A 56,478-nucleotide genomic window follows, 5' to 3' on the forward strand; every position below is an offset into this window, starting at 1 on the left:
CAATCTTCAGCTATTGAAACTTCGGCGAAAAGACGGTGGTGGCCGGACGGTTACCCGCAATCAGCGTGGCATCCACCACCGTGCCTCGCTTCATCGACAGACCTTTCTCCGACAGCACCGCATTGACTTCGGCAAAGATCGCCACGGACAACTCGTGCTTCTCCAGCAGATGCCGGAAGCGAAGAATGGTGCTCTCGTCCGGCAGCGTATCCTCGAAAGCATCCAACCCGGCGAAACGACGCAGCAGGGGAATGTCGTGCAACGCTTCTTCCATGGCCGGGTCAGAATAGCCAAACCATTGCTGCATGAAATGAATCCGCAACATCGTCCCCAGCGGCATCGGCGGCCGGCCGTTTCCCTTCTTCGGGTAAAACGGTTCGATCAGCGCTTCCAGGCGCAACCACGGAACCACCGCCTCCATCTCCGCCAGGAACACCGCTTTGCGGGTTTGTTTCCCAGCTTTCGGCAGGAAACCCGTCTCGGCCAGACTCAATGGCTTCATCGGTTTCATCCGTTCAATCGCCATCATGACAATGGCGCTATTCTCTCAAATTACACTGCATGACGGTCACTTATGCAGACTTTCCCTAGGGCAGGGGTTCTCCCGGCCAGGTAATCCCCCCGTAAATTAGCGGCAGTTGAAAGTAGAATTTTCTCCCAAGCATCCCGAGGAAGTTTTACATGAAGACGTCACGCTTTTCAGACAGCCAGATTGACCTGCCCGGGGATTTTCGGACCAGCTGAAACTTGAGAGGATGGCTTCCTTGCAGAAAGGGAGTCATGAGAAAGAGCCGATTTACCGAAGCGCAGATGGTGACGATCCTGCGCGAAGCCGACAAAGGGCCGGTGGCCGAAGTCGCCAAGAAGCACGGCATCAGCGAGCAGACGATCTACACCTGGCGCAAGCGCTATGGCGTCATGGATGCTGACGAAGTGAAGCGCCTGCGCCAGATGGAACAGGAGAATACCCGCTTGAAGAAGCTGCTGGCCGAGCGCGATCTTGAGATCGAAGTCATGAAGGAGATCGCCGCAAAAAAGTGGTAGGCGCACCCGCCCGACGCCGGCAGGTCGAGTACGCTCAGGGGCGTGGCCTGTCGGAACGACGAGCGTGTGCGCTCCTGAGCGTAGCCCGATCGGCTTTGCACTACGAATCCAAGCTTCGCGAGAAAGATGCGCCGGCGCTGGCAGCGATGGCGATTCTGTCAGCCCAGTATCCACGTTACGGCTATCGGCGTATCCAGGTCTTTTTGGAACGGCAGGGACATCGAATGAGTGCGGATCGCGCTTGGCGACTGTGGCGCCAGGCCGAGCTTCAGGTACCCCGCAAACGTCCTCGCAAGCGGATAGCCGTGTCTCGCCCGCGGCCGCAAGCACCGCTGGCAGCCAGAGAAGTGTGGGCCTATGACTTCGTATTCGATAGTTGTGCCAACGGTCAGCAGTTGAAGTGTCTGACCGTCATCGATGAATTCACCCGCGAGTCCTTGGCCATCGACGTGGCCGGCTCCATCCGTTCTGCCCGGGTGGTTGAGGTCCTGTCCCAGTTAATCAGTGTTCATGGCGCACCGAAGATTCTGCGCTCGGACAACGGCCCGGAATTCGTCTCCCGGGCTTTGCTGCGCTGGGCGGCCAGCCAGAATCTCGACATGGCCCTGATCGATCCGGGCAAGCCGTGGCAGAACGGTACGACGGAGAGCTTCAACGGCAAGTTCCGGGACGAATGCCTGTCGATGGAATGGTTTCGCCACCGGGTCGAGGCCAAGGTCGTGATCGAGCAATGGCGCCAGCATTACAATGAGGTGCGCCCGCATTCGAGTCTGGGCAATCAGACGCCGACAGCGTTCAAGCAATCCTGTTTATCAACCACCAAACCAGAGGCCGTTCTCCAGGAATGAGTGGTCCGAAGAAATCCGGCAGGTCACCTCAGCCACGCGATGCCAGACGCCGTACGCTTCCCAGCGCGCAAAGCGGACATATACCGAGTGCCAGTTACCCAGTTCTTTGGGTAAATCTCGCCAGGGAGATCCGGTGCGGGCAAGGTACAGAACGGCTTCGACAAAACCTCGGTTATCGGCGGCTCGTCCGCCTTTGTCCGTCGGCTTACCCGGCAATAATTCAGCAATCCGGAACCATTGCGTGTCGCTCAACATTCGCCGATCCATGTCCAACATCCAAATTCCAAGATGTAAACACAAATCGGATACTGTGAACAGGCCCTAGCAGCATCGACCGAAACCAACTTTTCGTTCGGATACCCACAAAGTACCCACCTTCCTATACCAAACTATTTCCACCCTTCGGCTATTTCGATTTGGCAACTCTTCCGTAAACGACGAGACGACATAACGCTACGATAACGTAACGCGCTACGGTGCCAGTTCCTGTTCCGCGACAGGAGTTTCCAGTAGAACGGAAGGCGCCACGCCCAGCGCTTCCGCCAGCTTGAAGATGTTGAGCAGCGCGATGTTGCGTTGTCCGCGCTCGACGCCGCCGAGATAGCTGCGCGCCAGACCGCTTTCCAGCGCCAAGCGTTCCTGCGACCAGCCTCTGGTCTTCCTGATTTCTATCAGCTTCAGGCCGAAGCGTGTGCGCGGGTCGAGGGGCATGTTTCTCTTTCTCAAAGGAGAACAACTCTATGAGTACCCCCTCTATAGGGCTACGCCCGATAAGGGCACGCTCTATAAGTGACATTTCTATATTTTCATCATAAAATGACCTCTATGAGTGACATCAAGGAGGTGCCTGATGGCGAGTGTCTGGAAAACGGCCGGCGTGGGGGCTGCCGCTGGCCTGGCTGTGCCGGTGGCTGGCTTGTCCGGGTTGGCGACGGTGGGGCTGTTGTTGTTCATGGTGTTGACGATGTTCGGGATCGGTCGTCCCGCAGGCGTTTCCCAGCCGTCCCTGTGGCAGTTGCTGAGCAGCAAAACCATGTTGTATCTGCTCATCTCCGGGGCTGTCTTCGCTTTTGCATTCGGTTTCCTTGCCCGATTGCAGGCAAGGAGCAAGGCGCTGGTCGAAAAAATCAACGCCAGCGAAAACCTCGTGCTCGATGGCGGCAATCTGCTGGGCTATCCCGCGCCGGCCTTCCTGGCCTTTGATTCCCGACAGCGCAAGCTTGCCGCCTGTGACGTCGTCAGCGGCGAATACACGCTCCACGATTTTTCCTGGGTGCAGGCTTGGCGGGTGACCTGGCGCGAGGTCGAGCGCATGGAAATGAACGGCGGCAGCCGCCAGGTCAACGCCACCGGCATGAGCGTGCCGACCTTCGAGCGCACCGTCCGCGCTAAGGATTTCGCGCTGGAATTGCAGGTCGCCAATCCGCAGCGGCCGTTGCTCAGCTTTCCCATGAGTCGCCGCGCTGCCGAAATCTGGTGCGCCCGGCTCAATGCGATTTTCAATGCTTGATCGACGATGAGGAATTACGATGAAACACTACCGGGCCGCGCTGCTCCTGCCTATTTTCCTGGCGGGCTGCGCAACGACTGGCATGCAAGATGCGCTGGATTCGATCAATGACCTCGGGCAATCCATCTCTACCGGGATCAATCAGGCCGTGACGGCACCGACGCAGGGAGGCGTGGGCAACAGCTTGACCGGTACGCCATTGCACAACGCGCTGCGCCGAAATCTTTCCACTGATGGTCGGGCGCCGGAATGGCCCAAGGTGGTCATCACCAATCTGCAGGTTCCCGCCGACCAGATGACACTGACTCGCGGCCTGCGCCTGAAAGCGACCGATTGCATCCGTTTCGACGCCGTGCTGTGGCACGATGCCAGGCGCGCCGAGCGTTTCAGCGACCTGTCGCTCTGCGCGCCGGAACTGCCCAAACAGTCCAACAACTTCGTGCTGACCTGGAAGAGTTTTTCCATCTCCGGCAAGACCACCGGCCAGGTTCGCAGCGACGGGCCGACCCCGCCCTACAACAAGTTGCCCAGCGATCCGGCCATGGAAAAATGGTTGATGAATCAGTTTGGCCTCTATTACGTCGGTTCTCTGCTGACCCTGGTCGGCTACGATCCTGATTTTTCGGTCGATGACCGGCGTTTCTGGATCAGGAACCTGAAGAAATGAAGACCCTGCTGCTTGCTGCCGCGATGCCGGTCGTGCTGATGGATGGTCAGGCGCCCGGCCTGGAACGCTGGGTCTCCCTCGAACCGGCCGTGCAAGCCGCGCTGGAATGCCGTCAGCCATTGCGTCCGTCAGCGCTGAACGGAATTACACCGGAAGCACCAGGAAGCTGGACGCTGACGCCTGCGCGCAGCTTCACGGTATTTGGCCTGCCAGTGGCGCAGGTGCGGCTGTTCATCGATCCCGATGGTGAGTTGGGGGCGAGTTACACGGCGGTGATCGAAAAACGCAGTGCCGATCAGGTGCGTAAGCAGATACGCTTGCTGGAGCGTGGTAAACGGACGGGCCAACTATCGGTCGGACAGGCACATGGTCCGCAACAGGTTGAACTGACCTGCACGGTTGCGGCGGATGATTGATCGCGGGAGCATCCGTGGGGGCAATCCTGCGGCCAGACCGATTCAGAATGACGTGCTCTCGCCCGTGCCTACGAAGATGACGCAGCCTGATTCAATGCGGGCGCCAGGGTTGCGCGCAACTTGGCCACGACGGTAGGCAACGCTTCGGAGTCGAGTCCATTTTTTCTATGGAACGCCTGCCACAGCGATTGGCGCGACGCATCGTGCGCAAAATCTTCGCTCAGGCCGATCGGCAATACATCGGGCAGTTTCATGCCGCGTCGCAGGAATGTTGCGGCGATGGCCTGGGCCAGTGTTGCGGCATCCAGGGTTTCCCGTTCCAGCAGGACCGATAGATCGAGGTAATCCTTCATTCGACTGTTGGCCATGCCCAGCAACGCGATGGCATGGAGTTTTTCGGCGATGACGGTGTAGACGGGATAGGTCCGCAGCCGAGGGGCGGGCAAATCGGCGAGCAGCACGGGATACGTCGAATCGACTGGTCCGGGCGTGACGGCATCGCCGAAACCGATGTCGATCTGCGTCTTGCACCGCGCCCTGGCCAGTTCGGCATTGATCAGGATTCGCGCGCCGGCGTATCCGGCATCCTTGCGGATTTCTTCGGCGACGACCGAGGCCGGATCGAACACGATGCCGTCATCCACAGCGATTCCGGCGATGTCGCGGAAGGTTCGGGCCACGGACGCCAGATCGCTCGCACCGAAACCCAGCAGGTCGGCATCACGCGTGGCCCGGTGCGGCATGTCGTACCAGAGGGTGAACAGTAGCGCACCCTTGAGCAGAAAACGATCCGTATGTTCAGACTGGCTCATGCGATAAAGGATGCGCTCCAGCGCGAAACGCACCAGCACCTGGTTGAAGTCCACGCCTTGCGCCTTGGCGACGTTCAGTAAGCGGGCGCGAACGGAAGCGGCCAGATTGCTACTCATGTGCGATCGTTTCCAGATAAGGGCGCATTACATTGGCGACTCGGCAGGCCTTGGCGTAACGCCACAGTTCATCGGCCGATGCCTTGCGTGACGACCAGGCATCCTTCAGCGCCTCCAGCGCCACGTCCAGGCCGATCCGGTTGCGATGCTTGAAGCAGTCCGCCACCGTCTTGGCTGCACTGTAGACATGCAGCTTGATTCCGTCGCGCTCGTGCTCCTCGATCCCCGCCGTATAGGTATCGTCAGCCATCTGCACCATCTTCACCGGCGGATAGTCGATGCGGGGAGTATGGCTGCCGCGCGGCATGGCGATCCAGACTTCGCGTGGAAGTTGCGTGGTCAGTTCGTGGAACTGGAGCGCGGTCAGCAGACAGAACACGGCCTGCGGCACCTTGACGGCGATGGTGGCGAGGGCCTCGTGTTCGGATGCCGGGTTGCCCGGCAGCCGGTAAAGGCCACGCCCAACGCGCTCAAGACGTCCAGTAGCGCAGAGGCGCGTCAACACCACCCTGGGGGCACCGATGGCGTCCAGATCGCTGGTGCGCAGCATGCCCTGTTGCTGGAGCAGGTCGAGGGTACGCTGGGTGTGGGTGGCATTGTGCATACCCGCAGTATGTTCCGATTTTTCGTTTAATTCAATTACATGGAGAATAAAAGGAACGTCGCTGCAAAAGATCGCCGAGCACGAGGTCTTGATAGCTGTGGGTTCCAGACATCGAAGCAGGACAGTTTCCGGGGCAGCCATACATACCGCGATGAAACACTAAGAATACCCTTCCAGCCCGGCTCTCAGCCTGTCGATGGTGGCAGGATCGCTCAGTCCCAGATCGGGGTCGGTCTCGACGAGTCGATCACGGTCGGCATCCGCCCAACCATGCGCATCGTCGTCGATGGCGATCCAGTGATCGAGCCGGGCGCGATCCACGTAGCGCCGGATTTGTTGATAACGCGTCGCTCGGTCCCACCACGTTTCGCGCCAGTGGCCGCATATCTTCGTCAACGGACATCGCGCTGTGCCAGGTTGCACCGATCACGCACCGCCGCAGTTCGGCAGGCAAGTAGCTGCGGGCACGATTGAAGCGCAATGCCCGCACCCAGCTTGTCGACAGCACGATCCGCACATCGGGATGCTCGGTCAGCAGATCGACCAGCGCGCCAGCCCACATGAACAACTCGCCCTTGGCTCGCAACGTGGGGCGGCCACGCACGAAGTAGACGGCATCCGGGTGCAATACGCCGTCGAAATCGAGGAAGAGGATCATGTCGGGATGGAGAAATCCGGCCCAGGCCGATCATGCCATGTTCCCGCCACCCATTGCTGCCAGTCGTGCGTAGGCACACGGCCCGGCTCCGGATACCAATGGTGAGGCACTGCCGCGCAGTGCCACGGCGAATTGGCCACGGAACGGCTCGGGAATGTCTGCCACCATGATGTACGGCAAGCTGCCAGGCGTCTCATGCACAGGAACAGCACGTAGAAGATCGCGACGCCGAAGCTGGATTTTCGCCCATAGGCCATCCCGGCGCATTTCGGTACGCAATGACTTTATCTCTGCATGGGTGAGATAGCGGCACATGGCATCGCCTACGTCCTCATGGTCGCTCGTCAACTCGATCAGGTCGGCAATGCCGAGCAGTGCGGCCTGGTCATCTCTCAACGCACTCAGGCTGATGTCCAGATACTCATACTTTTGGTCACACTGGGCCCGTGCTCCACAAGCGGCAGCCAGCGTCTCGATCGCCGAGGCCCACTTGTCCCAGTGAGGTCTCTGTGGCCAGCGGTTACGCTGCGGCCAATCGTCGGGATGCTTGAGCGGATGCCGCCCAGCCTGTATATCCGCGATGATGCCAGCCACGATGCCGAGCGCACACGCGACATCCAGTGTCGGTTTGTTCAACGCTGTGCGCAGCGTGGTCAGCGCCTGGTTTGCGCGGTCGCTATAGCAGCGCAGATCAGCAACAGGAATCATGAATATCCTCCAAACCATCGCCGCATGCGTGCGAGCAATCCAGGTAGCTTTTGCGATTGGCAAAGCCCATCGTCGTCGCCCTTGCTGACGTAAAAAGGGAGCGGCAAGGGCAATTCGGCCTCGGTGGTTTCCCGCGTGCGCTGGCGTAGCCGTTCTTTTGCCCGTAGACCGGAGCGCCGCATTTCATGGCGTAGCTCGGCGAGTTCTTCATCCGATGAGCGAGGTGGAGACGCCGGGATGAAATCGTTCCGCCCAAACGCTACCCCGGCCACGTTCAGGCCTCCTTCGGGGAAAGGACGCTCGATACCAGCCTCGCATACGATCCATTCCGCAGCGTGGCGGGCACGGCGTGTCACGTAGATGCCGTCCCGGTCGGCGTTCATTTCCGCCTCCGGGATTTCACGGAAAACGCGCTGGTCTTCGTCAAATTTCCACACGTACATGACCGTTCCTCATAGCGTGACAAAACCGATTCCCCGCTTGCTGCTTTCGACCGTGAGCGCGACGTCCTCTGGCTGAACATGCCCCCGGCCCGCACGTGCCGCTGCACCTACCGCCCGGCGAATGGTCATGCCAAGCGCACGCGGTGGCAGCGGACGCAACAAGGCAATTACATTGCCGTCGAGTTGTTTGGCAAAGGCATGTCCCCAACTGGCTTCGTTGCGCAAGCGGGTGTAGATGGACTGGGCAATGGTGCCGATCTGTTCCGGTGTTGGCGGGGCGATCTGCAACACGGTCAGCCGCGAGCGGAGCGGGCCGGGAATGGATTCAAGTGAATTTGCCGTGGCAACCCAGTTCACATGGCTGGCATCGATGCTGAAATCACGGACCGACAGGTCGGTAAATGCCTGTGCGCTACGTGCTTCCAGCAGCGTATACAGCGCGGCCAGCGGATTGTGTTGATTCCGCTCATCTTCAACCTTATCCAGTTCGTCGAGCACCGCGATCGGGTTGGCGAGCGGCTGATACGCCAGGAGTTCGAAGAGCAGGCCCGGTTCCGAATTGCTCCAGAATGCCTCGGAACCCGCCAAGGGTGAGCCGGATTGGGCACTCGCCATATCGAATACGCGACAGGGCAGACTCAAGCGTTCGGAGAGCCAACGTACTGCCTCCGTCTTGCCGATACCCGCCGGCCCGGCCAGCAGAACGGCGGGCCAACTGATACGACGATCACCCAGAGAAGCCAGGGCAAAATGGTCGCGCAGCAGTTCGGCCAACTCGCGAAAATTCGGGAAGGCATGCTCGAACTCATCGAGCAACGCGCCCCAATCCGCTGGCAGCAGGCCGAGCTTGCGTCGCTCGCCGCCAGCCTGAACGATGCGATCGACGATGACTTGCGCACGTTTGAGCTTATCGTCACCTTTGGGGCGATGGCGGTCGAGGAAGACCTTCAGACCGGCGGGGTCGAGAAACGGGATTTCCGGCTGCGCGATAGCCGTAGCTGGCATGGTTTCCGTGGTGGAGGATTCCTCCGCTGGGGACGCCCCCTCCTCATCAGCGGTGATCGCTCGCAGGTCCTCCGGGCGAAACCGTCCCAGATCGCGAATCGTCTGTTGGACACCTTGGTCGATCAACATCTGGCGGCTACGTCGCACTTCTCCGGCAAACAATCCTTGCAAACCCTGGTGTACCGGGCAACGTTTGGCATAAGCGGAGGGATTGGACACCGGCGCACCACATACCGGGCAAAGTTGCAGTGAGGATTCTCTGGATTCAATGGTGACGTCCAAAAGCGCTTTCCGGCGGCTTTCGCTGCAGCGTGAAAGCTCGTAGTGCACCGTCAAGCGCTCGCGGGGGGCGCTCACACAGAGCATGCGCAGACGTTTCAAATCACTGGGGCGCAGGAGGCGTTCGAATTGCTCGAACAAATGGGAAACGACGCTCAGATGGCCCGGCGCCGGTTCGATCACATGACCGGCAAGCCACGGGTGGCGTACCCGAAGCGCAGCCACGGCCTGGGTAAATTCCTGCTGGCGCAGCGGACGGTGACGAGGGGTTTTGCTCATGATCTTGCCTCCTTGTTTACTATAATTAACTATAACATCAGTTTGTGCAAGACCTCGTGCCATTTTCCCCTCGCTTGTTGGCAGGAAATTATTTATAGTCATTTACAGTTAAACAGAAGGATTGCCATGCCATCCCTTGCTCCCGAACAGATGCGCCCCTTGGCCGCCGCGCTGGTCCGCTTGCGTGGAGAAACTCTGGGGCGGATCGCCGAGGCCACTGGCATCCGTACGGCCAATCTCTCGGTTTGGTTGCGCGGGAAGGAACAGGTGATCTCGGAAAAACGTCTGGTCGGGCTGCTGCATTACCTCGGTATCGAGGGGGATCGACTGCGTAGCGACATGCTGCACTTATGGCAGGACGGTGGCAGCCTGGAAGATTGCCGGATGGTGCTGGCGGCCTTGCTCGGACGCGAAGAGCGCTGGCTGTTCCTGGATCAGGAACCGGGATTGGCGAAAACCCGTTTTCTTCTGGCCGGGAAAACGCTGATCCGTGTGCAGATCGAACCAGGTATTGCCGTTGCATCCGATCTCGCCGAGGTTTTCGAGACGGATCGACTGTTGACCGTCAGCATGCCTTTATCCGGGGTGCCGACGAATTCACCCGAGGCCGCGCGCGACGAACTATTGGCCCTGGCCGAGCAATACGCGATTGATGTCGGAGATGAAGAACTGCTCGATGGTCTGCTGCACCGACTCAATGAGGACTATGTCTCTCAGCTTGGCTTCGACACCGCACCACCTCGTGAGTGGCAACAACTCGAAGAAGCCCTGCGCGCTGCGCTCAAGGCCGGCATAAGCCCCGGCGACATCGCCAGGGTAGTTGATGACCATTCCCGCAAAGGCGGCAAAGCGGCGCGTGGCCGCAATCAGGATTCAATCTGAGCGGCTGGACGCATCCACCAATGGGCTGTCCCCAAGCCGCTGAGCCGAATTTTGGTCAAAATCCGGCTCAGCGGCCACATTCTTTGTGCTCTTTCGAGCCAGCACAAAGAATGTCTCGATGGGGCTGGGGACAGGGGAAATACAGGGTGCGTCCTGTTCAGAATGTGGCAACCATTGTGTGAGCTTGGTGGTGACTGTGTGTCAGCGATGGTGGCAGTAGTGTGGCTACAGCGTGTCGAACATGGTGTCGTCTATGTGGTAGCAAGGTGGAAAGATTGTGGCTCATCTCCTTATTTCCCTATACGTCTCTCGAACGGGCCGACGTACAGCAAGGCATTCGGCTGCTCGTCGAACAGCCGCTTGCGGTGGTACCCGACCGGGAAGCACTCGGTGAACCATTCCGGCAGGCGCGCAGCCGTCCATCCATACAGGTACAGTGCCGGCTGCTGCGACACATACTGGCGCACGCCGTACCAGTCCAGCACCGCCGAATCCTCCGATGTCAGTGGCGTTTCTGGTGCCAGTCGTAGCCTGGATACGACAATGACAACATTTCAGAACCGGAAGACAGTCGCTTGGCGTCTCTTTTACGCGCTGGGCGCAGGACTCGCCCACTGGGCGATAAACCCAGCTATCCTCTCCTCGATGCGGCTCTCGACGGTACGCAGGCGCAGGATGGAAATGCCGTTTTTCGCCAGGATGCTGTTTTTCAAGGCGTCACGCGCAGCCTGATCTGGCCTGTCGTGGGTCCCCCCATCGACCTCGATCACCCCCAGCGGGGTCTTGCCCACCTTGAAATAGATCACGAAATCGCAACTGGCACGCGCCATGAAAGCCCGCTCGCGCTCCGTCAAGGCCGGGTTGGTCGATGATGCGATCTGACTCAGCCTGACCTGGCCGTGGCACATCAACGACCGGCACGACGGATCGGACAGCGCCTCGCGCAGCAGTTGCGCCGCGATCCGCTCGGACTTGTAGCGTGAGTCCCCGGGCCGCAAGCGGGCGTTCAGGCGCGCCAGGGACTGGTCATACTCCCGGTACAGCAGATCGAAGGCCGACACCACGGGCGCACGCACGACCTGCTCGTCCTTCGCGTAATACTCGATGTAGCGCATCAAGGCCGCGATGTGGCCGTTGTTGCCGGTGAACACCTCGTCGCCCGTCACCAGGGTGAAGCGGTGCTTGGCCCTCGACACCGCGACATTGACCATGCTCGGGTCATCGACGAAATCCAGCCGCTTGCGTTCCTGGTTGTGGCGTTTCTTGTCCAGCACGGTGGAGAAGACGATCTCGTCGCATTCCCGGCCCTGGAACTTGTGCACGGTGTCCCTGACGAAATCCGCTGGCAGGTAGGTGCCAGAGAGGTTGACCTGTGCCCGGAAAGGGGCGATGAAGCCACGGTCGTCGCCGTCCAGCCCGATGGGATCGCCCTCGTCGCCGAGCAGCTTGAGCAGAGAGTCCAGCTCTCGCAGGTTGGTGTTCTGGCGAGCATGGTTACCCTTGGCGGTCACTACCAGGCGCAGAGGCGCTTCGCCCTTGTCCTCAGTCATGGGCACCAGCGCGTTGTCGTAGAACTGCTGGTTGCAGAACTGGATGATCCTGGGATGGCAGCGGTAATGCTCTTTCAGCAGCGTCCTGGGCAGCGCCTCCCTGAACACGCCGATGCACGAATCGAGCAGGCTGTATCGCTCGCAATCGTAGGCGTCGGCGGGAGCCTGCAGGCCCAGCGCCACGGGAATATGCGCCAATTGACGGCTGTCACCGACAACGACCAGATTCTTCGCGCAGCCCAGCGCCAGAATGCCTGGCACGATATCTTGCTGCGAGGCCTCGTCGATGATCACATAATCGAGGATCGCCCCCGACGCGATCGAATTGACGATGGAGTGCGTGCTACTGCCCAGGATCGGGAAGCGCTGCACGAAGGCATCGAACTGCTTCTCGTGCTTGTACGTCTTGGCATCGAAGGCATCCGATGCCCGCTCCCTGCTCTGCAGGTGCTGCTTCAGGTAGCGCATCGACGCCGCCGTCAACTCATCCAGCAAGGTCGTGAAATTCCCGCGTGCCAGCGATTCGCGGCATGCCTGCAGCTCCGCTTCCTTGTCCCGCAGCGCCTTGTCGTAATAGTGCATCTGCAAGGCATGGAAGACGGACAGGCGCGCATCGCCCTGGGCGAAAGGCCGGACGCGGAAAATTCTGAAGTTGAACAGCAATTCGATCCGGTCCTTGAGCCGGATGCGCCGCTCGCCAAGATGGGCCAGGTAGGCCATCAGATCCGCCGTCTTGCGCGGAGACAGTCCGTACTTGTCCAGCGAGGCGGCGTCATTAATGCCATTATCTTCCTGCCACTGCTGCAGATAGCGCCGCTCGACGGTCAACTCGTCGATGTCGGCCTGCAGCTGCGCCACCCTGTTGTGATCATGCAGATGCCGCTTCAAGCGTGCCAGCATGGCCAGGATGTCGTCCAGTGGTGGCGCGGACTCGGGCTGGCTCGACGGCCATGGCGGCAGGTCGACGAAGAAGTCCTTGCGGTTCTCCTGATTGCCGAGTTTGGCTACGAGATGGCCCAGGCCACATTTCTCCAGTTTCTCGTAAACGTTCTCCACCGCCGAATTGTTGTTGGACAACACCGCCACCGTTTCCCCGCGCAGCAGGATATTGGCGAGGATGTTCAGGATGGTCTGGGTCTTGCCGGTCCCCGGCGGACCTTCGATCACGCTGATCTGCGCACTGAAGGCCTGTTCGACCGCCGCAAGCTGGCTTTCGTTCACGCCAAATGGATAGATCAAACCCTTGCCCGGTGCCAGCCTTCTATTCCGTCCCACGCAATAAGCATACAAGGCGGTATCGGCACTGGCGGGTAACTTTTCCAGTTGGCGCACGACATTGGCGGCAATCTCACGGTCACTCTGCGAACCCGCGCAATCCTGCCGGGCATTGGCCACGGCAACGAAATACTGGAAGACCGGCGCCTTCTTCAACGCCGTCGGCGCAACGAGCCGAATACCGTCCAACTTGTGGACATAGGGCTGATCAGAGCCGGGATAAAACACGACGGCATACCGCTCACCGTAGATCGTCGCCTTTACGATGGGCTTGACGATCGCGCTGCCTGACTTGGCCAGCAACATCTCGCCCACTTCGCGGATGGGGAAAATGCGGCAGTCGCTGAGCGCGTGCGTGACCTTTCCTTTGTGTGAATAAGAGCACTTCAGTTGCAGTCCTTCGTGCTTATCACACCAGATCGACCAGTTGATGATCTCTGCAGTCTTGTCCTCACCACCCACATGGATAGAAACCATACATCCCTTATTCGTGCGCAAACGATATCCGGTTCGCCCTCACGCCGACTATCGAACGCCGTTATTTCCCCAAAAAAGAATCATATTGCCATCATCGTTGCATGGCCAATAGGCGCCCTCCATGCGTTCGGCCATCTGTCGGTGCTTCAGCCTTTGCACCATCCCTATCCAGGGACGCAATACTTAAAGCTCTTTAGCCACGTACTCCGCGATCTTAGCTCATGGAACGAAAATGGCTTACCGCCAAGATCAGGACATAGCGAGGATCAAGGCACCGGTTACCGCCAGGATCTTTCCTGATCGAGATGACGGGTGTGCTCCATGACCTCATGTAATGCGCAACCGATGACAAACAGATCAGGCTCCACGCGATAAACCAGAAAATGCCGAGCGTGCCGAACCATGCCGGTTTTGGTGTGGGCGCGCTCCCGGCTCAAGCGCAGGTGCCAGGAACGAGAGACAGCACCCAATTCCGGGCACTCGATGCTGCCGGGGTGGTCCGGTTGTGCCGTGATGTCGCGCAATGCGGCAACGATCAGCGCCTCGTAACGTGTGCGCGCCGCGTCGCCAAATTGCGCCTGCGACCAGGCAAGAATGTCGAGAATGTCCGACTGGGGAGCGGCAGATAGCCAGTAGCGGACCATCAACTCGCCGTCTGTGTCCGGCGCGCGGCTTGCAGCCCCTGCTGGGCAACGAAGTCTTCGAGGCGATCGTCGGCGACATCGGTATAGCGACCTGTCGCAACGTCTTCCCACCCCTGGGGGCGACCTGTTGAAGCGCCTTGAGCTTGGCCGCCTCGATACGTTCCCGTTCCTCAATCAGGCGCAGGCCTTCCCGTAGCACTTCGCTGGCGTTCTGATAGCAACCGGATTGCACCAGCCCTTCAGTGTTGGTGGTCGCTGAGCACAACGTTGCATGTGGGCATGGTCTGGCTCCGAAAGGGTGAAACTTATTCGCTATAGCAATCATTGGCAGATCATGCCGATAATGCGATGGAAGACGAAAAATACCCTGTTCCAGATTCAGTCGAGCGCCCCCTGCTTCGAGTATCAGCATCGGTGCAGAGGATCATCGCCAACATTCACTGCGGCTAGCGTAAATACCGGCCCTGAGCCGGAGCGAACCAGCCGATCCGCAATCACCCCAATGGGTTTCAAGCCGTCCTGCCGAACCTGACTCGCCACGCCATATAATCTGCGGGTCTTTGCCGAAACATGGCCCAGGCCTCGGCTGACAGCATCACCATCAATGAGAGATTTCATGTCGGCAGACCATTGGTGACGAAAGCAGTACGCCGTAATGGCATGCTTGTGACCAGGCCACAAGCCACGAGCAAGACGACGTATTTCCACGCTGAGATTTCTCGCGCTTGCTACAGAGATATGCAAGTAAGCCTCTTCCTCGGCATTCAGTTGCCTGTTCAGTGCTGCAACGAGCGGATGCGGATCATCTGCCAGGTAACTGATACATCGGTAGGGCTGACCCTGAGCAGCTTTTACCTTGGTACCGTTGATTCCGATATGAAGGATCAAAGCCCCACCCCCCTCCTCCCACTCCCGCCAGACGAGGACGCCATTGGCAAGCTCGCTTGGGCGACAACCGCTCAACGCGAGAACCCTTAAGGCATTCGCATAGCGACCACGGGCACCGCGTCGACATAATTGACTACGCCAATCATCAGGAAGTCCGATCAGCGCCAATCGTTTACTACTCCGTTTTCTACGAGCTCCTCCAAACCCGTCCTGCCGCAAGGCCACAAAGGTTTGCAATTGATCAAGGTGTTCTTGCAGTTGGGAGTGCAGCGCTGAAGATTGCCCATCATAGGCATCTCGTACCAACTGCTGGTGCTGCAAATGCAGGAAATAGCGCAATGCCGCGATCCGTTTGAAGTAAGTACGAGAACTGGTCGTATTGGACACGACCTCGGCCAGTCCGTGCTCAGCGTAGCGCGCACGCGTGATCAACAACGAGGCAAGCCGAACATATTCGACGCGAGTATTCTCCGAGATATCAGAAAGATTTCCCGCATGCGGTCGGATCGCAGCGCTCACCATTTGGCAGCGTTGCACGATATTCCGTAAGCTCATCTCCCACCTCCGCGACGCCATTCCGCAACCGTCACCCCGGCCTGAGCCGCTTTTACACTCTCCGATTTCCTCGGCGCTCCCCGGCGAGCCGGGATCTGCGGCACCTTGATCATTTCAGCCAGATCATAGGCACTGAAAAAGACCCGCCCGTTATCGCGCAAAGGCACAAGCGGCCACTTCCCCAATGACAAACGGTTGTAGATCGTACGCGGAGCAATCCCCAATATTTTTGCACTCGTGCACAGCGGCACCCGATATGCTCCGTGACTCAACCGGAGCACCATCTCCAGAGTATCCATTCTTGTTCCCCTACGCTCGCGCCTTGTGCGGACGCGACGACTAATTCGGTAACGCGGCAAAAAGCCGACTGAATCAAGTCAGGGAACGAAAGCGAGGGGGACGCTCGACGGAATAAACCGGGCCGACGAGCAGCCCAGGCTTCGCCGTACGGATGACACAAACGATGATGAGAAAAATATTCTGTGCGCTCGGCCAAGCGGGGCAGGCAAGCAGGATCACCATCAGGATCGGCAGCAAAATGGCAGCGACAAACCCGGTAACCACAAAGAGGGATGCGACGAGCACGAAACCGGCCAGGGCAAACGCGAAACCCGCTGCCCAGACACACAAGGCCATACGCAACAGTTCAGTCGTCACAGTGAAGGACCTGTACTGCCGGGGACCGTGCAGACGGGCAGTCCCGGCATCGGGTTTCGTGACGGAAAAAGGCGATGAAAAATGGCTGCGACTGGACATGGGCAAACTGTACCCGGCGTGCCTAGACTGACACAAGCCACCTACGCCGCTTTTCCTTGACCGCGTTTTACCGAATTGTTCCTGGCACAGCACTTGGCACAATTCTGGCACAGTGACGTGGTGATTTCATCGGTAAAGACCAGTCACTCCCGGTACGAGTTCACAAACAAAAACAGCCCCGAAGGGCTGTATTTGCGGCACTTGGCGGAGACGGAGGGATTCGAACCCTCGATCCAGGTTTTGCCCGGATGCTCCCTTAGCAGGGGAGTGCCTTCGACCTCTCGGCCACGTCTCCTAACCTTGTCTCACCCCTGGAGGGGCAAGAAGGCGCGGATGATAGCGGTTCCGCGCCTCATGGTCAAATGCTTACTGATCCAGATTGAACACGCGGTGCAGGACGCGCACTGCGAGTTCGAGATACTTCTCGTCGATGACGACGGAAATCTTGATTTCCGAAGTCGAAATCATCTTGATGTTGATCCCTTCGTCAGCCAGCGCCTTGAACATCTTCGACGCCACACCCGGATGCGAGCGCATGCCGACGCCGACAGCGGAGACCTTGCAGATCTTGTCATCAACAGTCACTTCGCGAGCGCCCAGGCGCTGACGCACGCTTTCCAGGATGCCCTGGGCCTTGGCGAAGTCGCCGCGGCTGACCGTGAAGGAGAAGTCGGCGCCACCGTCATGGGCGACGTTCTGAATGATCATGTCGACGTCAATGTTGGCGGCGGCGATTTCACCCAGAATCTGGTAGGCGATGCCCGGGGTATCGGGGACACCGAGGATGGTCAGCTTGGCTTCATCGCGGTTGAAGGCAATGCCGGAAATGATCGGTTGTTCCATGTTCTTATCTTCCTCAACGGTAATCAGCGTGCCTTCACCTTCATCCTGGAAGCTGGAGAGCACACGCAGTTTCACTTTGTACTTGCCGGCAAATTCGACCGAACGGATCTGCAACACCTTGGAGCCGAGGCTGGCCATTTCGAGCATTTCCTCGAAAGTGACGCTATCGAGCTTCTTCGCTTCCGGCACGATGCGCGGATCGGTGGTGTAGACACCGTCCACATCCGTGTAGATCTGGCACTCGTCAGCTTTCAGCGCAGCGGCCAGGGCCACGGCAGAGGTATCGGAGCCGCCGCGACCGAGTGTGGTGATGTTGCCAGCGGCATCCACGCCCTGGAAACCAGCAACGATGACCACCCGGCCGGCATCGAGATCGGCGCGGATATTGGCATCGTCGATCGACAGGATGCGCGCTTTGGTGAAGGTGTCGTCCGTCAGTACCTTCACCTGGCCACCGGTATAGCTCTTGGCGTCAACACCGATGGCTTTCAGGCCCATCGCCAGCAGGCCGATGGTGACCTGCTCGCCAGTGCTGACCACCGCGTCGAGCTCGCGCGGATCGGGCGTCGGCTGCATTTCCTTGGCCAGGGCAATCAGCTTGTTGGTTTCACCACTCATCGCCGAGAGAACGACGATCAGTTGGTGGCCCTGCTCCTTGAAGCGGGCGATGCGGCGAGCGACATTCTTGATGCGCTCGGGATTGGCGACGGAAGTGCCGCCATACTTCTGAACAATCAACGCCATGGATTCATCCGTTCATACGTTGTAAACATGAAAAAGCGGGCTGGATTCTACCTCAGCCCGGCCGTTTTCCCCTAAAAGCTGTCAGTTCACAGGTCGGCGAGCACGCGCAAATGTGCGCCCACGCTACGCGCCAGCGAGCTCATGACGTAGCCGCCTTCGAGCATGGAGACGATGCGCTTGTCGCACATTTCGGCAGCCAGTTTTTTCAAGTGCTCGGTGCACCAGGCAAAGTCTTTCTCGAACAGGCGCAGCCCCCCCATGTCGTCCTCGTAATGGCCATCGAAGCCTGCGGAGATGAGGATCATCTGCGGCTTGAATTCCTTCAGGCGCGGCGTCCATACCTGCAGCACCGCATCGCGGAATTCTTCGCCACCGCAACCTGCCGCCAACGGGACGTTGCACATATTGGCGGCCGGTTTGTCGGTGCCGGAATAAGGATAAAAGGGGTGCTGGAAAATGCTGCACATCAGCACCTGCTCGTTGCCGGCAAAACAATCTTCGGTGCCGTTACCGTGGTGCACATCGAAATCGATGATGGCAACGCGCTCCAGACCATGCGCCTTGAGCGCGTGCATGGCGGCAACGCCAATGTTGTTGAAAAAGCAGAACCCCATCGGCGTCGCTTTCTCGCAGTGGTGGCCGGGCGGGCGCACGGCGCAAAAAGCGTTCTCCGTTTCCTTTTCCATGACCAGATCGACCGCCAGACACCCGGCGCCAGCGGCGCGCAGGGCAGCCTGCCAGGTGTGCGGATTCATCGCGGTATCGGGGTCAAGATTGACAATCCCCAGTTCCGGCGAGGCGCGTTTGATCCGTTCCAGGTGCGATGCCGGATGCACCCGCAGCAGTTGCTCGAACGTGGCCAGCGGTGCTTCGTAATTGACAAAGTAGGCATCGATCCCCTGCGCGATCAGGTGATCGTTGATCGCGGTCAGGCGTTGCGGGCATTCCGGATGATGCGTCCCCATGTCATGCAGCATGCAATCCCGGTGAGTAATGAAGGCAGTCGTCGTCACTTATCGTTCTCTCTTTACGTGAAGCAAAACTCCGGTACGCTGCGATGCCACCAACAGCGCCTTGATCACTGCATTATCAACTGATTCCACCGCACGCTTCAAGCAATCGCATTGCCACAATGTGTATTTCATCGCACTATCCGCCCATGCTGATTTCAAAAGACTCCCCTGCTGGCGCCGCCTCGCCCTTTGCCCCCATTCTTGCCGCAGCAAGCCACGTCATCCTGGGCAAGGATCACGAACTGCGCCTCGCGGCCGCCTGCCTCCTGGCCGGTGGCCATCTGCTGATCGAAGACCTGCCCGGACTGGGCAAAACCACCCTGGCGCATACCCTAGCCCGCCTGCTCGGCCTGCAATTTGCCCGCGTGCAATTCACCGCCGACCTGCTACCCGCCGATGTCACCGGCGTCAGTATTTTTGAGCGTAGACACGAGCCCGGAACAAGCGAATTCCGCTTCCTGCCCGGCCCGATTTTCACGCAGGTGCTGCTGGCCGACGAAATCAACCGCGCCACGCCAAAAACCCAGAGCGCCCTGCTGGAAGCCATGGCCGAAGGCCAGGTCAGCGTGGATGGCGAAAGCCGTGCCTTGCCGCAACCGTTTTTCGTCATCGCCACACAGAATCCGGCCAGCCAGATCGGTACCTTTGCCCTGCCTGAATCGCAGCTGGACCGCTTCCTCATACGCCTGACCCTCGGCTACCCCGACCGTCAGGCCGAGCGAGCCCTGCTGGCCGGCGACGGCGGCCGCCAGCGGAGCGAAACGCTGACGCCCCTGATTGAGCCAGCGCAGTTGCTGGCCTGGCAAGCGGAAGTACGTCAGGTGCACGCCTCGGAGCCCCTGATCGATTACCTGCAGGCACTCCTTGCCGCCAGCCGGCAAGCCGCCGCCTGGCGACATGGTCTGTCACCGCGCGCCGGACTGGCACTGCTGGCCGCAGCCCGGGCCTGGGCCTGGCTGTCCGGCCGCAACATGGTGCTGCCGGACGATGTGCAGGCCGTCTTCATCGCCGTGGCGCAGCACCGCCTGCTCTCGACCAGCAACGGTCAGCCCGCCAGCAGCAGCGAAATTGCCAGCCTGCTCAGCAGTGTCGCCATTCCCTGAATGCAGCCTGGGCAAGTGAACACCCGCACCGCCGGCGCACAGGCGTACTGGCGGCGGTTCTTTCCCGCAGCGCAACCGCAGCTGGCGCCGTGCGCGCTCAGCCGGCGCACCATCTACATCCTGCCCAACCGCAGCGGACTGCTGTTTGCCGTCGTTCTCCTGACGCTGCTCATCGGTGCCATCAACTACAACCTGGCGCTGGGACATGCGTTGGTCTTCCTGCTCGCCGCGCTCGGCCTGGTCAGCATGGTGCACGCGTTTCGCAACCTGCATGGCCTCACGCTTGCCCCGCAGCGGGCGACGCCGGTGTTTGCCGGCGACACGGCCCAGTTCGAACTGGCGATCGACAATCCCACGTCCCGCCCCCGCTACGCCTTGCGCCTGTGGGCGACGCCGGAGTTGCCGCTCGAATTTGCGCTGGCGGCCCAGCACCGGCAAACGCTGCAAGTGGCCCTACCCGCCTCCCGCCGCGGCTGGCTGGAATTGCCACGCGTGCACCTGGAAAGCCGCTATCCGCTGGGTCTATTCACTGCCTGGAGCCGCCCCTGGCCGGCGCTGCGACTGCTGGTCTATCCCCGCCCCAACAACCATCCCCTGCCCGCGGTGAGCGCCAGCTATGCCGCAACAGGCCCTCTTCCCAGTGCGGGTGACGAAGACTTTTCCGGCCTGCGCGAACGCCAGCCGGGTGACCCCCTGCGCCATGTCGACTGGAAGGCGGAAGCCCGCAACTCGGGCTCCGGCCCCTTGTTGATCAAGGAGTTCTCCGGTGGCAGCGCGAACGAACTCCTGCTCGACTGGGCGCAGACCGACCCGCAACTGGCGACGGAGGAACGCCTGTCCATTCTCTGCGGTTGGGTGCTGCAGGCCAGCCAGGCGCAGCAGCGCTTTGCCCTGCACCTACCGGGGTGTGCACTGCCGGCCGGCAGTGATGAATCACACCGCTTGCGCTGCCTGGAAGCCCTGGCCCTATTCCCGGCATGAGGCGCTGGTTCAAACGCTCCGCCTTGCCACCGCCGGCGCTAAGCCGCAGCGAGCCGCCCTGGCTATTCGCGGTGGCGCTGGCGACCACGCTGCCACACGCATTCACCCAGCCCTTCTGGCTAACCGCCTGGGCAGGACTCTGCTGGGTCTGGGCGCTCATCCTCTGGCGGAACGACCGGCGCTTGCCGGCGCGCTGGCTGCTACTGCCTCTGGCGCTTGCCGGCGCTTTAGCCATCCGCATCGAATTCGGCAGTTTCTTCGGCCGCGAACCCGGCGTCGCCGTTCTGGTGCTGTTCATGGCCCTGAAACTGCTTGAAATGCGCCAGCGCCGGGATGCCGTCGTGGTCATCATGCTCGGTTATTTCCTGTTGCTGACCCATTACTTCGAAGCGCAGGACATTCCCACCGCGCTGTGGATGCTGTTTGCCCTGTGGCTGGTCAGCGCCGCCTTGCTCCGCCTGCATGCCGGCGCACTCGCAGTGCGCCCGGTATTGGCCCAGTCCGCCCGCCTGCTGGCGCAGGCACTGCCGCTGATGCTCATTTTCTATCTCTTTTTCCCACGCATCCCCGGACCGCTGTGGGGCTTGCCGCAAGACGCCTTCAGCGCCAGAACCGGCTTGAGCGAGAGTATGGCCCCGGGCAGCATCGGGCAGTTGGTGCAGAACGACGCCATCGCCTTCCGCGTCCGCTTCGACGGCCCAGTGCCACCGAAGAACCGCTTGTACTGGCGCGGCCCGGTACTGACGGCATTTGATGGACAGCGCTGGCAAAGCGGCCCGGTGACAGGTGGCAAACCCGTCATTGACGCTGCCGGAGAAGACATTGCTTATGAAATGACACTGGAAGCCCACGGCCAACGCTGGCTGCTGGCCCTGGATGCGCCACGGCAGCTGCCTGCCGACGCCCGCGCCGATGCCCGGCTGACGGTGTTGCTGGCGCGCCCTCTGGAGAGTCGCCAGCGTTTCCGCCTGAGCGCTGCGCTCGATTACCGCTTCAATGAAGAAGAAACAGCCACCAGCCGCGCCCTCAATCTAGCTTTGCCGGCCGGCTTCAATCCACGCACCGTGGCCCTGGCGGAGACGTGGCGAAATACGCGCACGCCGGAACAGATCGTCGCCGCCGCGCTGACCCATTTCCGTACCGAAGCGTTCTATTACACCTTGCAACCGCCCTTGCTGGGACGCGACAGCGTCGATGAATTCCTGTTCGTTTCCCGCCGTGGCTTTTGCGAACACTACGCCGCCGCCTTCGTGGTGCTGATGCGTGCCGCCGGTATCCCGGCGCGGGTGGTGACCGGCTACCAGGGCGGTGAAATCAACCCGCACGACGGTTTTCTCGTCGTTCGCCAGTCGGACGCTCATGCCTGGGCTGAAGTCTGGCTGGCCGGGCGCGGCTGGGTGCGCGTCGATCCGACCGCCGCCGTCGCCCCGGAACGCATCGAGCGCGGCCTGGCCAGCGCCCTGCCTGCTGGAGAGCCGCTCCCCTTCTTCATGCGCGCCAGCAACGACTGGCTGCGTCCGCTACTGCAACGCTGGGAAGCCCTCAATAATGCCTGGCAGCAGCAGGTGCTGGGCTACGACCAACTCCGCCAGCAAGCACTGCTGCAAAGACTCGGCTTACCTGGCGGCTGGCAGACCCTGGCCTGGCTGCTGGCTGGCCTGAGCACGCTGGGCCTGGTACTGCTGACGACTTTGCTGCTCTACCAGAAGCGCCGCACCCCGCCGGAAATACGGCTCTTGCAGCACGCGCTGCGGCGAACCGGAGTACACTGCGCGCCGGCCGAAAGCCCGCTGGCACTCGCCGCCCGCCTGGCCCGGGAAAACCCGGAAACAGCCCAGCGGCTGGCCCCAGTCATCGAATCCTTTGTCCTCGTTCGCTACGCGCCTGACGGCCGCGAACACCTTGCCACCTTGCGCGCCGCCGTGGCTGCACTCGGCCGCCGGAGAACCCCGTGAAGCACTTACGTCATTTCCTGTTCGCCATCGGCATCGCCTGTGCCGCCCCTGCCAGCGCCCAGAACATTGCCAGCCTGCCGGAAGCCATTGCCTTCGCCAATGACCTGGAGCAACGCCAGGGTTTTGCCGCCGAGCAACTGCTGGCGCAAATGGCCACCCTGCAGACCAACCCGCGCGTCATTCAATTGATGGAGCCTCCGGCCACACCCGGTCAGCGTTCCTGGCAGCGTTACCGCGCCCGTTTCATCGAACCCCGGCGCATTCAGAACGGTGTGCGTTTCTGGCAGGAGCATGCCGCCACCCTGGCACGTGCCCGCGCACTGTATGGCGTACCGGAAGAAATCATCGTTGCCATCATCGGTGTCGAAACTTTCTACGGCCGTATCACCGGTAATTTTGGCGTGTATGAGGCACTCGCCACGCTGGCCTTCCAGTACCCACGCCGGGCGGATTTTTTCCGCACCGAGCTGGAGCAATTCCTGCTGATGAGCCGCGAAAACGGTTTCGACCCGCTGACGATCAAGGGCTCTTTCGCCGGCGCCTTGGGCATCCCGCAATTCATGCCGGGCAGCCTGCGCCGTTACGCCATCGATTTCGATGGCGACCAGCGGGTTGACCTCGCCAACAGCGTACCGGACGCCATCGGCAGCGTCGCCCGCTTTCTGGAGCAACATGGCTGGCAACCCGGGGGCACCATTGCCGTGCCGGCACGGGTGCAGGCGGAGTCGCCGGTTGAATCCTGGCTGGCAGCGGGCATCCGCCCGGCGCTACGCGCCGGCGATTTGCTGAACGCCGGACTGCATGCCGAGATTGCACCGGAACATCAGGTCACCCTGATCGATCTGGTCACCCCGGAACAGGGCACGGAATACTGGCTGGGGCTGGAAAACTTTTACGTCATCACCCGCTACAACCGCTCCAGTTTCTATGCCATGTCGGTGTTCCAGCTGGCGGAGGCCATCCGCGCAGCCCTACCGGAAACGCCCCCCACCCAGTACAGCGCACGTTGATCGCTAGCACCCAGCAGAATCACCCACCCGCAAGGCTGTCGGGTTCCCGTTCAGAGTAGCGCGCCACCGTCGAGCCGCCGGCAGCGCATATGCTCGCGCAGGCGCCGCAGCGCTTCCTGCTGAATCTGACGCACGCGCTCGCGCGTCAGGCCAAGCTCCTCGGCCAACGACTCGAGCGTGCTCATCTCGCAGCCATTCAGGCCGTAACGCCGCTCGATGACATGGCGCTGCCGTTCACTGAGCACATGCAGACTGTCAGCCACCAGGGCTTCGATCTGCTGCCGTTCAAGGCTGCCTTCAGGATCGCTGGCCGGCGCATCGTCGGCAATGAACTCGACCATGCTGTGCGCAGCATCGATATCGAGCGGCGCATCGAGTGAGGCAATGTGCTCATTCAGGGCCAGGATGCGCTGCACATCGGCCAATGGCCGGTCCAGCAGCAGCGCCACTTTTTCCAGACTCGCCTCATGCGGGTCATCGAGCGCCAGATGGCGCAGCGCCCGCAGCACCAGGTTGATTTCCTTCACCACATGCACCGGCAGACGGATGGTGCGAGCCTGATTCATCAGGCTACGCTCGATATGCTGACGTATCCACCAGGTGGCGTAGGTGGAAAAGCGAAAGCCGCGCTCCGGATCGAATTTCTCCAGCGCATGCATGAGACCGAGGTTGCCCTCTTCGATCAGATCCAGGAAAGCCATGCCCCGGTTCTGGTAGCGGCGCGCCAGATAGACCACCAGCCGCAGATTGCACTCGATCATGGTTTGCCGGGCGGCAAAATCACCCGCCTGCGCCCGGCGCGCGGTCGCCAGTTCTTCTTCCGCACTCAGCAGCGCATGACCACCAATATCACTCAGATAGGCCTGGGTGATATCACCCAGCAGCTCGCCCGCACCACCGCCCGCCGCGTACTGGGCCGCATCCCAGGCATCATCTGCCGGTGGCAGGTCATCATGCGCGCTGCTCCCGGCGACGGCTGTCATCGCTTGGGCAGGAAAGGTCCGGGATCGACCGGCAAGCCCTGGCGGCGGATTTCAAAATGCAGCTTGACGCTATCCGTACCGCTACTGCCCATTTCGGAAATCTTCTGGCCCAGCTTCACCGCCTGGCCTTCCTTCACCAGCAGCTTGCTGTTGTGGGCATAGACCGAAAGCAGATCGGTGTTGTGCTTGATGATGACCAGCTTGCCGTAGCCCTGCGGCCCGTTGCCGGCAAACAAGACCCGGCCATCACCTGCCGCATGCACAGGATCACCCTGCTTGCCTTCGAAATCGATGCCCTTGTTGCTGCTGCCGTTGTAAGCCGCCTTGATCTTTGCCCCCGTCGGCCAGGCCCAGGTCACGCCGGCAACAGAGGCGGTGCTGGCGGCAGGCGGTACCGTGGCGGCCGCCGCTGTCGGTGCGGGCGCAGCCGCAGGAGACGCATTCGGTGCTGGAACCGCCGGCGCATTGAGGCGGGTATTCGCTTCTTCCGAATAGGGCTCCTTGCCGCCACGCGGCTCGTGCACGAGGGTACCAGCCGGTGCAACTGCCGGCGCCGGAGCACCATCGAGCGAGCGTGTTTCGACAGCACCGGCAACACCGACCGGCACAGCCGTCACTGCCGGCGCTGCGGTAGCCCCCGTTCCAGTCGGGCGCAAGCGCAAGATTTGCCCGACCTGCAGCATGGCGGGATTATCGATGTTGTTAAGTCCAGCCAACTCGGTCGGCGTCATGCCGTGCTCACGGGCAATCCGGTACAGGGTATCACCCGGCTTGACCTGATATTCCCCTGGCCCCGCCTGCCGAGACGACGCCATCGGTGATGAGGGTTCACGTGTCACAGCGGGTGCCGGCGCCTGCGAACAGGCGGTCACGGACAAGAGAAGAAACAGGGGGAAATAAATTTTTATCATTGTGTTCCAGGCAAGAGCGGGACAAAGCGGACCGGGTCCAGACGCGTCTCGACAAAGCCTTCTGCGGTATGTTCGACCATGCAAAGATACTGTGATTGCCCCCCGACCGGCAAGACCAGCCGTCCACCAGGCGCCAGCTGACGCAGCAGATCGGCTGGGATGGCAGCGCCAGCAGCAGCGACGATGATGCTGTCGAACGGCGCCGCTTCCGGCAGACCGAAATGGCCATCGGCCAGCTTCAGCCGCACATTGAACTGCTGCAGCACACGCAGGTGTTCCTTCGCCTTGTCCAGCAACGGCGCCAGGCGCTCGACGCTATAGACCTCGGGACTCAGCTGCGCCAGAACGGCCGCCTGATAACCGCAGCCTGTTCCAACTTCCAGCGTCTTGCCCAGACCGGCTCGGCCATTGAGCAACAACTCGACCATGCGGGCGACGATGTAGGGCTGCGAAATGGTCTGCCCCAGGCCAAGTGGCAGGGCCGTGTCTTCATAGGCCCGCGAAGCCAGGGCCTCTTCGACGAAAATATGCCGCGGCACGGCAGCCATCGCCTGCAGCACCCTTTCATTGGCGATGCCTTTTTGTCGCAGGCGATCGACCATCCGCGCCCGCGTGCGTTGCGACGTCATGCCGATGCCTTGCAAGGCGTGTAAATGTGCTGCATTCATGGTGGTAGGAATTATTGCACCCATTGCCGGATGCGGCTGAGTTGGCCGGCATGTGTCAGGTCGATCTGCAACGGCGTCACCGATACCCGCCCCTGCTCGACCGCATGAAAATCAGTGCCCGGACCGGCATCGGCAGCCGCCCCGGCGGCACCGATCCAATAGACGGTTTCCTTGCGCGGCGACACGCTGCGCACCACCGGTTCCGCCTTGTGCCGGCGCCCCAGGCGGGTCACTTCGAGGCCGGTAATGGCGCTGAAGGGGAGATCGGGAATATTGACATTCAATAAAACAGGTTCGTTAACCGGCGCTTGAATATGGCGTTCGACCAATTGCCGGGCAATCTGTCCGGCCGTATCAAAATGGCGACAATCAAATGTCGTCATCGACAGGGCGAAAGAGGGAATTCCCAGCAGATAACCTTCCGTGGCCGCCGCCACCGTTCCGGAATAAATGGTGTCATCGCCCATATTGGCCCCGGCATTGATACCGGAAACCACCAAATCCGGCATGGCATCGAGCATGCCGCTCACCGCCAGGTGTACACAATCGGTGGGCGTGCCATTGACGTAATAAAAGCCATTGGCGGCCTGTTTCACAATCAATGGACGATCCAGCGTCAATGAGTGGCTGGCACCACTGCGATTCTGCTCCGGGGCGACTACCACGACCTCGCCCAGATCGGACAAGGCCTCGGCCAAAGCGGCCAGCCCCGGAGCAAAATAACCGTCGTCGTTACTTAACAGGATACGCATCAAGCAACCAGCAGCGCGTCCAGATTGCCACCTTCAGCCAACCACGATTCCACCCATTTCGGCTTGCGGCCGCGCCCCGTCCAGGACAGCCCGGCATCGAGCGGATGGCGGTACTTGATCTTGACCTTCCTGCCGGCCGCCGTTTTTTCCTTCTGCTTCCCGTCACCGGCAAACAACTCATCGAGGCTGAAACCACGGGCTTCAGCCAGCCGCTGCAGTTCCTTGCGCAAATTGTCACGCTCCTGAACTTCACGTTGTTTCAACTCGGCAACCACTTCCTGCTGCAGTGCACGCAATTCAGCAACATTCAATGCAGACAAATTCATTACCGGCTCCTTTTAATAAATGAGGGGAGCAATTTAGTTGAAGTACACATTTTTTTCAATCAAGCCTGAATGAAACAATAATTCACTCCTGCTTTTTCCCGAATAACCGATCTGTCAATTTCACATACCAGGCCGCCGATTGCACCTGCACGATATAGGCCAGGGTAATCACCAGCGCCGCATCGGCACCTTCCGTACCCAACGCATTCATGGCCAGCGCCAGGGCAATTGAAAGATTGCGCATCACCGTCCCATAAACCAGCGCAATCGCATCGCCACGTGGCAATAAAACCCGGGCCATAATTGTGCTCAATAAATAATTCCCACCATATAAGGCCAGCAAAGGCAAAATCAGCTGCAATAGTTGCGCTGGCTGTGCAAGTAATTGCTCTGCCTTCAAAGCCATGGCCACGAACACGATGCCCAGCACCCCAAGAGTGGACAGCGGCGGAAAGCGTGGCCCCCACTCACTCTGGAACGCTTTCACCCCGTATTTCCTGATCAGCAGCGACTGGGTGATGTACCCGGCCAGCATCGGCAAAAAGACGATGAAAATAATTTGCCAGAACACCGCCATGAAATCCACCGGAATGCGGGTTCCCATCAGCCATTGCAGATAAAAGGGGGTCGCGAGCGAGCCGAGGATCAGCCCGAGAACGGTCATTTTCACTGCAGCACCGAGATTGCCGCCGGCAAAGCCAGTCCAGGAAATGGTCATGCCGGATGTGGGCAGCAACGCCGCCAGCAACAAGCCAACGGCGTAATAGGGCTGTTCCGGAAAGAAAAAACGGCCAAGCGCATAGGCAAGAAAAGGAATGATGGCGAAATTGATCAGCTGCGCCAGCCCCTGCGCCTTGCCATCGCCCCCTGCAAACAACATGCCGATTTTCAGGGTCACCATCATCGGGTAAACCATGAGGAAAGTCAGCGGCACAATCAGATGCTTCATCCAGCCGACCGACAGCCCCCAGCCGGCAAGAAAGCCGAACCCCATGGCCAGGGGAATCGCAAGTGTCAGGTTTTTTGAAAGTTGGGAGAGCAGACCAAACATGGCACTTCCTGCCGAGGTTAATAAGCGGTCAATTATATTCTTCCAGCACTGCCGCCGCCAGGCTTTCTGCTGCTTACCGGCACAACGTGCGCCTGTTGCAACAGCGCGAACAAGCAACGTCACGCCTGCATTCTCGGTTTATAATTCCGCGGCTAACCCCCTAGGGAGAAAAAATTCATGGGCTTTCTTGCTGATAAAAAAATCCTGCTCACCGGGCTGCTGTCCAAGCACTCGATTGCCTACGGCATCGCCAAGGCCTGCCACCGCGAAGGCGCACAACTAGCTTTTACCTATCAGAGCGAGCGATTTGAAGAGCGCATCAAGAAATTTGCCGCCGAATTCGGTAGCGACGTGGTGATCCAGCTCGATGTCGCCAGCGACGAGCAGATCGACAACGCCTTTGCCGCACTGCGCCAGCATTGGGACGGCCTGGATGGCCTGGTGCACTCGATCGCCTATGCGCCGACCGAAGCCATCGAAGGGGATTTCCTCAACGGTATGTCGCGCGAAGCCTTCCGTATCGCCCACGAAATTTCGTCCTACAGCTACCCCGCCCTGGTCAAGGCCGCACGGCCGATGATGCAGGGGCGCAAGGCCTCGGCCCTGGCGCTGACCTATCTCGGCGCGGAAAGAACCATGCCCAACTACAACACCATGGGCCTGGCCAAAGCCAGCCTGGAAGCGGCCACCCGCTACCTGGCCTTCTGCCTTGGCCCGGAGGGCATCCGCGCCAACGCCATTTCTGCCGGTCCGATCAAAACCCTGGCGGCCTCCGGCATCGGCAATTTCGGCAAGCTGCTGGCCTACAACTCGCACCACGCCCCGCTGCGCCGCAACGTGACCATCGAAGAAGTGGGCAATGCCGCCGCCTTCATGCTGTCCGATCTCGCCAGCGGCATCACCGGTGAAATCATGTACGTGGACGGTGGCATGAACACCACCGCCCTAGGTAACGCCGAGCCGCTGCCCGCCTGAGCCCTCGCTGCTTCCTGCAACGCCGGCCCGGTTTGCCCCGGCCGGCGTTTTGTCAAGTGAAGGAGAGCTGGCATGCGCTGGCGACCTGACTGGGCTAGCCCCTATCCCCGCGAACATCTGACCAGTGATGTGCTCGCCGGCATTGTCACCGCCCTGCTCGTCATCCCGCAGAGTCTCGCCTACGCGCTCCTGGCCGGCTTGCCCCCGCAGGCCGGGCTCTACGTCTCGATCCTGCCGGCCATCGCCTACGCCTGGCTGGGCAGTAGCCGGGTACAGGCGGTCGGGCCGGTCGCGATCACCTCGATCATGACCTACGCCGTACTGTCGCCACTGGCGACACCGGGCACAGGCGCTTACATCAGCCTGGCCGCAACCCTGGCCCTGGGCTCCGGCATCCTGCTCATCGCCGCCGCCCAGCTGCGCCTGGGCTTTCTGGCCCAATTACTGAGCCGCCCGGTCACTGCCGGTTTCATCAGCGGCTCGGCACTGCTGATCGTGCTCAGCCAGCTGCAGCACCTCTTTTCCTTCCAGCCACAGCAGACCAGCGCTGGCGCCGTAATCACCGCCTGGCTAACGCAAGGACGCTGGGACGCCAACAGCTGGCTTGGTGTTGCCGCCCTGCTCATCCTTGGCCTGGCGCGCTGGTACGCCCCACGGCATCTGCCGGCTGCTCCAGCCATTGCCGCACGCATCACCTTCTTCCTGCGCCTCCTGCCCCTGCTGCTGGTGCTTGTCGCGACCGCTCTGGTCGCCCATCTAGCGTTGGGGCAAACCTATGGCCTGCATCAGGTGGGGGGGCTCACCCCAGGGCTGCCGGCGCTACAGTTGAGTCTTCCCTCGCTCGATGACAGCAGCCGTCTGCTCCTGCCGATGGCACTGCTGGCGCTGATCGGCATGGTGCAGAACATGTCCATGGCGCAGGCACTGGCAAGCAGACGGTGCGAGCGTGTTGACGCCAATGCCGAACTCAATGGACTGGGCTGGGCCAACATCCTCGCCGCAGGCAGCGGTGGTATGCCCGTCGGCGGCGGCGTTTCACGTACGGCAATCAATGTCGCTGCGGGTGCGCAAACGCCGCTGGCCAGCATCGTGGCAGCACTCGTCATGCTCCTGATCGTACTCACTGCCGCCCCTTTATTCGCCCATGTGCCATTGGCGGTGCTCGCAGCCAGCATCATCACCGCTGCCCTGGGCATGTTGGACATCAAGGCGATGCACCAGGCCTGGCGGCATGACCGGGCCGACGGCATCGCCGCTCTCGGGACCGCGCTCGGAGTGTGTCTGCTCGGACTGGAAGTGGGGATCGCGCTCGGCGTCCTGTTTTCGCTCGCCACCCACCTCTACCGCGCCAGTACCCCGCATATCGCCGTAGTCGGTCGCATCCCCGGCAGCAGCCACTTCCGCAATGTCGCGCGACACCAGGTGGAGACCTTGCCCCAGGTGCTTTTCCTGCGCATCGATGAAAGCCTGTTCTTTGGCAACCTGGCGGCCGTGGAAAATCGCTTGCGTGACGAACTGGCGCACAATCCGACGCTGCGCGACGTGGTCCTGATCATGAGCGCCGTCAATTGGGTCGATGCCAGCGCCGCCGAGATGCTGGCCAACCTGGCTGACGAACTCACTGCCGCCGGCATTAACCTGCATCTCGCCGAGGTCAAGGGACCGGTTCAGGACAGCTTGGAACGCGCGCCTTTGTGGCACACACTGCAGGGCAGGGTATTTCTTTCCGCAAACGACGCATTTGAAACCCTGGGCGCCCGCACCGCCTGAGAAGTCAGGTCTGACTTACCCCCAGCGCACACACAAGAAAAAACCCGGTGCCGCCAGAGATGACGGTACCGGGTTACTCAGGACAGACTGCCGCCGTCGGCGGCGACGGCATCAGCGCTCGCTGGAGCTAGCCAACGCCTTCTCGTTCACATCCACCTTGTAACGCGCGCGCAGGGCGCTCAGGTACATGGCCACTTCCTGCTGCGCAGCCAGGGAACGCAATTGCCCCTGCAGCCCCTGACGACGTGCCGTATCCAGCGCCGCACCGGGGGTGACCTTGCTCAACCGATACAGTGCATAGCCCTTGCCGGGCAAATCGACCCCGGCATACCCCGGCAACTTGCTCTTGTCCATGCGGAACACCAGCGGCGCTGCCTGCGGCGGCAACAAACGGGCATCCATCCGCGATACCACCTTGTCTGCCCCCCAGGCCAGCTTGTCCGTCCCGGACTGCAAAGCAGCCAGGCGTGCCTCACCATCGGCACGCGCCAGTTTCTGCGCTTCCTGATTGACGAGCAGCTTCTCGATCGTTGCCTGCAATCCTGCCAGCGGCTGTACCGAGGCCGGCTGATATTCGGCAATGCGAGCCGCCACCAGGGTGTTCTGCGCCACTTCAACCGCCTCCGTGTTGCGCTTGTTCTGGATCGTGTCATCGCTGAACACGGCCGCCAGCAACTTGGCGTTACCGAGCACGCCCGCAGCCGGATTCGCTTCGCGTCCGATCCAGTCGCTGCGCTGGATCTTCAGCTTGAACTGGTCCGCCACCGGTTGCAGGCTATCGGACTGCTCATAGACCATGTTGCTGAAACTCTCGGCCGCTTCGGCAAACTTGCGCGCCACGGCACTGCTTTTCAACTCACGCTCAATCTCGCCACGCACTTCGGCCAGAGGCTTTTCGCGCGCCACATGCTGACCTGTCAGCTTGATGATGTGAAACCCGAAATCCGACTCGACGATGCCGGAAACCTCTCCGTCGCGCAGGGCAAAAGTTGCATCCTCAAACGGTTTGACCATCATGCCACGGCCGAAAAAGCCAAGATCGCCGCCCTGCGAGGCTGAGCCGGGATCATCCGAATGTTTCCTGGCCAGCTCGGCAAACGCCGCCGGCTTGGCCTGCACTTCACGCAGCACCTCTTCCGCTTTCTGCCGCGCCTTGTCCTTGCCCAGCTTTTCCGCAGCAATCAGGATATGACTGGCGCGGCGCTCCTCCGGTTGCTGGTAGCGCTCCTTGTGGCCGTCATACCACGCCTTGATTTCCGCCTCACTGACTTCAACGGCCAGGCTCTCTGGCGTCAATACCACATATTCGACCTTGGCCTGATCAGGCGTGCGGAACTGTTCCGTGTTCTCGTCGTAGAACTTTTTCGCGGCGCCATCTTCGAGCTTGACCTTGGCCACGTAATTTTCCACCGGCAGCACGAATTCCTGGACATGACGGGCTTCGCTCTGCAGCGCCAGAACCTTGTCCGTCACGCGCTGCGACACGATGCCGGAACGACCGATGGTTCCCGCCAGTTGCTGCAAGGCCAGATCCTGCCGTACCTGCGCCTCGAAGCCCGCAGGCGACATCCCTTGCGCACTCAGCAAGGCTTCGTAGCGCTGTTGCGAAAACTGCCCGTTGTCCTGAAAAGCCTCGACCGCCATGATCGCCTGGCGTACCGCGTCATCACTGGCGAACAGATGCCGTTTGCGCGCTTCCTGGAACAACAGACGCTGGTCGATCAGATCGTCGAGGATGGCCTGGCGAAATTCCGGATTGTCGAGCACCTTCGGGTCCAGTTCGCCCAGCTGTCCGCGCAATCTGTCCTGTTGCTCACGTACCGCCTGCTGGAACTCCTGCTGCGAAATCTTGACCTCGCCCACCTTCGCCACATCGACGCCAGCACCACCGTCGCGGAAGGATTCGACGCCGAAAAAAGCAAACGGCAGCGCAATCAGGACCAGGAAAACCTGAACAATTTTCTTGTTGTTACGAACAGCATCAAACATACGCGCAAAATCCTTGGTTGGCGTTCAACAAATCGACAGCGGAATCGCGGCAGAACCGCAATCGTAAAGTGCGAAATGATACCGCACTTGACCGGAAGAGACCGTTTCTGCGGCATCCGCAAAACGCGTAAAAAAACCCCCGCCGTCATCTGGCGGGGGTTACATCCACTGCACAGCGGCGCTATCACTGGCCGCTGCTCGTGTGTTACATCTCGACCGTCGCCGCCACTTCGACGAACTCCGGAATCTGGTCGAAGTTCATGTAGCGATAGACTTCAGCGGCCTTGGCGTTGACCAGCTTGATCTGCTCCATGTACTCCGGCACCGTGACGATCCGGCCGGCCAGGGCGCACATGGCGGCCAGTTCGGCGGAGCCGAGGTAGACGCGGGTGTCGATGCCGAGGCGGTTCGGGAAGTTGCGGGTGGAGGTGGAGATCGCGGTGGAACCCTTGCGGATCTGCGCCTGGTTGCCCATGCACAGCGAACAGCCCGGCATTTCCATACGGGCGCCGGACTTGCCGAGCACGCCGTAGTAGCCTTCTTCGGTCAGGATCAGCGCGTCCATCTTGGTCGGCGGGGCGATCCACAGGCGGGTCGGGATGTCCGACTTGCCTTCGAGGACCTTGCCGGCGGCGCGGAAGTGGCCGATGTTGGTCATGCACGAACCGATGAAGACTTCGTCGATCTTGTCGCCGGCGACTTCAGACAACAGCTTGACGTCGTCCGGATCGTTCGGGCAAGCCAGGATCGGTTCCTTGACCTCGGCCAGGTCGATCTCGATGATGGCTGCATACTCGGCGTCGGCGTCGGCCTTGAGCAGCGTGCCGTTGGCGATCCACTCTTCCATGGCCTTGATGCGGCGCTTCAGCGTACGGGCGTCCTGGTAGCCTTCGGCGATCATCCACTTCATCAGGGTGATGTTCGAACGCATGTACTCGACGATCGGCTCCTTGTTCAGGGCAATCGCGCAAGCGGCGGCGGAACGCTCGGCAGCGGCGTCGGACAGCTCGAACGCCTGTTCGACCTTCAGATCCGGCAGGCCTTCGATTTCCAGGATGCGACCGGAGAAGACGTTCTTCTTGCCCTTCTTCTCGACGGTCAGCAGACCGGCCTTGATCGCGTAGTAGGGAATCGCATTGACCAGGTCGCGCAGGGTGATGCCGTCCTGCATCTTGCCCTTGAAGCGGACCAGCACCGATTCCGGCATATCCAGCGGCATGACGCCGGTGGCGGCGGCGAAGGCGACCAGGCCGGAACCGGCCGGAAAGGAGATGCCGATCGGGAAGCGGGTGTGCGAGTCGCCGCCGGTGCCGACGGTATCCGGCAGCAGCAGGCGGTTCAGCCAGGAGTGGATGACGCCGTCACCCGGACGCAGCGAGACGCCGCCGCGGGTGCTGATGAAGGACGGCAGCTCGCGGTGCATCTTGACGTCGACCAGCTTCGGATAAGCAGCGGTGTGGCAGAAGGACTGCATTACCAGATCAGCAGAGAAGCCGAGGCAGGCCAGATCCTTGAGTTCGTCGCGGGTCATCGGGCCGGTGGTGTCCTGGGAACCGACGGTGGTCATCTTCGGCTCGCAGTAGGTGCCCGGACGGATGCCGGTGACGCCGCAGGCCTTGCCAACCATCTTCTGGGCCAGCGAGTAGCCCTTGCCGTTGTCGGCCGGGTTCTGCGGCAGGCGGAACAGGGTCGATTGCGGCAGACCGAGGAATTCACGGGCCTTGGTCGTCAGGCCGCGGCCGATGATCAGCGGAATGCGGCCGCCAGCACGGACTTCGTCGAGGATGACCAGGGTCTTCAGTTGCGATTCGGCGATCACGGCGCCGTTCTTCAGCGCGGTGACCTTGCCGGTCTGTTGATCGACCTTGAGCTCGATCTCGTCGCCCATGTCCATCTGACCGGCGTCGATTTCGATCGGCAGAGCGCCGGCATCTTCCATCGTGTTGAAGAAGATCGGGGCGATCTTGGAGCCGAGGCAGACGCCGCCGAAGCGCTTGTTCGGCACGTAGGGGATGTCTTCGCCGGTGAACCACAGCACGGAATTGGTGGCGGACTTGCGGGAAGAACCGGTACCGACCACGTCGCCGACGTAGGCGATCAGGTTGCCCTTGGCAGCCAGCTTTTCCAGTTGCTTGATCGGGCCGCGTGAACCCGGCTCGTCGGCTTCGATACCCGGACGCGGGTTCTTCAGCATGGCCAGCGCGTGCAGCGGAATGTCCGGACGCGACCAGGCATCCGGGGCCGGCGACAGGTCGTCGGTATTGGTTTCGCCGGTGACCTTGAACACGGTCAGCTTCTGCGAAGCCGGGACTTCCGGACGCGAGGTGAACCACTCGCCGTCAGCCCACGACTGCATGACGGCCTTGGCGTTGGCGTTACCAGCCTTGGCCAGTTCGGCGACATCGTGGAAGAAGTCGAACACCAGCAGGGTCTTCTTCAGACCTTCGGCGGCGACGGCACCGCAGGTAGCGCAGCCCAGCAAATCAATCAGCGGCTTGACGTTGTAGCCGCCGAGCATGGTACCGAGCAATTCGGTGGCTTTTTCCTTGGAGATCAGGGCGCAGCTTTCTTCACCCTTGGCCACCTTGGCCAGAAACTCGGCCTTGACCTTGGCGGCATCATCGACGCCAGCCGGCACGCGGTAGGTGATCAGTTCGACCAGGGCGGCTTCTTCGCCCTTCGGCGGGTTCTTCAGCAGGGCCACCAGTTCGGTGGTCTGTTGCTTGGACAGGGGCAGCGGCGGGATACCGAGGGCTGCACGCTCTGCTACGTGGGCGCGATAGGCTTCAAGCACGGCGACTTCCTTTCGTAAAGGGTTGGCTCAGGAAAATGGACGATAGATTTTACGACGTTCGCAGCGCAGCAATGACGCGATTGCACAGAGGCAAAACAAGCAGCGCGCAAGTCTTATATATTTTATATGTTAGCTAAACCAAGTGCCACTCAAAGATACACCCCACCGCCACGCGTAGCGCAGAAAAATCCGTGCCGCACCTGGCATGCGCCCGAGAAGTCGCGCCCACTCTACGTTTTCGTTTATATAATCCGGCTGTCTCGGGGAGGACTGCAATGCAATATCACCGATTGCTGCCAGCTATCTTTATTCTGTTCATGGGCCATTTTGCCCACGCTACGGAGGTGTTACGCATCGGTGTACTGTACTGGTCGATGAACATCCCCGGTCAGGTCGCCATGCGCCAGGGACTGGAGGCCGAAGCCGAACGTCTCAATGCCCGGGCAAAAGCGGCCGGACTACCCATGCTGGAATTGATTCCGCAGGTCGCCGGCGACGGACCGGGGGGATCGAACGCCAGATCAGCCAGATGCAGGACATGGTAGCCCAACGCCCGGCCGTCATCATCGTTCAGCCCACCGACAACGCCGCCCTCGCCCAGCCCCTGCGCGCCGCCAATGCCGCAGGCATTCCAGTCGTCGCCTACGACCAATACATCAGCGGCGGCAAGCTCGCGGCCTATGTCACTTCCGACAATCGCCAGGCCGGTTATCTCAACGGCGAATATCTGGCGGCCCAGTTTCCTCCCGGCAAAACCCTACGCCTGATCTTGGTCGAATATCCGCACGTTTCTTCCACCGTCGAGCGTCTGGAAGGCTTCCTCGATGCCTTGCGCGAGCGCCAGCGCAGCTATCAGGTGCTGCGCCGCTACGAAGCCGTGCAACCGGCTGAAGGCCGGGCAGCGGCCGTTGCCCTGCTGCGTGACTTCCCTGCCCCCGGCAGTATCGATGCCGTGTTCACCGTCAATGACGGCGGTGGCCTGGCGATTGTCGACGCCCTGGACAAGGCCGGTCGCCAGGAAATCATGGTCGCCAGCATCGATGGCGACCCGCAGTCGGTGGAGAATATTCGCGCTGGCCGGTTGACGCGCATTGACTCGGCCCAGTTCTGCGGCCCACTCGGCGCCCAGGCCATGCGCCATGCCGAGGCGTTGGCGCGCGGTCGCCCAGTTCCCCAGCACACCCTGCTCCCGGTATTTCCCGTCACCCGCGACACACTGAGTCGTTACCCAGGCTGGCAGGGGCCGATTCCGGCAAGTTTCCGCAAGAGCTGGCCGTCGTCGCAGCCGTACTGGAACAACCTGCCGCAGAACACACCATGAGCCAGATCAGCAGCGCCCCATCCCTCAGCGCCCTGCAGTTTCGCGATTTCAACCGCCGTCTGGCCCTGGCTTTCGGGGCCGTCATTCTGGTCTTGATGACCGTGGTGCTCCTGGCCGGCAATTTCCTGTTGCAGCGGGTGGTCAACCAGGAGGAGGAAAAACTGTCCACCCTGCTGACTGGCGTCCTTGCCGAATCCGTCAGCTGCATCGGTTTCTCCGGTAAATATCAGGCCCGCCTGCTGCTTGAGGAAATTCACAAGCGACATCCAAACATCCGTTATCTGCTGATTGCCAGTGCAGACGGGCGCATCCTCGCGCACAGCGATCCCGCGCAGAATGATCAGCGCCTGCCGCCGGAAATACAGGCCAGCAATCTGGAAGTCATGCGCACCCACACGCCGGACACGCGCACCATCACCTATCAGGGGGAGAGCCTGCGCGAAGTCACCCTGCCCTACCTGGCTGGCTTCGATCATGCCGTGCAAGGCACCATCCAGGTCGGCCTGTCCGAGGCCTCGCGTACCGCAGCCATTCGCCAGGGGGGCATGCTGATTGCCCTGCTCGTGGTGGGCTTGATGACTGTCGGCATTGTCCTGGTACGCACCCTGAGCCGCCGTTTCGGGCGGCCTTTGCGCATTCTGGCCAATGATCTGCAAGCCACCCTGCAAGCCGTCCCCGACATCCTCTTTGAATTTGACCGCAGCGGCCGCTACCTGCGCATTGCCGCACAGGACGACAAACTGCTGGCCCGCCAGCGAAAAAAACTCATCGGCCAATTGGCCCACGACGTACTCCCCCGCCCCGCCGCCGACACCTTGCTCGCAGCGATAGAAGAAGCAGCGGAAAACGGCAGTTCGCACGGCAAGCAAGTCGCCCTCGAATTCCCGGACGGCAGACACTGGTTCGAACTTTCCGTCGCTCGCAAACGGGCCGTGACCGGCCAAGGGCACACCTTCATCGTCATCTCGCGCGACATCAGTGAACGCCATGCCGCACACCTGCAGGGGCTGCTCGCCACCAATGTCTTTGAGAGCAGCCGCGAAGGCATCATGGTGACAGACCCGCAGCACCGCATCATCCGCGTCAACCCGGCACTGTGCCGCCTGAGCGGTTACAGCGCCGATGAACTGCTCGGTCAGACGCCCAGCATCCTGCGCTCGCGCCAGCGCTCCACCGACACTTACAGCAGCATCGAGCAAGCACTGTTTGCCAGAGGTTACTGGCAGGGCGAAACCTGGAACCGTCACAAAGATGGCAGCGAATATCCACTCCTGCTTTCAGTCAATGCCATTCGCGACGACCTGGGCAACATCCTGCATTACGTCTCCTTCCATGCAGACATTTCCGGGCTCAAGGCCTCGGAAGCCAAACTTGAGCACATGGCACACCATGATGCGCTGACCGGTCTGGGTAACCGCCTGCTGCTACACATCCGCCTCGAACACGCCCTGTCGCGGGCGCAGCGCGAAGGGAGCGGGCTGGCACTGCTGATGCTTGACCTGGACCACTTCAAAGACATCAACGACAGCTTTGGCCACGCCATTGGTGATGCCCTGCTGCAGCAGATTGCCACCCGTCTCAGCCAGCGCATACGCGGTGCCGATACCGTCAGCCGCCTGGGGGGCGACGAATTCACCATCCTCATCGAAGAACTCGACCACCCGGATGACGCCGCCAAACTGGCCAAAGACATTACCCAGCTGATTGAACAAACCATCGAACTCCCCAATGGCAGTGAAGTCGCTGTGGGCTGCAGCATCGGCATTGCCCTCTATCCGGAACATGGCAACAGCATCGCCGAACTACTGCAGCAGGCCGATGCCGCACTCTACCGCGCCAAGGCAGAAGGTCGCGGACGTTATCAATTCTTCACTGAGCGCCTGACCCAGGAAGCCCGCCAGCGTATCGCCCTGGAAACCCGTTTGCGACGTGCCGTCAGCAACCAGGAACTGCACCTGCACTTCCAGCCCCAGATCGATACCCAGAGTGGGTGCATTGTCGGCGCCGAAGCACTGGTACGCTGGCTTGATCCGGAACAGGGCCTGATGCCGCCGGGCGATTTCATTCCCCTGGCCGAACAGAGCAACCTCATCGTCCCGCTGGGCAACTGGGTATTGCAGGAAACCTGCCGCCAGGGCCGCGCCTGGATCGACGCCGGCCTGCCGCCGCTGACCCTGGCGGTCAACGTTTCCTCGCGCCAGTTCCATTACGGCAATCTGGTCGACAAAGTCAGCACTGCGCTGGCCAGTAGCGGCTTTCCCGCCGAATATCTCGAACTTGAACTGACCGAAGGCGTACTGATGCAGCACAATCAGGACGTGAGCCACACCCTGAGCAAGATCCGCGCCCTAGGCGTACGCATTGCCGTCGATGATTTCGGCACCGGCTACTCCTCGCTGGCGTATCTGAAAGCCTTCCCGCTCGACGTGCTCAAGATTGACCGCAGTTTCGTCCGCGACATCCCACACCACGAAGATGACACGGAAATTGCTGCGACCATTATTGCCATGGCCCACACCCTGCGCCTCAAGGTACTGGCCGAAGGTGTCGAAACCCCCGAGCAACTGGCCTTCCTGCGCGCCCAAGGCTGTGATTACCATCAGGGCTTTCTCACCAGCCGGCCATTGCCCGCCGACGCATTTGCCGAGTTTGTCCTCAGCCAGGGCTGAAATTCCGCCGGCACCGGCAGCCTCTGCCCATTTTTTGTGCAGCCGCACAAAACCCTGGCAACTCAATCCGTTAGCGCGACTATCCCGAGCTTATCCCCAGGCTTGTCCAGTCCATATGGGGATAAGACCGCCAACAAGGCCACAGCAAAACCCCGCTTTGCCCCAGCCCTGCTAGACTTTGCGTTTTTTCCGAACGCATCGCCATGTCACGCATCGCCGCTGTTTCTGCCCTCGGCCAGCAAATCTGGCTGGACAACCTTTCCCGCCAACTCATCGAATCGAGTGAACTGGCCCGTTGGATCAGCGAAGATGCCGTCGCCGGTGTCACCTCCAATCCGGCCATTTTTTACAATGCCATCCGGACCGACCCGGCCTATCAGACCGCCGTCGCCACCCTCAAGGGCAGCGCACAGGATGCAGAGCGCCGCTTCGAAAACCTGGTCCTGCCCGATGTACAAAAAGCCTGCGACCTGTTTCTGCCCCTTTACGAAGCCTCATCCGGCAGAGCTGGCCTGGTCAGTTTCGAAGTTTCTCCGGCCCTGGCCGGCGAACAGCGGGCCACCGTACAGGCTGCACAACGCCTGTGGAGCGAAATCGCTCGTCCCAACGCCATGATCAAGATTCCGGCAACGGCGGCCGGCATCGCCGCCGTCAGGGAATGCATCGCCGATGGCATCAACGTCAACGTCACCCTGATCTTTTCTCCCGCCCAGCTCGCCGCGGTACAAACCGCCTACCGCGAAGGCATCGAACGGCGCTGGCAGGCGGGGCAAAGTGTGGACCGCATCGCTTCCGTGGCCAGCGTCTTCATCAGCCGCCTGGACAGCCTGCTCGACCCTGAGCTGCCGCGAGAGCTGCAAGGCCGGACCGCCATCGCCATGGCCCGCCGCGCCTATGCCGAATGGTTGCAACAGCCCGCCCTGCCGGGCGGGGCGCAGGCGCAGATGCTGCTCTGGGCATCGACCTCCGCCAAAAACCCGGCCTACCGCGATGTGCTGTACGTCGAACAGTTGATTGGCCAGGGCACGGTCAACACCGTCCCCGATGCCACACTGGCGGCTTTCCGCCACCATGGCGAAGCGGCGCCGACGCTGAACGCCGATGCCGCCGGGACCGAACACCAGCTGGCTGCCATCGCCGCACTCGGCATCGACCTCGACACCGTCGGCGAAGTGCTGCAACGTACCGGCCTGCAGCAGTTCTCGGAAGCGTTCGCCAAACTGCTCGATCTGGTGCGTTGATCGCCAGCGAGCAATTCAGGGCGGTTCAGTGGATGTAATCGCGCAGATCTTCGATCAGATCGTCCACGCCACCCAGCGACAACCCGAGAAAGGCACAAACAGCGGCAGCGGCCTTCGGCCATTCGTTCTCGTTTTCGCCCTGCACATGCAGACGAATGGCATGTTCAGCCAGGACGTTAACGGCAATCTGTGCCTGCGTCAGCGCTGAAACTTCGCCGCTGCGCAGCAGAATGCCGTAATCGTGGTGATGCAGGATGGCTTGTGCCACATCGTCGGGTAGCCGCCAGCGGCGGGCGAGAAAATAGCCGACCACGGCATGATTGGTCCCCAGCAGGCGATCCTCCACCTGGGTGAACTTGCCGTCTTCCGCCGCATTGGCCTGCATCAACACCGATTTGGTCTGCGGAAACCGGCGCATCAGGAGGGGGATGCCGCAGTCGTGAAACAGGCCGAAGGTGTACGCCATATCGACCGGTAGACAACGCAGACGCTCGGCGATTTCGGCACACAGATTGGCCGTCATCGTCGAGCTTTCCCAGAACCGTTCCAGCCCGCCGCCCAGTTTGCTGTCCAGCGCTGCCTGCAGGAGGCGGGCCACCACCATGGAAAACACCGGGCGCGTACCAAGAAACTGCAAGGCCTGACTGATCGACGTCAGGGGCGTCGCCCCGGCAAATGCCGGCGAATTCGCCACCTGCATGATGTGCCCGGACAAGGCCACATCGCTCGTGATCAGGCGCACCAGCTCGTTCGTGCTGGGGCTATCCTTGCGCAACTCTTTTTCCAGCTCGACCAGAATCGCCGGGCGCGGTGGAATATCCACCCCCTTGAGCAAGGCAGCAATCTGTTGTTCGTCTACGGCGGCATCCATTTTCAGTAAATTTGGCTTATTTTTCAGAATTCAGGTGAGCTTACCCGTTAATCCTAAGGCATCAAATAGTACGTTGGTAATAGCCCGATAGTGCTACGGCAAGCCAAAATAACGGCGCGCCCGCTGGCAAGCTTCATGTTCGGTATCGAATTCCCGGCACGGGGACGGGCGTTCAGCATAAATCGTGCACTGTACGGCGCGCCCGATCTCGCCGGCCAGGGCAACGCAGCGCGGCGGCTGCGCATCAGTGCCGCACATCCGCACCAGGTTCGGCGTCAAGCGTACGGTCATGGCCACCGGTACTCCCGCCCCCCAGGCGAATGCGCCGCCGGCCAGTTCAGCCGGATGAAAATCAACGCGAAACCGGGCGCAGCAGGCACCGCAGGACTGGCAAAGCCTGTCATTTACACCCGGCGTGCCCGTCTCAGCCAAGGGACACCCGACAACGCCACAATGCATGCCCGGAGGCCAGATATTTCTGCTCGAACGGCGTCATCGTCTGCTCCGGCTGGTAGGGTTCCGCCACGACGGGCACCCCGGCCAGCCAGCCCAGAGCCAGCGCCATTTCTTCAATATAGATGCGCCAGTTGCTGCGGCATTCGACCAGTCCCCCGAGCTCGCGCCAGACCGGAAATACGGCATGCCCGTGCCAGCGCCGGGCAAGATGGCCGATCTTCGGCCAGGGATTGGGGTAGAGGTTGTAGTGGCGGTCCAGGCGCACGCCAGCACGGGCGAGCAGGCGCCAGAAGTCGACCAGATCGGCACGCACCAGCACGGCGTTGGCCGGCAGTTCGGCCGGCTTGCCCCGCGCCAGACGATCCGCCGACTGATCGACACCGATCACGAAATGTTGCGGAAACATCCGCGCCAGATGCAGGGTGCTCCAGCCAACGCCGCAGCCGGCGTCGAGAATCAGCGGCGCGGCGCCGTTCCATGCGGCATGCGCGGCCAGCGCCGAGGCCAGAGCGCGCTCGTTATAGGCGGCAAAAGGTTTGCGCAGCGGCTGCGCCAGATGCCGGCGCAGCAGTTTTTCCAGATCGGCGTGCACCGTGCTCTGGGCACTGCTGATCGGACGCGAATCAGCCTGCATCAAGCACCTCGGCAATGAAATCGGGCGGCAAGACGCCGCTGGCGATGAGATGCGCATCGATATCCTCTGCCGCCTTGATCGGGCGCAGCTGCTGATACAGCGTTTCGGCCTGGGGCGCATGCCGGCGCAACAGCATCAGCCATTGCTTCAGGCGGCCGCCGGCATGCGCCGGCACCACCCGCTGCCGCACCCCGTGCCAGTAGCGCGCCAGCCAGGGCTGCAGCGCTACCCAGGCGGCCGCCGCGGGAATCTCCTCGCCCCGGATCCGGCGCGGCAGAAATGGATCGGCCAGCGCCCCTCGCCCCAGCATCACATCGCGGCAACCGCTTTCCTCGCGAATCCGCCGCCAATCGTCCACCGTCCAGATTTCACCGTTGGCAATCACCGGCACCTTCACCGCCGCAGCCACCCGGGCGATTTCCGCCCAGCGTGCCGGCGGCCGGTAGCCGTCTTCCTTGGTCCGCCCATGCACGATCAGGGCGTCGATCCCACCCGCTTCCAGCGCTTGGGCGCACTCCACCGCCAGAAGCGTATCGCTGATCCCCAGCCGCATCTTGGCGGTGAAGGGCACACCCAAAGGAATTTCCGCCCGCACCGCACTGGCAATCTCGTGCAGCAACTGCGGCTCGGCCAGCAAGGCGGAACCGCCACGATGGCGGAACACCGTCGGCGCCGGACAGCCAAAATTCAGATCGACACCTGCGGGGTGAAGACTCACCAGGCGCTGCGCATTGGCCGCCATGAAATGTGGATCGGAACCGAGCAACTGCACCCGCATCGGCGTGCCCGCCAGCGTACGCCCGGCCTGTAGCAACTCCGGACAGGTGCGGAAAAAAGTGCGGCGCGGCAGGACGCTCTGCGTCACCCGCACGAATTCGCAAATCCCCCAGTCGTAGCCGCCGATGCCCGTCAACACCTCGCGCATCAGCGGATCGGCCAGCCCTTCCATGGGCGCGAGAAGAATTTGAAATGAGTCGGGCATACGTTGTTCAATCAAACCGGCATGGCGCCATCGTTCCTTACCCGCTTGGCAAGGTGCTCAGGAAAAGGCGCGCATTATAATCCGCCCCCATGTTGCGCTTCGTCCTCGATACCAATGTGGTCCTCGACCTGTTTCACTGGGCCAATACCGATGCCATTCCCCTGATGCACGCCCTGGAAAGCGGCCACATCAGTTGCCTGGCCGATGCCCGTACTCTCGACGAACTGCAACGGGTGCTGACCTACCCCCAGCTGAAACTGACGCCGGCCATGCAGGCCGCACGCTGGGCTCAGTACACCCGCCACGTCACCCACTGCCCGGCGGGCGAAGCACCGACGCTGCCCCGCTGCCGCGACCGTGACGACCAGAAATTCCTCGAACTCGCCGCCCGCGCTCAGGCCGATGTTCTGGTCAGCAAGGACAAGGCCCTGCTCAAACTGCGCGGCCGCACCCGTTTACCGTTCCGCATCCTGACCCCGGCCGCCGCCTGCGCCCTGCTTGTTCCCGGCAGCGCCATGGATGCAGCCGCGCAATCGCCTGCATAAACAAGGCCAATTGGCCGTCCCGCCTGGTTTTGCACTATAGTGAGCCCATGCCGGCCCAGCCGGCTTGAGCACTTCGTCATTTCAATCTAGGAGACCACCATGAGTACCAAAAAAACCAAGATGCCCAGCATCGACATCGGCATTTCCGAAGCCGACCGCGCCAAGATCGTCAAAGGACTGTCCGGCCTTCTCGCCGACAGCTACACCCTTTATCTGATGACCCACAATTTCCACTGGAACGTCACCGGCCCGCAGTTCAATAGCCTGCACGCCATGTTCATGGGCCAGTACACCGAGCAGTGGAATGCGCTCGACCAGATCGCCGAACGCATTCGCGCCCTCGGCTTCCCGGCGCCCGGCACTTACAAGGAATTCGTCAAGCTCGCCTCGATCAAGGAAGTGGAAGGCGTGCCCAAGGCCACCGACATGATCCGCCATCTGGTGGCCGCCCAGGAAGCGACCGCCCGTACCGCCCGCAAGTTGCTGCCGCTGGTCAGCGAAGTCGATGACCAGCCGACGGCCGACCTGCTCACCCAGCGTCTCGACGTGCATGAAAAAACCGCCTGGATGCTGCGCAGCTTGCTGGAAGACTGATTCCGCCACACAGCAGCTCCGGGAAAGGGGCGCCGCCCTCACTGGCGGCGCCCCTTTCCATATCAGCCTCTCACCAGCGACCTGCAAAGGCGACGCAGGAAAAAGCTACTCCAAACGCCGGCGAAACACCCAGGTCTGCGCATCCGACACTTCCGGAGTGAAGGCATAGCCTTCCCCATCGAACGCCTGTAAAGCCTCCGGATCGCTCAGGCGATTCACGACCGCATAGCGGGCCATCAGGCCGCGTGCTTTCTTGGCGTAGAAACTGATGATCTTGTAACGACCGCCCTTCCAGTCCTCGAACACCGGCTGAATGACGCGCGCCGCCAGTTTGCGCGCGCGCACTGCCTTGAAATACTCTTCCGAGGCCAGATTCACCACCACCGGCTGTGCTGCCTCGGCCAACTCGGCATTGAGCGCCGCCAGCAGGGTATCGCCCCAGAAGGCATAGAGATCCTTGCCGGCCGCCGTCGCCAGGCGGGTCCCCATTTCCAGCCGGTAAGGCTGCATCAGGTCGAGCGGTTTAAGGATGCCGTAAAGACCGGAAAGGATGCGCAACTGCGTCTGGGCAAACTGCAGATCCGCCGCCGTCAGGCTACTGGCCGCCAAGCCGTCATAAACATCGCCATTGAAAGCGAAGATCGCCTGCTTCGCATTGGCCGGCGTAAACGGCGGCGCCCAGGCCGCATAGCGGTCGAAGTTGAGTGTCGCCAGGGCATCGGACACAGCCATCAGGCGTGCGATATCCGCCGGCGACAGGTCACGCAGCACCTCGATGAGCGCCGCGGAGCGGTCGAGAAACTGCGGCAGGGAGAACTCGGCAAACGGTGCCGGCGTCTCATAATCCAATGATTTTGCGGGAGAAAGAAGAATCAACATACGCTGCACGGATCCTGTCAACGGGCAAATTAAGGAGCGCTCGATTGTACCGGCTGCTAGAATCGACCCTTTGCATTTTTCTGGGATGTTCATGAAAAGAACCCGTTTCGGTGCGCGTACGCGCCTGTCGCGCGATGCCTCCGAGTTGCAGCGCCTGGCTACCGGCCTGGCTGAGTCGGGCGGCAAGCTGGAAGACGCCTACTGGGAAAGCGAGTTGTTCGCCCTGGTGGATGCCCTGCTCAGAAACGGTGCGGAAGACGACCTCAACAGCGCCCTCGACCGCCTGCATGAAGCCAACCCGCCGGCGCACGACGAACTGGCCGACATGATCGAAGCCTGCGCTGAAACCAGCCGTCTGGAACAGACTGGAAACACTTGGGACGTCCTGTTGTTTGCCGCCCCGATCCTGGCCTGGTCCCGCTTTTCCATCCCGACCCTGAGCTTGCCCGGCGACACCTTGCAGGCCCTCAACGTGCAGCTCGGTGCGCACGCTTTCGCCAGCAACGCCCGTCTGGCGCTGGCCGACTTCCTGTTCAGCCCGGACCAGCTGCCGCGCAGTTTCTGCGACACCTGGCAGCTGACACGACAACTTGCCGAAGCGGCGCAACAAGGCCAGAACTGCAAGGTGGACAGCAGCCAGTTTCCCGAAACCAACCGTTTCCTGTCGGACGTGCGCTATCTCATCGGCGCCGTTGCCGTGCCACAAGGTGCACCGATTTTCCGCTGGAACGAGAAGGACGGCAGCAAGGAAAGCGCCCTCGCCGCCTGGCAGAAACAGGGCAGCCCGAATCTGGAGCCTTTGCTGCCCGGCTGTGCCTGGCAAGTGCTCCTGCCCGACGCCTACCACGCCGCCTGCCGCAACGCCGACCGTAACTCGCGGCCGTTCTCGGTGGCAGCTTCGCTCACCTTCCTGCACACCAGTATTGGCCTGCAACCGGACCAGACCCGCGCCGTGATCGGTCCCTGCTACGACACGCGGATGGAAGAGTATCGCGTCAGCCTCGGCCCGCTCGACTCGCACGCCGTCTATCACGGTATCGTCTGGCCACTGCTCGGCAACGAGGATGAAGCGACCGACGTCGCCGGTGAAATCGAAAGCGTGCTGCGCGAAGCTGGCGTGCGCGACATCCGTTTCCTCGATCACCACTTCCCCATGGAATTCTGCGACGACTGCGGCGCGCCGCTGTTTCCGGACAGCGAAGGCGAGCTGGTGCACGCCGAAATGCCGGAAGAGGCCGCCAGCCCCTCGCCACATCTGCACTGATGAGCAACAACGATGACTGGCTCAGGCGGAGTCAGGCTGCGGTCTGGCATCCGTGCACGCAGATGCGCCACCACAGCGATCGCGCGGCGCCGGGCTATCTCCCCCTGATTCCGATCGCCCGCGGCGAAGGGGCCTGGCTGTACGATTTCGACGGTCGGCGTTTTCTCGACGGCATCAGCTCGTGGTGGACCAACCTGTTCGGCCACGCCAACCCACGCATCAATGCCGCCCTGCACCAGCAGCTCGACACCCTCGAACACGCCATGCTGGCCGGGTTTACCCATCCGCCGGTGGTCGAGCTGTCGGAACGGCTGGCGGCGTTGACCGACCATAGCCTGGGCCACGCCTTCTACGCCTCCGATGGCGCGTCCGCCACGGAAATTGCGCTCAAGATGAGCTTTCATTACTGGCGCAATGCCGGCCGTCCGCAGAAATCGGAATTTCTCTGCCTGGCCGGCAGTTACCACGGCGAAACCGTCGGTGCGCTAGCCGTCACCGACGTCGCCCTGTTCAAGGAAGCCTACGCGCCGCTGGTGCGGCACGCGGCGCATGTGCTGCCCTCGCCGGATGTGCGCCTGGCGACACCAGACGAAGCACCCGCCGCTGTCGCCCGCCGCGCCGCAACCGCCCTGGCCGAGCACTTGGCCCGCCACGGCGAACGCACCGCTGCCCTCATTCTCGAACCGCTGGTACAAGGCGCTGCCGGCATGGTCATGTATGACCCGGAATACCTGCGTCAGGCACGTACCCTGTGCGATGCGCACGCGGTCCATCTCATCTGCGACGAAATCGCCGTCGGCTTCGGCCGCACCGGCACGTTCTTCGCCCACGAACAGGCCGGCATCCGCCCCGACCTGCTCTGCCTGTCCAAGGGCATCAGCGGCGGCTATCTGCCGCTCTCGGTTGTTTTGTGCAGCGATGCCATCTACGCCGCTTTCCTCGACGACTCCGTCGCCCGTGCCTTCCTGCATTCGCACAGCTACACCGGCAATCCGCTGGCCTGTCGCGCAGCGCTGGCAACGCTCGACATTTTCGAACAGGATCAGATCCTGGCCGCCAACCAGGGCAAGGCCCAGGCCATCGCCACCGCCCTCGCCCCGCTCGCGGCGCACCCGCAGGTCAGTCATCTACGCCAGCGCGGCATGATCGCCGCCTTCGACGTCTGCACGGACGACCCGCATTTCTCGCGCCGCTTCTACCGTGCCGCACTGGCGCGTGAAGCGCTGCTGCGCCCGATCGGCAATACCGTCTACCTGATGCCGCCGTACATCGTCAGTACCGCAGAAATCGACCACCTTGCACAGGCCGCGTACGGTGCGTTGACAGAGGCGCTTGCGGGTCGCTGACCTGCGTTCGACTTAGCGCAAGCAGGCTGGCTGGCGCGGTATAATTCGCCCCTCTTTTTTTGCTGTCAGGTTGTCACCATGTTACTGCGTCCCGCTTTACTTGCCGCGTCCATTTCCCTCGCCCTGGCCTTTGCCCTGCCCGCCCAGGCAGCCAAGGCGCCAGCCAAAGCAGCCAGCAAGGCGGTGCCCAGCGAACCGACCCTGGCGCACAACCTGAGTGAGGACAATGCGGCCCGCCTGGCCGAACTGATTAGCCGCTTCCACGCCGAGACAGGCCAGACCATCAAGCTGGTACGCTTGGAAAAGGGAGACAAGCCGGCGACGCTCAACCTGATCAGCCGCTATCAAATGAGCGACACACTGAGCCAGCCGAAGGATTTCGTCCCCCTGCACAGCATGATGCAGAAAGCGGGCGAGAAGCTGTCCCTGTCGTTGCCGGAAGTCCTGCGCCCCGGCGTCACCGACAGCCGTGGCAAGCTGGTGGCGCTGCCCATCCTCTATTCAACGCCGGTTCTGTTCTACAACAAGAACGCCATGCGCAAGGCTGGCCTGGACCCGGAAACCCCCCCGAAAACCTGGTTCGAAATGCAGGGCGTCCTGGACAAACTGCAGGCCGCCGGCTACGACTGCCCTTATTCTTCTTCCTGGCCGTCCTGGGTCCACCTGGATAACGTCAGTGCCGTCTCCGGCACACCGGCCATCGATAGCAAGGGCAACCTCAAATTCAACGCCCTGCCCCAGGTCAAACACGTCGCCATGATGGCCACCTGGACCAAGGCCCGCTATTTCCGCCTCTACGGCCACACCGACGAAGCCAGCCAGCAGTTCCGCAACGGTCAGTGCGCCATGCTCACCACCGATTCGCGTGAATACGCCAGCTTCCAGGATGCCCGTGGCGTCGAACTGGGTGTCGCCCCCCTGCCCTATCACGACGATGTCTTCGGTGGCCGCCGTCCCAGCCTGGCCAATGGCCCGTCGCTGTGGGTCGGTGCCGGCAAACCGGCGGCCGAATACAAGGTTGCGGCCAAATTCGTCTCCTTCCTCCTCTCGCCCAAGATCCAGGTCGAACTGGTCCGCCATTACGGTGGACTGCCCCTGACCGAAGCCGCCCGCAAGGCGGCGAGCAGTGAGTTGTTGCAGGATGGCCGGCAGATGCTTGAAGCTGCCTACGCGTCCCTGCAGGGCAAAGCCGAGGATACCGGCATACGCCTCGCCAACATCGACCGTGCACGCCTGATTGCCGATGAAGAACTGGATGCCGTATGGAACGACAAGAAGCCGGCCAAGGCTGCCCTGGATACCGCCGTCAGCCGCGGTAACGCCGTGCTCGCCACGCATCCGCTGATGAAGAAAAGCCAGCCTTTCTAATGTCGTTACCACGGTTACCACGCATCATCACGCACCGCTGCGGTGGTAGCCTGGCCCCGGAAAACACGCTGGCGGGCTTGCGCGCCAGCATCTCCCGTGGCTACCCCGGCGTCGAATTCGACGTCATGCTCAGTGGCGATGGCACCCCCTGCCTGATCCACGACGAAACCCTGGAACGTACCACCAACGGCCATGGCCGTGTCGCCCGGACCCCCGACGCCGAACTGTTTGCACTCGACGCCGGGGCCGGCGAACGCATTCCCCGTCTGGACGAAGCCCTCGCCCTCTGTGCCGAACATGGCCTGTGGGTCAACCTGGAAATCAAGCCCGCCCGCGGGCAGGATGTACGCACGGCCGAAACGGTTGCTGCACACCTGCCCACACTCTGGCCAGGCACCGACAACATCCTGCTCTCCTCGTTTTCCATTCCGGCCCTGAAGGTCCTGCAACAACGCCTGCCACACTACCGCCGCGGCCTGCTCTACGACACGCCGCCGGCCGACTGGCTACACGAACTACGGGCTCTGGAGGCCAGCAGTCTGCACTGCGCGGCCAAGGCCGTCAGCGATGCCCTGCTCGCCACAGCCAGCGCCCATGCCGTGCCGCTACTCTGCTACACGGTCAATCAGCCGCAAGCCGCGCAGGAGCTGCTACGCCGCGGCGTCAGCGCCATTTTCACCGACCGCCCCGATCGCCTGTCGCATCTTTGAACCCTGCCGTGCATGTCGATCGGCATGCCGCCACAGACCTACACCATCATGCTCTATCCTCTCATTCGCCAATTCTTTTTTGCCCAGGATGCCGAACGTGCACACGGTATCGGCCTGTGTGGCATGTCCTTCATGAAATCTGCCGGTCTGCTCGGCGTCCTGGCAAAACCGGCCCCCGCCTGCCCGGTGGAAGTGATGGGCATACAGTTCCCCAATCCGGTCGGACTCGCCGCCGGGCTGGACAAGAACGGCGAACACATCGACGCCCTGGCCGGACTGGGCTTCGGCTTCCTCGAAATCGGGACGGTCACACCGCGACCGCAGGCAGGCAACCCGAAACCGCGTTTGTTCCGCATCCCCGAGGCGCAGGCCATCATCAACCGGATGGGCTTCAACAACGCCGGTGTCGACGCCCTGATCGCCAACGTCCGGGCCGCCAAATTCCCCAAGGAAGGCGGCATCCTCGGCATCAACATCGGCAAGAACGCCACCACACCGATGGAGCACGCTACCGAGGATTACCTGATCTGTCTGGAAAAGGTTTACCCGTACGCCAGTTACGTCGCGGTCAACATTTCTTCCCCCAATACCAAAAATCTGCGCGAATTGCAGAAGGACGAGGCGCTGGATGAACTTCTGTCGCGCCTCAAGGCGCAGCAAATCACACTCGCTGACCGGCACGGCAAATACGTGCCGCTGGCACTGAAAATTGCGCCCGATCTCGATGACCTGCAGATCAAGGCCATTGCCGACGCACTGCGCCGGCACCGCTTCGACGGCGTCATCGCCACCAATACCACGCTCGCCCGCGACGGCGTCGAGCACCTGCCCAACGGCCAGGAAACCGGCGGGCTGTCCGGGGCGCCGGTGTTTGCCAAATCGACCGCCGTGCTCGGCAAACTGGCGCACGCCCTGGCTGGCGAAATCCCCATCATCGGTGTCGGCGGCATTCTCAAAGGCGCCGACGCCGCTGCCAAGATCGAGGCCGGTGCCAGCCTGGTCCAGGTGTACAGCGGTTTCATCTACCGTGGCCCGGAACTGATTGGCGAAATGGGTACTGCCGCCGCCGCAGCCCTGCGTGCCCGCGCCAGCCGCTGAGACGGCCATGTCCAGCGATCTGCCGGCAGCCATTGACGCCCTTCTGCCCCAGACCCAATGCGGCCTGTGCGGCCATCCAGGCTGCCGCCCCTACGCTGAGGCCGTTGCCGCTGGTGCCGCGCACAACCGCTGCCTCCCCGGCGGCGAGTCCGGCATCGAGCGACTGGCCTCGTTGTTGCAGCGCCCGCGCCTGCCCCTGGCAGGTAGCGAACCGCCGGCCCAGCGCGCCTGCATCGACGAATCCCGCTGCATCGGCTGCACGCTCTGCATCCAGGCCTGCCCGGTGGATGCCATCGTCGGTGCGGCCAAGCAGATGCACACCATCATCGCCGCCGAATGCAATGGCTGCGCCCTCTGCCTGCCGCCTTGCCCGGTCGAATGCATCGACCTGATCGCCCTGGGCGGCCCCGCCTCCAGCCAGTACAGCCCCGCGCGGGCGCAGCATTATTCGGCCCGCTACCAAGCGCGGCAAAACCGCCTGGCTCGCAACAAGGCTGAAAAAGCAGCGCGCCTGGCGACCGTCAGCCAGACAAGCGCCTCGGCAGCGGATGAAACAGCGGCCAAACTCGCCAAGCAGGCGGCCATTGCCGCCGCACTGGCGCGGGCGCAAGCCCAGCGGGCCGCAGCACAGCCGCGCAATACCGCGCCACAGAGCCCGGAACAGGCAGCGGAGATTGCGGCCATCGATGCCCGCCGCCGTCAGTCACGTTCGTCATGAAACCGCCCGCCAGCCTCACCGCGCTTGCAACGGAGCTAAAGTCGCTCAACGCTGGTCCGGCCCACCAGGACCGCGTGCTCCGTGCCTGGCTACGCGGCCACCCACTCGATCACGGACCGCGCAAACAAGCGGCCGAAAATTTCCTGCCCCTGGCACTACGCACCGCGCTACCGCAGCTGCAGGCTGCGCTGGATGCCCTGGCCACAGTCGTTTCCGAACATCCGGGCAGCGACGGCAGGCGGCTGCTGGTACGCCTTGCGGATGGGCAGACAGTGGAAAGCGTACTGTTGCCGCGTGCCGGCGTCTGCATCTCGACCCAGATTGGCTGCGCCGTCGGATGCACTTTCTGCATGACCGGCCGTAGCGGCCTGTTGCGTCAGGTCAGCGCCCCGGAAATGCTGGCCCAAGTGGTGCTGGCCCGGCAGCGGCAGACACTGCGCCGCGTCGTCTTCATGGGCATGGGCGAACCGGCACATAATCTCGACAACGTTCTGGAAGCGATCCAGCTACTCGGCACCGCGGGCGGGTTCGGCCACAAGGACCTGGTATTTTCCAGCGTCGGCGATCCACGTATTTTCTCCCGCCTGCCGCAGGAAAAGGTGAAACCGGCGCTGGCGCTGTCCCTGCACACTACCGACGCTGAGTTGCGGGCCCGCCTGTTGCCGCGCGCACCGCGCCTGAGCCCGCGCGAACTGGTCGAAGCGGGTGAGGCGTATGCCCGCACCACCGGCTATCCCATCCAGCTGCAATGGACCCTGCTGGCGGGTATCAACGACAGCCTGGCGGAAATGGCTGCGGCGGCCGATCTGCTGCAGGGCAAATACGCCATCCTCAACCTGATTCCCTACAACCCGACTGCGGCACTCGACTACCAGCGCCCCAGCCCGGAGACCATCGTCCAGCTGGTGCAGCATCTACGCCAGCGGGGCATTCGTGTCGCGGTACGCCAATCGGCGGGGCAGGATGTGGAAGGCGGCTGCGGTCAGCTGCGCGCCCGGTTGCTGGACGGTTCCACGCAAGTCACGAAAGCGGGCGCGCGCGCTACAGCCCACGGCTGAACTCAGTGCCGCGGGCGCAACAACTGCCCAAAGTCGCCAGCGGCCTGCGGACGGCCATAGAGATACCCCTGCAGCACGTCACAGCCATGCGCCCGCAAGTAGGCGGCCTGCGCATCGCTCTCGACGCCTTCGGCAACCACTTCCAGATCAAGCTGGTGGGCCATGGCAATGATCGCCGCCGCGAGCCGGGCCGCTTCGCTGGGGCTACCATCGGAATTCCGGGCATCGGTCAGGCGCACGAAGCTGCGGTCGATTTTCAGGGTATGCACAGGGAATTGGTGCAGATAGCTGAGGGAAGAATAGCCGGTGCCGAAATCGTCAATCGCAACACGGATCTGCATCGCCCGCAGGCGTTCGAGCACACTCGCCGCACGGGCAGCATTACGCATCAGGAGCGATTCCGTCAGCTCCAGTTCAATCAGCTGCGGCGGCAGAGCATACTCCGCCAGAATCGCCGCCAGCAGGTCAGGCAGCTCATTCTGTGCAAACTGCTGGGCCGAGATATTCACGGCCACCGGCAGGACCTCGTAGCCGGCATCCAGCCAGGCCCGTTGCTGTGCACACACCGTACGCAGCGCCCACTCACCGAAGCTGCTGATCAGCCCGTTCTCCTCGGCGAGCGGGATGAACACCAGCGGCGAGATCATGCCTTGTTCGCGGTGATACCAGCGCATCAGGGCTTCGCCACCGAGCAGGCGGCCATCCTGGGCGGAAACTTTCGGCTGATAATGCAGCACCAGTTCATTCCGCTCCAGCGCCCCGAACAGTTCGTTCTCCAGCACCAGTTCCCCCAGGGTGGCGGTGCTGATTTCCGATGAAAAATGGCGGAAGGTATTGCGCCCTTCGTCTTTCGCCCGGTACATCGCCGCATCCGCCTTACGCAGCAATTCGTGCACACTGTCGCCGTCATCCGGAAACAGAGCAACACCGGCGCTGCCACTGACCGTCAGCTCATGGCCGGCGAGACGATAAGGCTGGCATAAAGTCGCCAGCAACTTGCCGCAGATCACATTGGCCTCCTGCGCATCACGCAACTCCGGCAGCACGGCAACGAATTCATCGCCGCCTTGACGGCTCAGGGTATCGGTCGGACGCAACACGTTCAGCGCCCGCTGTGCCGCCTGCACCAGCAATTCATCCCCTACCGCATGGCCAAGACTGTCGTTGATATTCTTGAAACGGTCGAGATCGATCAGGATCACCGCCAGCAACTGCCCGTTCTGACGAGCCTGCTGGACCCCCTGGCTGATGCGGTCCTCAAGCAGGATACGATTGGGCAAACCAGTGAGCGCGTCGTGATAGGCGAGGTGGCGTATGGTTTCTTCGCTCTGTTTGCGCTCTGTAATGTCGATGAACACCCCAATGTAGTGCACCAGTGCGCCGTCATCATCGTAGGTCGCCGCGATCGACAACCATTCCGGATACACCCCACCATCCTTGCGCCGATTCCAGATTTCGCCCTGCCAGTGGCCGCTTTCCTTCAACATGTGCCACATGTCGCGGTAAAAACTGGGCGCATGCCGACCTGAGTTGAGCAAGGCCGGGGTCCGCCCCAGAACTTCCTCGACGGCATAGCCGGTAATGGTGCAGAAAGCCGGATTCACAGCAATGATGGCGCCCTTGGGATCGGTGATGACCATGCCTTCGCCGGCATGGGTAAACACCTGCCCATACATGCGCAGCTGGGCTTCTGCCCGGTGCTGCGCTTCATAACGCTGTGCCAGGTCTTCATGCGCCAGCGCCAGCACCAGCGCCCGCCGATCACGCTCCATACGCAGTAAGGCATAAAGCGCATAACCGCCGAGCAGCAATGAAATCATGTACAGCAAACGGCGGTAATACGCGGATTGCGCCAATGCCTGACGATAACTGGCCTGATAATCGCGGCCCACTTCATCAAGCTGCTGCACGGTGGGTGCCCTGATGATGTCATCCACCCGCCAGGCAAGCTTTGCTCCCCGCCGGATCAACACCTCCGCATGCGCCAGCGCCGTCGGTAAGATACGCGGCGCAGAAGTAACGTCCTGCAGGTAACGTAACTCATTTTCCAGGCGTACCAGCCCCGCCTGATCAAGCCGCCGGTTCAGGCGCCCTGCCAGCAACTGCCGGGAAAAATCCGCAAACCTCTGGCGGTCGGGCCAGGTTGTTTCCGCCAGTGCCTCCTCGGCAGCTTGCGGAAAGTACAGCGTGGAGTTGCGCAGTACCGAGTGGTCACGCTGGAACAGATCGACATCCCGCTGCTTGCGCTGGTGGGCTTCGCGCAAGGCAGCAATCCTTCCCTGTAATCGCTGCTGCCCTTCCACATCGATCCAGTCTGGCAGGGAAGACAATACATCCAGGGCATTCGCGATTTGCCGCAAGTGATACTGGATACTGTCATAGTTCTCGACCATGCCGGCGTAAGCCGCCACCACGCGCGCGTTCAGCTGCTCATCATGG

53 protein-coding genes, 1 tRNA gene and 3 pseudogenes (1 of these 57 only partly in view) are annotated in these 56,478 nt (G+C 61.6%); 24 read left to right on the top strand and 33 right to left on the bottom strand.

The genetic code is table 11. The features are described 5' to 3' along the window. Positions 1 to 34: 34 nt before the first annotated feature. Positions 35 to 502: pseudogene (locus JYJ39_RS11310) on the bottom strand (IS5 family transposase); the annotation flags it as partial. 278 nt (positions 503 to 780) lie between these two features. On the opposite strand from JYJ39_RS11310, the gene JYJ39_RS11315 reads away from it, so the two are divergent. Continuing rightward, positions 781 to 1,892, top strand: a protein-coding gene (locus tag JYJ39_RS11315) for an IS3 family transposase (protein WP_205204408.1) whose coding sequence is annotated in 2 segments (ribosomal slippage) — positions 781 to 1,027 and positions 1,027 to 1,892 — 1,113 coding nt in all. Because the reading frame shifts where the segments join, the coding sequence is not laid out codon by codon here. On the opposite strand, the gene JYJ39_RS11320 is transcribed toward JYJ39_RS11315, so the two are convergent. Then, positions 1,857 to 2,147: a transposase gene (locus JYJ39_RS11320; protein ID WP_205204409.1), complete on the bottom strand. Its 291-nt coding sequence runs from the start codon at positions 2,145 to 2,147 to the stop codon at positions 1,857 to 1,859. The genes JYJ39_RS11315 and JYJ39_RS11320 overlap by 36 nt on opposite strands. Before the next feature lie 216 nt (positions 2,148 to 2,363). After that, a complete protein-coding gene (locus JYJ39_RS11325; RefSeq protein ID WP_205204410.1) occupies positions 2,364 to 2,603 on the bottom strand; it encodes a helix-turn-helix domain-containing protein in 240 nt (79 codons plus the stop codon). A gap of 139 nt (positions 2,604 to 2,742) precedes the next feature. On the opposite strand from JYJ39_RS11325, the gene JYJ39_RS11330 reads away from it, so the two are divergent. From JYJ39_RS11330 to JYJ39_RS11340, 3 genes are read left to right on the top strand one after another with little or no spacing between them, the layout of a single operon-like run. Next, positions 2,743 to 3,402, top strand: a complete 660-nt coding sequence (locus tag JYJ39_RS11330; protein WP_205204411.1) for a hypothetical protein — start codon at positions 2,743 to 2,745, stop codon at positions 3,400 to 3,402. Positions 3,403 to 3,421: 19 nt separating this feature from the next. Continuing rightward, a complete protein-coding gene (locus JYJ39_RS11335; protein WP_205204412.1) occupies positions 3,422 to 4,069 on the top strand; it encodes a hypothetical protein in 648 nt (215 codons plus the stop codon). Continuing rightward, entirely contained in the window at positions 4,066 to 4,485 is a 420-nt protein-coding gene (locus tag JYJ39_RS11340) for a hypothetical protein (protein WP_205204413.1), read from the top strand. Before JYJ39_RS11335 ends, JYJ39_RS11340 begins: the two co-directional genes overlap by 4 nt. 68 nt (positions 4,486 to 4,553) lie before the next feature. Here JYJ39_RS11340 and JYJ39_RS11345 read toward each other — a convergent pair whose 3' ends face one another. From JYJ39_RS11345 to JYJ39_RS11370, 7 genes are all read right to left on the bottom strand, one after another. Continuing rightward, on the bottom strand, positions 4,554 to 5,414 hold the full coding sequence (locus JYJ39_RS11345; RefSeq protein ID WP_205204414.1) for a nucleotidyl transferase AbiEii/AbiGii toxin family protein: 861 nt from the start codon (positions 5,412 to 5,414) through the stop codon (positions 4,554 to 4,556). Then, positions 5,407 to 6,018, bottom strand: coding sequence for a type IV toxin-antitoxin system AbiEi family antitoxin domain-containing protein (locus JYJ39_RS11350; RefSeq protein ID WP_205204415.1), 612 nt, complete (start codon positions 6,016 to 6,018; stop codon positions 5,407 to 5,409). The genes JYJ39_RS11345 and JYJ39_RS11350 overlap by 8 nt, the downstream gene beginning before the upstream one ends. 159 nt (positions 6,019 to 6,177) lie before the next feature. Continuing rightward, positions 6,178 to 6,339: an HAD domain-containing protein gene (locus tag JYJ39_RS14235; RefSeq protein WP_430622477.1), complete on the bottom strand. Its 162-nt coding sequence runs from the start codon at positions 6,337 to 6,339 to the stop codon at positions 6,178 to 6,180. After that, positions 6,266 to 6,676, bottom strand: coding sequence for an HAD domain-containing protein (locus JYJ39_RS11355; protein WP_240189644.1), 411 nt, complete (start codon positions 6,674 to 6,676; stop codon positions 6,266 to 6,268). Before JYJ39_RS11355 ends, JYJ39_RS14235 begins: the two co-directional genes overlap by 74 nt. Positions 6,677 to 6,706: 30 nt before the next feature. Then, on the bottom strand, positions 6,707 to 7,384 hold the full coding sequence (locus tag JYJ39_RS11360) for a hypothetical protein (protein WP_205204417.1): 678 nt from the start codon (positions 7,382 to 7,384) through the stop codon (positions 6,707 to 6,709). Beyond that, positions 7,381 to 7,827 (bottom strand): hypothetical protein, encoded by a 447-nt coding sequence (locus tag JYJ39_RS11365; protein ID WP_205204419.1) that lies wholly within the window; start codon positions 7,825 to 7,827, stop codon positions 7,381 to 7,383. Before JYJ39_RS11365 ends, JYJ39_RS11360 begins: the two co-directional genes overlap by 4 nt. Positions 7,828 to 7,836: 9 nt before the next feature. Continuing rightward, positions 7,837 to 9,390: an AAA family ATPase gene (locus JYJ39_RS11370; RefSeq protein ID WP_205204420.1), complete on the bottom strand. Its 1,554-nt coding sequence runs from the start codon at positions 9,388 to 9,390 to the stop codon at positions 7,837 to 7,839. A gap of 126 nt (positions 9,391 to 9,516) precedes the next feature. On the opposite strand from JYJ39_RS11370, the gene JYJ39_RS11375 reads away from it, so the two are divergent. Continuing rightward, entirely contained in the window at positions 9,517 to 10,272 is a 756-nt protein-coding gene (locus JYJ39_RS11375) for a hypothetical protein (RefSeq protein WP_205204421.1), read from the top strand. A gap of 290 nt (positions 10,273 to 10,562) precedes the next feature. Here JYJ39_RS11375 and JYJ39_RS11380 read toward each other — a convergent pair whose 3' ends face one another. The 9 genes and pseudogenes from JYJ39_RS11380 to JYJ39_RS11420 form a co-directional block, all read right to left on the bottom strand. Next, positions 10,563 to 10,757, bottom strand: a complete 195-nt coding sequence (locus JYJ39_RS11380; protein ID WP_205204422.1) for a hypothetical protein — start codon at positions 10,755 to 10,757, stop codon at positions 10,563 to 10,565. 102 nt (positions 10,758 to 10,859) lie between these two features. After that, a complete protein-coding gene (locus JYJ39_RS11385) occupies positions 10,860 to 13,574 on the bottom strand; it encodes an AAA domain-containing protein (protein WP_205204423.1) in 2,715 nt (904 codons plus the stop codon). A 278-nt stretch (positions 13,575 to 13,852) separates the two neighbouring features. Continuing rightward, entirely contained in the window at positions 13,853 to 14,218 is a 366-nt protein-coding gene (locus tag JYJ39_RS11390; protein ID WP_205204424.1) for a type II toxin-antitoxin system RelE/ParE family toxin, read from the bottom strand. Between the two features lie 121 nt (positions 14,219 to 14,339). Then, positions 14,340 to 14,630: pseudogene (locus JYJ39_RS14240) on the bottom strand (ribbon-helix-helix domain-containing protein); the annotation flags it as partial. Then, positions 14,624 to 15,661, bottom strand: a complete 1,038-nt coding sequence (locus JYJ39_RS11400) for a hypothetical protein (protein WP_205204425.1) — start codon at positions 15,659 to 15,661, stop codon at positions 14,624 to 14,626. The pseudogene JYJ39_RS14240 and the gene JYJ39_RS11400, both read right to left, overlap by 7 nt. Before the next feature lie 372 nt (positions 15,662 to 16,033). After that, a complete protein-coding gene (locus JYJ39_RS11405) occupies positions 16,034 to 16,318 on the bottom strand; it encodes a hypothetical protein (protein ID WP_205204427.1) in 285 nt (94 codons plus the stop codon). Between the two features lie 301 nt (positions 16,319 to 16,619). Further along, a tRNA-Ser gene (locus tag JYJ39_RS11410) sits at positions 16,620 to 16,712 on the bottom strand. A gap of 71 nt (positions 16,713 to 16,783) precedes the next feature. Beyond that, a complete protein-coding gene (locus tag JYJ39_RS11415) occupies positions 16,784 to 18,004 on the bottom strand; it encodes an aspartate kinase (protein WP_205204429.1) in 1,221 nt (406 codons plus the stop codon). An 86-nt stretch (positions 18,005 to 18,090) separates the two neighbouring features. Then, a complete protein-coding gene (locus JYJ39_RS11420; RefSeq protein ID WP_205204431.1) occupies positions 18,091 to 19,017 on the bottom strand; it encodes a histone deacetylase family protein in 927 nt (308 codons plus the stop codon). 146 nt (positions 19,018 to 19,163) lie between these two features. Between JYJ39_RS11420 and JYJ39_RS11425 the strand changes: the two genes are divergently transcribed. The 4 genes from JYJ39_RS11425 to mltB are packed head-to-tail and all read left to right on the top strand — an operon-like array spanning position 19,164 to position 24,066. Then, positions 19,164 to 20,120: an AAA family ATPase gene (locus JYJ39_RS11425; RefSeq protein WP_205204432.1), complete on the top strand. Its 957-nt coding sequence runs from the start codon at positions 19,164 to 19,166 to the stop codon at positions 20,118 to 20,120. A gap of 15 nt (positions 20,121 to 20,135) precedes the next feature. Then, positions 20,136 to 21,101: a DUF58 domain-containing protein gene (locus JYJ39_RS11430; RefSeq protein WP_240189645.1), complete on the top strand. Its 966-nt coding sequence runs from the start codon at positions 20,136 to 20,138 to the stop codon at positions 21,099 to 21,101. Then, positions 21,098 to 23,056 carry a transglutaminase TgpA family protein gene (locus JYJ39_RS11435; RefSeq protein WP_205204434.1) on the top strand — a complete coding sequence of 653 codons (1,959 nt, stop codon included), beginning with the start codon at positions 21,098 to 21,100 and terminating at the stop codon, positions 23,054 to 23,056. Before JYJ39_RS11430 ends, JYJ39_RS11435 begins: the two co-directional genes overlap by 4 nt. Next, entirely contained in the window at positions 23,053 to 24,066 is a 1,014-nt protein-coding gene (gene mltB / locus JYJ39_RS11440; RefSeq protein ID WP_205204435.1) for a lytic murein transglycosylase B, read from the top strand. The genes JYJ39_RS11435 and mltB overlap by 4 nt, the downstream gene beginning before the upstream one ends. A gap of 50 nt (positions 24,067 to 24,116) precedes the next feature. On the opposite strand, the gene rpoS is transcribed toward mltB, so the two are convergent. The 6 genes from rpoS to JYJ39_RS11470 all read right to left on the bottom strand — a co-directional run bounded on the left by rpoS (position 24,117) and on the right by JYJ39_RS11470 (position 28,757). Then, positions 24,117 to 25,049: an RNA polymerase sigma factor RpoS gene (gene rpoS, locus JYJ39_RS11445; RefSeq protein ID WP_205204436.1), complete on the bottom strand. Its 933-nt coding sequence runs from the start codon at positions 25,047 to 25,049 to the stop codon at positions 24,117 to 24,119. Further along, positions 25,046 to 25,888, bottom strand: coding sequence for a peptidoglycan DD-metalloendopeptidase family protein (locus JYJ39_RS11450; RefSeq protein WP_205204437.1), 843 nt, complete (start codon positions 25,886 to 25,888; stop codon positions 25,046 to 25,048). Before JYJ39_RS11450 ends, rpoS begins: the two co-directional genes overlap by 4 nt. Positions 25,889 to 25,956: 68 nt before the next feature. Further along, on the bottom strand, positions 25,957 to 26,628 hold the full coding sequence (locus JYJ39_RS11455; RefSeq protein WP_205204439.1) for a protein-L-isoaspartate(D-aspartate) O-methyltransferase: 672 nt from the start codon (positions 26,626 to 26,628) through the stop codon (positions 25,957 to 25,959). 11 nt (positions 26,629 to 26,639) lie between these two features. Beyond that, positions 26,640 to 27,380, bottom strand: a complete 741-nt coding sequence (gene surE / locus JYJ39_RS11460) for a 5'/3'-nucleotidase SurE (RefSeq protein ID WP_205204441.1) — start codon at positions 27,378 to 27,380, stop codon at positions 26,640 to 26,642. Continuing rightward, positions 27,380 to 27,706, bottom strand: coding sequence for an H-NS family nucleoid-associated regulatory protein (locus JYJ39_RS11465; RefSeq protein ID WP_205204443.1), 327 nt, complete (start codon positions 27,704 to 27,706; stop codon positions 27,380 to 27,382). Before JYJ39_RS11465 ends, surE begins: the two co-directional genes overlap by 1 nt. An 82-nt stretch (positions 27,707 to 27,788) precedes the next feature. Next, positions 27,789 to 28,757: an arsenic resistance protein gene (locus tag JYJ39_RS11470; protein ID WP_205204445.1), complete on the bottom strand. Its 969-nt coding sequence runs from the start codon at positions 28,755 to 28,757 to the stop codon at positions 27,789 to 27,791. 177 nt (positions 28,758 to 28,934) lie between these two features. Between JYJ39_RS11470 and fabI the strand changes: the two genes are divergently transcribed. Continuing rightward, complete coding sequence (fabI, locus tag JYJ39_RS11475; RefSeq protein ID WP_205204447.1) at positions 28,935 to 29,732, top strand: enoyl-ACP reductase FabI; 798 nt, start codon at positions 28,935 to 28,937, stop codon at positions 29,730 to 29,732. 72 nt (positions 29,733 to 29,804) lie between these two features. Then, positions 29,805 to 31,502: a SulP family inorganic anion transporter gene (locus JYJ39_RS11480; RefSeq protein ID WP_205204449.1), complete on the top strand. Its 1,698-nt coding sequence runs from the start codon at positions 29,805 to 29,807 to the stop codon at positions 31,500 to 31,502. Between the two features lie 111 nt (positions 31,503 to 31,613). Here the strand turns inward: JYJ39_RS11480 and JYJ39_RS11485 are convergent, their stop codons facing one another. Both JYJ39_RS11485 and acnB read right to left on the bottom strand, forming a co-directional pair. Next, a complete protein-coding gene (locus tag JYJ39_RS11485; RefSeq protein WP_205204451.1) occupies positions 31,614 to 33,491 on the bottom strand; it encodes a SurA N-terminal domain-containing protein in 1,878 nt (625 codons plus the stop codon). A gap of 205 nt (positions 33,492 to 33,696) precedes the next feature. Next, entirely contained in the window at positions 33,697 to 36,285 is a 2,589-nt protein-coding gene (acnB, locus tag JYJ39_RS11490; RefSeq protein ID WP_205204453.1) for a bifunctional aconitate hydratase 2/2-methylisocitrate dehydratase, read from the bottom strand. A gap of 275 nt (positions 36,286 to 36,560) precedes the next feature. On the opposite strand from acnB, the gene JYJ39_RS11495 reads away from it, so the two are divergent. The 4 genes from JYJ39_RS11495 to tal all read left to right on the top strand — a co-directional run bounded on the left by JYJ39_RS11495 (position 36,561) and on the right by tal (position 41,516). Continuing rightward, the gene (locus JYJ39_RS11495) at positions 36,561 to 36,830 is read left to right on the top strand and encodes a hypothetical protein (protein WP_205204456.1); all 270 of its coding nucleotides are present in this window, start codon (positions 36,561 to 36,563) and stop codon (positions 36,828 to 36,830) included. Then, positions 36,824 to 37,606, top strand: coding sequence for a sugar ABC transporter substrate-binding protein (locus JYJ39_RS11500; RefSeq protein WP_205204458.1), 783 nt, complete (start codon positions 36,824 to 36,826; stop codon positions 37,604 to 37,606). Before JYJ39_RS11495 ends, JYJ39_RS11500 begins: the two co-directional genes overlap by 7 nt. Next, on the top strand, positions 37,603 to 40,275 hold the full coding sequence (locus JYJ39_RS11505) for an EAL domain-containing protein (RefSeq protein ID WP_205204460.1): 2,673 nt from the start codon (positions 37,603 to 37,605) through the stop codon (positions 40,273 to 40,275). The genes JYJ39_RS11500 and JYJ39_RS11505 overlap by 4 nt, the downstream gene beginning before the upstream one ends. Positions 40,276 to 40,478: 203 nt before the next feature. Further along, positions 40,479 to 41,516: a transaldolase gene (gene tal, locus JYJ39_RS11510; RefSeq protein WP_205204462.1), complete on the top strand. Its 1,038-nt coding sequence runs from the start codon at positions 40,479 to 40,481 to the stop codon at positions 41,514 to 41,516. Positions 41,517 to 41,541: 25 nt separating this feature from the next. On the opposite strand, the gene JYJ39_RS11515 is transcribed toward tal, so the two are convergent. From JYJ39_RS11515 to JYJ39_RS11530, 4 genes are all read right to left on the bottom strand, one after another. Then, entirely contained in the window at positions 41,542 to 42,387 is an 846-nt protein-coding gene (locus JYJ39_RS11515; RefSeq protein ID WP_205204464.1) for an HDOD domain-containing protein, read from the bottom strand. Between the two features lie 93 nt (positions 42,388 to 42,480). Then, on the bottom strand, positions 42,481 to 42,846 hold the full coding sequence (locus tag JYJ39_RS11520; protein WP_205204466.1) for a YkgJ family cysteine cluster protein: 366 nt from the start codon (positions 42,844 to 42,846) through the stop codon (positions 42,481 to 42,483). Then, complete coding sequence (gene trmB / locus JYJ39_RS11525) at positions 42,812 to 43,480, bottom strand: tRNA (guanine(46)-N(7))-methyltransferase TrmB (protein ID WP_205204468.1); 669 nt, start codon at positions 43,478 to 43,480, stop codon at positions 42,812 to 42,814. Before trmB ends, JYJ39_RS11520 begins: the two co-directional genes overlap by 35 nt. Further along, a complete protein-coding gene (locus JYJ39_RS11530) occupies positions 43,467 to 44,459 on the bottom strand; it encodes a tRNA dihydrouridine synthase (protein ID WP_205204470.1) in 993 nt (330 codons plus the stop codon). The genes trmB and JYJ39_RS11530 overlap by 14 nt, the downstream gene beginning before the upstream one ends. A gap of 89 nt (positions 44,460 to 44,548) precedes the next feature. Here JYJ39_RS11530 and JYJ39_RS11535 point away from each other — a divergent pair, with 89 nt between their 5' ends. Further along, the gene (locus JYJ39_RS11535) at positions 44,549 to 45,004 is read left to right on the top strand and encodes a putative toxin-antitoxin system toxin component, PIN family (protein WP_205204472.1); all 456 of its coding nucleotides are present in this window, start codon (positions 44,549 to 44,551) and stop codon (positions 45,002 to 45,004) included. 99 nt (positions 45,005 to 45,103) lie between these two features. Continuing rightward, positions 45,104 to 45,598 (top strand): Dps family protein, encoded by a 495-nt coding sequence (locus JYJ39_RS11540; RefSeq protein ID WP_205204474.1) that lies wholly within the window; start codon positions 45,104 to 45,106, stop codon positions 45,596 to 45,598. A gap of 105 nt (positions 45,599 to 45,703) precedes the next feature. Here JYJ39_RS11540 and yaaA read toward each other — a convergent pair whose 3' ends face one another. Then, positions 45,704 to 46,477 (bottom strand): peroxide stress protein YaaA, encoded by a 774-nt coding sequence (yaaA, locus tag JYJ39_RS11545; RefSeq protein ID WP_205204476.1) that lies wholly within the window; start codon positions 46,475 to 46,477, stop codon positions 45,704 to 45,706. 91 nt (positions 46,478 to 46,568) lie between these two features. Here yaaA and JYJ39_RS11550 point away from each other — a divergent pair, with 91 nt between their 5' ends. From JYJ39_RS11550 to JYJ39_RS11580, 7 genes and pseudogenes are all read left to right on the top strand, one after another. Continuing rightward, positions 46,569 to 47,741, top strand: coding sequence for a DUF2863 family protein (locus JYJ39_RS11550; RefSeq protein WP_205204478.1), 1,173 nt, complete (start codon positions 46,569 to 46,571; stop codon positions 47,739 to 47,741). Next, positions 47,741 to 49,087, top strand: coding sequence for an adenosylmethionine--8-amino-7-oxononanoate transaminase (bioA, locus tag JYJ39_RS11555; RefSeq protein ID WP_205204480.1), 1,347 nt, complete (start codon positions 47,741 to 47,743; stop codon positions 49,085 to 49,087). Before JYJ39_RS11550 ends, bioA begins: the two co-directional genes overlap by 1 nt. Before the next feature lie 78 nt (positions 49,088 to 49,165). Further along, on the top strand, positions 49,166 to 50,455 hold the full coding sequence (locus tag JYJ39_RS11560) for an extracellular solute-binding protein (RefSeq protein WP_205204482.1): 1,290 nt from the start codon (positions 49,166 to 49,168) through the stop codon (positions 50,453 to 50,455). Beyond that, positions 50,455 to 51,165, top strand: a complete 711-nt coding sequence (gene ugpQ, locus JYJ39_RS11565; protein ID WP_205204485.1) for a glycerophosphodiester phosphodiesterase — start codon at positions 50,455 to 50,457, stop codon at positions 51,163 to 51,165. Before JYJ39_RS11560 ends, ugpQ begins: the two co-directional genes overlap by 1 nt. A gap of 48 nt (positions 51,166 to 51,213) precedes the next feature. Further along, on the top strand, positions 51,214 to 52,263 hold the full coding sequence (locus JYJ39_RS11570) for a quinone-dependent dihydroorotate dehydrogenase (RefSeq protein ID WP_205204503.1): 1,050 nt from the start codon (positions 51,214 to 51,216) through the stop codon (positions 52,261 to 52,263). A 31-nt stretch (positions 52,264 to 52,294) separates the two neighbouring features. After that, positions 52,295 to 52,981, top strand: a pseudogene (locus JYJ39_RS14115) (RnfABCDGE type electron transport complex subunit B); the annotation flags it as partial. Then, on the top strand, positions 52,978 to 54,039 hold the full coding sequence (locus tag JYJ39_RS11580) for an RNA methyltransferase (protein WP_205204489.1): 1,062 nt from the start codon (positions 52,978 to 52,980) through the stop codon (positions 54,037 to 54,039). The pseudogene JYJ39_RS14115 and the gene JYJ39_RS11580, both read left to right, overlap by 4 nt. A 2-nt stretch (positions 54,040 to 54,041) precedes the next feature. Here JYJ39_RS11580 and JYJ39_RS11585 read toward each other — a convergent pair whose 3' ends face one another. After that, on the bottom strand, positions 54,042 to 56,478 hold the 3' portion of the coding sequence (locus JYJ39_RS11585; protein ID WP_205204491.1) for an EAL domain-containing protein. The gene runs 158 nt beyond the window's last position; the window shows 2,437 of its 2,595 coding nt (coding positions 159-2,595); its start codon lies off the right edge, out of view — the gene reads right to left on this strand; its stop codon occupies positions 54,042 to 54,044.

The sequence above is a fragment of the Azonexus hydrophilus genome, from assembly GCF_905120355.1.
Lineage (GTDB): Bacteria > Pseudomonadota > Gammaproteobacteria > Burkholderiales > Rhodocyclaceae > Azonexus.

What these genes read in the sequence shown, in the direction of transcription:
- yaaA (WP_205204476.1), bottom strand. Translation starts at nt 46,477, where the DNA reads ATGTTGATTCTTCTTTCTCCCGCAAAATCATTGGATTATGAGACGCCG.
- JYJ39_RS11335 (WP_205204412.1), top strand. Translation starts at nt 3,422, where the DNA reads ATGAAACACTACCGGGCCGCGCTGCTCCTGCCTATTTTCCTGGCGGGC.
- JYJ39_RS11530 (WP_205204470.1), bottom strand. Translation starts at nt 44,459, where the DNA reads ATGCCCGACTCATTTCAAATTCTTCTCGCGCCCATGGAAGGGCTGGCC.
- JYJ39_RS11535 (WP_205204472.1), top strand. Translation starts at nt 44,549, where the DNA reads ATGTTGCGCTTCGTCCTCGATACCAATGTGGTCCTCGACCTGTTTCAC.
- JYJ39_RS11580 (WP_205204489.1), top strand. Translation starts at nt 52,978, where the DNA reads ATGAAACCGCCCGCCAGCCTCACCGCGCTTGCAACGGAGCTAAAGTCG.
- JYJ39_RS11520 (WP_205204466.1), bottom strand. Translation starts at nt 42,846, where the DNA reads ATGCATTGTGGCGTTGTCGGGTGTCCCTTGGCTGAGACGGGCACGCCG.
- JYJ39_RS11330 (WP_205204411.1), top strand. Translation starts at nt 2,743, where the DNA reads ATGGCGAGTGTCTGGAAAACGGCCGGCGTGGGGGCTGCCGCTGGCCTG.
- JYJ39_RS11355 (WP_240189644.1), bottom strand. Translation starts at nt 6,676, where the DNA reads ATGATCCTCTTCCTCGATTTCGACGGCGTATTGCACCCGGATGCCGTC.
- ugpQ (WP_205204485.1), top strand. Translation starts at nt 50,455, where the DNA reads ATGTCGTTACCACGGTTACCACGCATCATCACGCACCGCTGCGGTGGT.
- JYJ39_RS11375 (WP_205204421.1), top strand. Translation starts at nt 9,517, where the DNA reads ATGCCATCCCTTGCTCCCGAACAGATGCGCCCCTTGGCCGCCGCGCTG.
- JYJ39_RS11465 (WP_205204443.1), bottom strand. Translation starts at nt 27,706, where the DNA reads ATGAATTTGTCTGCATTGAATGTTGCTGAATTGCGTGCACTGCAGCAG.
- JYJ39_RS11495 (WP_205204456.1), top strand. Translation starts at nt 36,561, where the DNA reads ATGCAATATCACCGATTGCTGCCAGCTATCTTTATTCTGTTCATGGGC.
- JYJ39_RS11370 (WP_205204420.1), bottom strand. Translation starts at nt 9,390, where the DNA reads ATGAGCAAAACCCCTCGTCACCGTCCGCTGCGCCAGCAGGAATTTACC.
- JYJ39_RS11500 (WP_205204458.1), top strand. Translation starts at nt 36,824, where the DNA reads ATGGTAGCCCAACGCCCGGCCGTCATCATCGTTCAGCCCACCGACAAC.
- JYJ39_RS11485 (WP_205204451.1), bottom strand. Translation starts at nt 33,491, where the DNA reads ATGTTTGATGCTGTTCGTAACAACAAGAAAATTGTTCAGGTTTTCCTG.
- surE (WP_205204441.1), bottom strand. Translation starts at nt 27,380, where the DNA reads ATGCGTATCCTGTTAAGTAACGACGACGGTTATTTTGCTCCGGGGCTG.
- JYJ39_RS11400 (WP_205204425.1), bottom strand. Translation starts at nt 15,661, where the DNA reads ATGAGCTTACGGAATATCGTGCAACGCTGCCAAATGGTGAGCGCTGCG.
- JYJ39_RS11385 (WP_205204423.1), bottom strand. Translation starts at nt 13,574, where the DNA reads ATGGTTTCTATCCATGTGGGTGGTGAGGACAAGACTGCAGAGATCATC.
- rpoS (WP_205204436.1), bottom strand. Translation starts at nt 25,049, where the DNA reads ATGACAGCCGTCGCCGGGAGCAGCGCGCATGATGACCTGCCACCGGCA.
- JYJ39_RS11470 (WP_205204445.1), bottom strand. Translation starts at nt 28,757, where the DNA reads ATGTTTGGTCTGCTCTCCCAACTTTCAAAAAACCTGACACTTGCGATT.
- JYJ39_RS11455 (WP_205204439.1), bottom strand. Translation starts at nt 26,628, where the DNA reads ATGAATGCAGCACATTTACACGCCTTGCAAGGCATCGGCATGACGTCG.
- bioA (WP_205204480.1), top strand. Translation starts at nt 47,741, where the DNA reads ATGAGCAACAACGATGACTGGCTCAGGCGGAGTCAGGCTGCGGTCTGG.
- JYJ39_RS11325 (WP_205204410.1), bottom strand. Translation starts at nt 2,603, where the DNA reads ATGCCCCTCGACCCGCGCACACGCTTCGGCCTGAAGCTGATAGAAATC.
- JYJ39_RS11360 (WP_205204417.1), bottom strand. Translation starts at nt 7,384, where the DNA reads ATGATTCCTGTTGCTGATCTGCGCTGCTATAGCGACCGCGCAAACCAG.
- JYJ39_RS11350 (WP_205204415.1), bottom strand. Translation starts at nt 6,018, where the DNA reads ATGCACAATGCCACCCACACCCAGCGTACCCTCGACCTGCTCCAGCAA.
- JYJ39_RS11425 (WP_205204432.1), top strand. Translation starts at nt 19,164, where the DNA reads ATGCTGATTTCAAAAGACTCCCCTGCTGGCGCCGCCTCGCCCTTTGCC.
- JYJ39_RS11340 (WP_205204413.1), top strand. Translation starts at nt 4,066, where the DNA reads ATGAAGACCCTGCTGCTTGCTGCCGCGATGCCGGTCGTGCTGATGGAT.
- JYJ39_RS11570 (WP_205204503.1), top strand. Translation starts at nt 51,214, where the DNA reads ATGCTCTATCCTCTCATTCGCCAATTCTTTTTTGCCCAGGATGCCGAA.
- JYJ39_RS11415 (WP_205204429.1), bottom strand. Translation starts at nt 18,004, where the DNA reads ATGGCGTTGATTGTTCAGAAGTATGGCGGCACTTCCGTCGCCAATCCC.
- fabI (WP_205204447.1), top strand. Translation starts at nt 28,935, where the DNA reads ATGGGCTTTCTTGCTGATAAAAAAATCCTGCTCACCGGGCTGCTGTCC.
- JYJ39_RS11390 (WP_205204424.1), bottom strand. Translation starts at nt 14,218, where the DNA reads ATGGTCCGCTACTGGCTATCTGCCGCTCCCCAGTCGGACATTCTCGAC.
- JYJ39_RS11320 (WP_205204409.1), bottom strand. Translation starts at nt 2,147, where the DNA reads ATGTTGAGCGACACGCAATGGTTCCGGATTGCTGAATTATTGCCGGGT.
- JYJ39_RS11550 (WP_205204478.1), top strand. Translation starts at nt 46,569, where the DNA reads ATGAAAAGAACCCGTTTCGGTGCGCGTACGCGCCTGTCGCGCGATGCC.
- JYJ39_RS11480 (WP_205204449.1), top strand. Translation starts at nt 29,805, where the DNA reads ATGCGCTGGCGACCTGACTGGGCTAGCCCCTATCCCCGCGAACATCTG.
- JYJ39_RS11345 (WP_205204414.1), bottom strand. Translation starts at nt 5,414, where the DNA reads ATGAGTAGCAATCTGGCCGCTTCCGTTCGCGCCCGCTTACTGAACGTC.
- JYJ39_RS11560 (WP_205204482.1), top strand. Translation starts at nt 49,166, where the DNA reads ATGTTACTGCGTCCCGCTTTACTTGCCGCGTCCATTTCCCTCGCCCTG.
- JYJ39_RS11515 (WP_205204464.1), bottom strand. Translation starts at nt 42,387, where the DNA reads ATGGATGCCGCCGTAGACGAACAACAGATTGCTGCCTTGCTCAAGGGG.
- JYJ39_RS11365 (WP_205204419.1), bottom strand. Translation starts at nt 7,827, where the DNA reads ATGTACGTGTGGAAATTTGACGAAGACCAGCGCGTTTTCCGTGAAATC.
- JYJ39_RS11540 (WP_205204474.1), top strand. Translation starts at nt 45,104, where the DNA reads ATGAGTACCAAAAAAACCAAGATGCCCAGCATCGACATCGGCATTTCC.
- JYJ39_RS11435 (WP_205204434.1), top strand. Translation starts at nt 21,098, where the DNA reads ATGAGGCGCTGGTTCAAACGCTCCGCCTTGCCACCGCCGGCGCTAAGC.
- JYJ39_RS11505 (WP_205204460.1), top strand. Translation starts at nt 37,603, where the DNA reads ATGAGCCAGATCAGCAGCGCCCCATCCCTCAGCGCCCTGCAGTTTCGC.
- tal (WP_205204462.1), top strand. Translation starts at nt 40,479, where the DNA reads ATGTCACGCATCGCCGCTGTTTCTGCCCTCGGCCAGCAAATCTGGCTG.